44 protein-coding genes (1 of these 44 running past the window's edge) are annotated in these 54226 nt (G+C 63.5%); 24 read left to right on the top strand and 20 right to left on the bottom strand.

Annotated elements, in window-relative coordinates; genetic code table 11:
- The 5 genes from LMTR3_RS26125 to LMTR3_RS26105 all read left to right on the top strand — a co-directional run.
- A partial coding sequence (locus LMTR3_RS26125) for a chemotaxis protein CheW (protein ID WP_176721990.1) occupies window positions 1–278 on the top strand: 278 nt, incomplete at its 5' end.
- Window positions 279–304: 26 nt separating this feature from the next.
- The gene (locus LMTR3_RS26120) at window positions 305–694 is read left to right on the top strand and encodes a response regulator (protein ID WP_065747822.1); all 390 of its coding nucleotides are present in this window, start codon (window positions 305–307) and stop codon (window positions 692–694) included.
- A gap of 29 nt (window positions 695–723) precedes the next feature.
- Window positions 724–1596 (top strand): CheR family methyltransferase, encoded by an 873-nt coding sequence (locus LMTR3_RS26115; protein WP_065747821.1) that lies wholly within the window; start codon window positions 724–726, stop codon window positions 1594–1596.
- A gap of 3 nt (window positions 1597–1599) precedes the next feature.
- Window positions 1600–1923: a pilus assembly protein PilZ gene (locus LMTR3_RS26110; RefSeq protein ID WP_065747820.1), complete on the top strand. Its 324-nt coding sequence runs from the start codon at window positions 1600–1602 to the stop codon at window positions 1921–1923.
- A gap of 356 nt (window positions 1924–2279) precedes the next feature.
- Entirely contained in the window at window positions 2280–2921 is a 642-nt protein-coding gene (locus LMTR3_RS26105; RefSeq protein ID WP_057841383.1) for a response regulator transcription factor, read from the top strand.
- Window positions 2922–3015: 94 nt separating this feature from the next.
- Here the strand turns inward: LMTR3_RS26105 and LMTR3_RS26100 are convergent, their stop codons facing one another.
- Window positions 3016–6519, bottom strand: a complete 3504-nt coding sequence (locus LMTR3_RS26100; RefSeq protein WP_065747819.1) for a PAS domain S-box protein — start codon at window positions 6517–6519, stop codon at window positions 3016–3018.
- A gap of 249 nt (window positions 6520–6768) precedes the next feature.
- Window positions 6769–7488, bottom strand: coding sequence for a GntR family transcriptional regulator (locus LMTR3_RS26095; protein WP_065747818.1), 720 nt, complete (start codon window positions 7486–7488; stop codon window positions 6769–6771).
- Window positions 7489–7596: 108 nt separating this feature from the next.
- Here LMTR3_RS26095 and LMTR3_RS26090 point away from each other — a divergent pair, with 108 nt between their 5' ends.
- From LMTR3_RS26090 to LMTR3_RS26065, 6 genes are all read left to right on the top strand, one after another.
- Entirely contained in the window at window positions 7597–8604 is a 1008-nt protein-coding gene (locus LMTR3_RS26090; RefSeq protein WP_065747887.1) for an ABC transporter substrate-binding protein, read from the top strand.
- A 5-nt stretch (window positions 8605–8609) separates the two neighbouring features.
- Entirely contained in the window at window positions 8610–9374 is a 765-nt protein-coding gene (locus LMTR3_RS26085; protein ID WP_065747817.1) for an ABC transporter ATP-binding protein, read from the top strand.
- Window positions 9375–9386: 12 nt separating this feature from the next.
- Complete coding sequence (locus LMTR3_RS26080) at window positions 9387–10250, top strand: ABC transporter permease (protein WP_065747816.1); 864 nt, start codon at window positions 9387–9389, stop codon at window positions 10248–10250.
- Window positions 10247–11983 (top strand): L-arabinonate dehydratase, encoded by a 1737-nt coding sequence (araD, locus tag LMTR3_RS26075; RefSeq protein ID WP_065747815.1) that lies wholly within the window; start codon window positions 10247–10249, stop codon window positions 11981–11983. The genes LMTR3_RS26080 and araD overlap by 4 nt, the downstream gene beginning before the upstream one ends.
- Before the next feature lie 139 nt (window positions 11984–12122).
- On the top strand, window positions 12123–13214 hold the full coding sequence (locus tag LMTR3_RS26070) for an SMP-30/gluconolactonase/LRE family protein (RefSeq protein WP_065747814.1): 1092 nt from the start codon (window positions 12123–12125) through the stop codon (window positions 13212–13214).
- Window positions 13215–13337: 123 nt separating this feature from the next.
- Window positions 13338–14057 (top strand): ribonuclease activity regulator RraA, encoded by a 720-nt coding sequence (locus LMTR3_RS26065; RefSeq protein WP_065747813.1) that lies wholly within the window; start codon window positions 13338–13340, stop codon window positions 14055–14057.
- A gap of 123 nt (window positions 14058–14180) precedes the next feature.
- On the opposite strand, the gene LMTR3_RS26060 is transcribed toward LMTR3_RS26065, so the two are convergent.
- From LMTR3_RS26060 to LMTR3_RS26025, 8 genes are all read right to left on the bottom strand, one after another.
- Window positions 14181–16295 carry a S9 family peptidase gene (locus LMTR3_RS26060; RefSeq protein WP_065747812.1) on the bottom strand — a complete coding sequence of 705 codons (2115 nt, stop codon included), beginning with the start codon at window positions 16293–16295 and terminating at the stop codon, window positions 14181–14183.
- A gap of 167 nt (window positions 16296–16462) precedes the next feature.
- On the bottom strand, window positions 16463–18175 hold the full coding sequence (locus LMTR3_RS26055) for an ABC transporter permease (protein WP_065747811.1): 1713 nt from the start codon (window positions 18173–18175) through the stop codon (window positions 16463–16465).
- A gap of 121 nt (window positions 18176–18296) precedes the next feature.
- Window positions 18297–19364, bottom strand: coding sequence for an ABC transporter substrate-binding protein (locus LMTR3_RS26050; protein ID WP_065747810.1), 1068 nt, complete (start codon window positions 19362–19364; stop codon window positions 18297–18299).
- An 18-nt stretch (window positions 19365–19382) separates the two neighbouring features.
- The gene (locus LMTR3_RS26045; protein WP_245319994.1) at window positions 19383–20453 is read right to left on the bottom strand and encodes an ABC transporter ATP-binding protein; all 1071 of its coding nucleotides are present in this window, start codon (window positions 20451–20453) and stop codon (window positions 19383–19385) included.
- 198 nt (window positions 20454–20651) lie between these two features.
- Window positions 20652–21836, bottom strand: a complete 1185-nt coding sequence (locus LMTR3_RS26040; RefSeq protein WP_065747808.1) for a pyridoxal-phosphate-dependent aminotransferase family protein — start codon at window positions 21834–21836, stop codon at window positions 20652–20654.
- Window positions 21837–22038: 202 nt separating this feature from the next.
- Window positions 22039–22824 (bottom strand): LssY C-terminal domain-containing protein, encoded by a 786-nt coding sequence (locus tag LMTR3_RS26035; protein ID WP_084029815.1) that lies wholly within the window; start codon window positions 22822–22824, stop codon window positions 22039–22041.
- 196 nt (window positions 22825–23020) lie between these two features.
- Window positions 23021–23752 (bottom strand): thermonuclease family protein, encoded by a 732-nt coding sequence (locus LMTR3_RS26030; RefSeq protein ID WP_065747806.1) that lies wholly within the window; start codon window positions 23750–23752, stop codon window positions 23021–23023.
- A gap of 306 nt (window positions 23753–24058) precedes the next feature.
- Window positions 24059–25792: a hypothetical protein gene (locus tag LMTR3_RS26025; protein WP_065747805.1), complete on the bottom strand. Its 1734-nt coding sequence runs from the start codon at window positions 25790–25792 to the stop codon at window positions 24059–24061.
- Window positions 25793–26205: 413 nt separating this feature from the next.
- Here LMTR3_RS26025 and LMTR3_RS26020 point away from each other — a divergent pair, with 413 nt between their 5' ends.
- A complete protein-coding gene (locus LMTR3_RS26020; RefSeq protein WP_065747804.1) occupies window positions 26206–27042 on the top strand; it encodes a caspase family protein in 837 nt (278 codons plus the stop codon).
- A 464-nt stretch (window positions 27043–27506) separates the two neighbouring features.
- Here LMTR3_RS26020 and LMTR3_RS26015 read toward each other — a convergent pair whose 3' ends face one another.
- The 3 genes from LMTR3_RS26015 to LMTR3_RS26005 form a co-directional block, all read right to left on the bottom strand.
- Window positions 27507–28409 carry an efflux RND transporter periplasmic adaptor subunit gene (locus LMTR3_RS26015; RefSeq protein WP_065747886.1) on the bottom strand — a complete coding sequence of 301 codons (903 nt, stop codon included), beginning with the start codon at window positions 28407–28409 and terminating at the stop codon, window positions 27507–27509.
- Window positions 28410–28479: 70 nt separating this feature from the next.
- Window positions 28480–29352 (bottom strand): alpha/beta fold hydrolase, encoded by an 873-nt coding sequence (locus LMTR3_RS26010; protein WP_065747803.1) that lies wholly within the window; start codon window positions 29350–29352, stop codon window positions 28480–28482.
- An 81-nt stretch (window positions 29353–29433) separates the two neighbouring features.
- Window positions 29434–30309, bottom strand: a complete 876-nt coding sequence (locus LMTR3_RS26005; RefSeq protein WP_065747802.1) for a class I SAM-dependent methyltransferase — start codon at window positions 30307–30309, stop codon at window positions 29434–29436.
- A 344-nt stretch (window positions 30310–30653) separates the two neighbouring features.
- Between LMTR3_RS26005 and LMTR3_RS26000 the strand changes: the two genes are divergently transcribed.
- The 3 genes from LMTR3_RS26000 (at window position 30654) to LMTR3_RS25990 (ending at window position 33085) form a co-directional block, all read left to right on the top strand.
- On the top strand, window positions 30654–32234 hold the full coding sequence (locus tag LMTR3_RS26000) for a winged helix-turn-helix domain-containing tetratricopeptide repeat protein (RefSeq protein WP_065747885.1): 1581 nt from the start codon (window positions 30654–30656) through the stop codon (window positions 32232–32234).
- Between the two features lie 140 nt (window positions 32235–32374).
- A complete protein-coding gene (locus LMTR3_RS25995; RefSeq protein ID WP_065747801.1) occupies window positions 32375–32602 on the top strand; it encodes a tautomerase family protein in 228 nt (75 codons plus the stop codon).
- A gap of 216 nt (window positions 32603–32818) precedes the next feature.
- Window positions 32819–33085, top strand: a complete 267-nt coding sequence (locus LMTR3_RS25990; protein WP_084029804.1) for a YjiS-like domain-containing protein — start codon at window positions 32819–32821, stop codon at window positions 33083–33085.
- A gap of 937 nt (window positions 33086–34022) precedes the next feature.
- Here LMTR3_RS25990 and LMTR3_RS25980 read toward each other — a convergent pair.
- Together LMTR3_RS25980 and LMTR3_RS25975 are read right to left on the bottom strand one after the other, a co-directional pair.
- A complete protein-coding gene (locus LMTR3_RS25980; protein WP_065747798.1) occupies window positions 34023–36473 on the bottom strand; it encodes an adenylate/guanylate cyclase domain-containing protein in 2451 nt (816 codons plus the stop codon).
- 173 nt (window positions 36474–36646) lie between these two features.
- Window positions 36647–38713: an AsmA family protein gene (locus tag LMTR3_RS25975; RefSeq protein ID WP_065747797.1), complete on the bottom strand. Its 2067-nt coding sequence runs from the start codon at window positions 38711–38713 to the stop codon at window positions 36647–36649.
- Window positions 38714–38930: 217 nt separating this feature from the next.
- On the opposite strand from LMTR3_RS25975, the gene LMTR3_RS25970 reads away from it, so the two are divergent.
- Both LMTR3_RS25970 and LMTR3_RS36810 read left to right on the top strand, forming a co-directional pair.
- On the top strand, window positions 38931–39605 hold the full coding sequence (locus LMTR3_RS25970) for a Crp/Fnr family transcriptional regulator (protein ID WP_065747796.1): 675 nt from the start codon (window positions 38931–38933) through the stop codon (window positions 39603–39605).
- 270 nt (window positions 39606–39875) lie between these two features.
- Complete coding sequence (locus tag LMTR3_RS36810; RefSeq protein WP_084029803.1) at window positions 39876–40160, top strand: type II toxin-antitoxin system RelE/ParE family toxin; 285 nt, start codon at window positions 39876–39878, stop codon at window positions 40158–40160.
- 32 nt (window positions 40161–40192) lie between these two features.
- Here LMTR3_RS36810 and LMTR3_RS25965 read toward each other — a convergent pair whose 3' ends face one another.
- The 4 genes from LMTR3_RS25965 to LMTR3_RS25950 form a co-directional block, all read right to left on the bottom strand.
- Window positions 40193–43342: an efflux RND transporter permease subunit gene (locus LMTR3_RS25965; protein ID WP_065747795.1), complete on the bottom strand. Its 3150-nt coding sequence runs from the start codon at window positions 43340–43342 to the stop codon at window positions 40193–40195.
- Window positions 43342–44265: an efflux RND transporter periplasmic adaptor subunit gene (locus LMTR3_RS25960; protein ID WP_065747794.1), complete on the bottom strand. Its 924-nt coding sequence runs from the start codon at window positions 44263–44265 to the stop codon at window positions 43342–43344. Before LMTR3_RS25960 ends, LMTR3_RS25965 begins: the two co-directional genes overlap by 1 nt.
- A 145-nt stretch (window positions 44266–44410) precedes the next feature.
- Window positions 44411–45082 carry an OmpA family protein gene (locus LMTR3_RS25955; protein WP_065747793.1) on the bottom strand — a complete coding sequence of 224 codons (672 nt, stop codon included), beginning with the start codon at window positions 45080–45082 and terminating at the stop codon, window positions 44411–44413.
- Window positions 45083–45231: 149 nt separating this feature from the next.
- Complete coding sequence (locus LMTR3_RS25950) at window positions 45232–46713, bottom strand: caspase family protein (RefSeq protein WP_065747792.1); 1482 nt, start codon at window positions 46711–46713, stop codon at window positions 45232–45234.
- Window positions 46714–47208: 495 nt separating this feature from the next.
- Between LMTR3_RS25950 and LMTR3_RS25945 the strand changes: the two genes are divergently transcribed.
- Genes LMTR3_RS25945 through LMTR3_RS25935 form a run of 3 tightly spaced genes read left to right on the top strand, consistent with a single transcriptional unit; the run spans window position 47209 to window position 49266 of the window.
- Window positions 47209–48015, top strand: a complete 807-nt coding sequence (locus LMTR3_RS25945; RefSeq protein WP_065747884.1) for an N-acyl homoserine lactonase family protein — start codon at window positions 47209–47211, stop codon at window positions 48013–48015.
- 12 nt (window positions 48016–48027) lie between these two features.
- The gene (locus LMTR3_RS25940) at window positions 48028–48909 is read left to right on the top strand and encodes an NAD(P)-dependent oxidoreductase (protein ID WP_065747883.1); all 882 of its coding nucleotides are present in this window, start codon (window positions 48028–48030) and stop codon (window positions 48907–48909) included.
- Between the two features lie 12 nt (window positions 48910–48921).
- The gene (locus LMTR3_RS25935) at window positions 48922–49266 is read left to right on the top strand and encodes a RidA family protein (protein WP_065747791.1); all 345 of its coding nucleotides are present in this window, start codon (window positions 48922–48924) and stop codon (window positions 49264–49266) included.
- Window positions 49267–49290: 24 nt separating this feature from the next.
- On the opposite strand, the gene LMTR3_RS25930 is transcribed toward LMTR3_RS25935, so the two are convergent.
- Entirely contained in the window at window positions 49291–49818 is a 528-nt protein-coding gene (locus LMTR3_RS25930) for a MarR family winged helix-turn-helix transcriptional regulator (RefSeq protein WP_065747790.1), read from the bottom strand.
- A 213-nt stretch (window positions 49819–50031) separates the two neighbouring features.
- Between LMTR3_RS25930 and LMTR3_RS25925 the strand changes: the two genes are divergently transcribed.
- The 4 genes in view from LMTR3_RS25925 to hmgA are tightly spaced (at most 36 nt apart) and all read left to right on the top strand, a layout consistent with a single transcriptional unit that may run on beyond the window.
- Window positions 50032–51645 carry an FAD-dependent oxidoreductase gene (locus tag LMTR3_RS25925; protein ID WP_065747789.1) on the top strand — a complete coding sequence of 538 codons (1614 nt, stop codon included), beginning with the start codon at window positions 50032–50034 and terminating at the stop codon, window positions 51643–51645.
- A gap of 9 nt (window positions 51646–51654) precedes the next feature.
- Window positions 51655–51885, top strand: coding sequence for a DUF2783 domain-containing protein (locus tag LMTR3_RS25920; protein ID WP_065747788.1), 231 nt, complete (start codon window positions 51655–51657; stop codon window positions 51883–51885).
- Window positions 51886–51921: 36 nt separating this feature from the next.
- Window positions 51922–52878, top strand: a complete 957-nt coding sequence (locus LMTR3_RS25915) for an MBL fold metallo-hydrolase (RefSeq protein WP_065747787.1) — start codon at window positions 51922–51924, stop codon at window positions 52876–52878.
- Between the two features lie 3 nt (window positions 52879–52881).
- A protein-coding gene (gene hmgA, locus LMTR3_RS25910; RefSeq protein ID WP_065747786.1) for a homogentisate 1,2-dioxygenase crosses the window boundary here: on the top strand, window positions 52882–54226 show its 5' portion. 2 nt of this gene lie beyond the right edge of the window; only the first 1345 of its 1347 coding nucleotides appear in the window; the start codon lies at window positions 52882–52884; the stop codon is cut by the window's right edge — 1 of its three bases falls inside, at window position 54226.

The raw sequence follows: 54226 nt of genomic DNA, 5'->3' as shown, positions 1-54226 counted from the left end.
ACATGCGCGCCCGGCTCGGCCTGCCGAAGAACGACGACGGCAAGCCGCCGATGGCGGTCGGCGTCGACCTCAGAGGCGAGTCCTACGGCCTCTTGATCGACCAGATCGGCGAGGTGCTGCGGCTGCCTGACGCGAGCCGCGAGGAAAACCCCGTCAACCTCGACCCCCGATTCGCCAAGCTCGCCGGCGGCGTGCACCGCCTCGACGGCCAGCTCATGGTCGTCCTCGACGTCGATCGCGTCCTCGAAATCATACCGAAAACAACCCTCGCAGCGTAGGCCGCTCGTCAACCAAGGAGGCCGAGGTGAAAACCTGTCTTGTCGTCGATGACTCCAGCGTCGTGCGAAAGATCGCGCGCCGCATCCTGGAAGAGCTGGACTTCCAAATTACCGAAGCCGAGGACGGCGAGCAGGCGCTTGAAGCCTGCAAGAGTGCCATGCCAACGGCAGTTCTACTCGACTGGAACATGCCGGTCATGGATGGCTACGAATTCCTCGGCCATCTGCGCCGCATGCCTGGCGGCGACGCGCCCAAGGTGGTGTTCTGCACCACCGAGAACGGCATGGATCATATTTCTCGCGCGCTGCATGCCGGCGCCAACGAATACATCATGAAGCCGTTCGACAAGGACATCGTCGCGGCAAAATTCCAGGAAGTCGGCCTGGTCGCGCTCGCGGAACAAAGCCCGATCTGAATCTTATCGCTTGCCCTTGAGAGGCTCCCGTGACCCCGCCAGACTATGAGTATCTGCGTAAGCTCCTGAAGGATCATTCCGGTCTCGACCTTTCCGCAGACAAGCAATACCTGATCGAAAGCCGCCTGCTTCCGCTCTCGCGCAAATGCGGTGTATCGGGCATCGGCGAACTCGTGCAGAAAATGAAGGGCGGATCGTCATCGATCACCGCCCAGGTGGTCGAGGCCATGACCACCAACGAGACCTTCTTTTTCCGCGACAAAGTGCCGTTCGAACACTTCCGCGATACGATCATGCCGGAGCTGTTGAAGGCGCGGGCCGGCCGCAAGAGCATCAGGATATGGTGTGCCGCCGGCTCGACCGGTCAGGAGCCGTATTCGCTTGCCATGTCGCTGAAGGAAATGGGCGCGGCGCTTGCCGGCTGGCGGATCGAGATCATCGCGACCGACCTGTCACAGGAAGTGCTCGAAAAATCGAAGTCGGGCGTTTACAGCCAGTTCGAGGTCCAGCGCGGCCTTCCGATTCAGCTTCTCGTCAAATATTTCAAGCAGAACGGCGAACTGTGGCAGATCAGCCCGGAGCTGCGCGGCATGGTGCAGCATCGCCAGCTTAATCTGCTGCACGATTTCTCCCAGCTCGGCACCTTCGACGTCATCTTCTGCCGGAACGTCCTGATCTATTTCGATCAGGAGACCAAGATCAATATCTTTGGCCGCCTCGCCAAGGCAATGGAAGGCGATGGCTTCCTGGTGCTGGGAGCGGCGGAAACGGTCGTCGGCCTGACTGATGTCTTCAAGCCGTTCCCGGACAGGCGCGGCCTCTATCGGCCGAACGGTGCGCGTGCCGCATCTCCGCAGGGCGCAGCGGCAATGCCAAAAATCGCGGCAATGGCGGGACGGTGAGCGATGACAGAGGACGGCAAGGGCACGGAGCGGGTTACATTCAGCCGCGGCTATGATGTCTGCATCATGGCGATCGACGGGACCTGGCGCAGGGACTGCCAGCTCAACGCGATCTCGGACACCGACGCCGAACTGACTGTGGAAGGCTCCATTCAAGGCCTCAATCTCAAGGAGTTCTTCCTGCTGCTGTCGTCGACCGGCCTCGCCTATCGCCGGTGCGAGCTCGTTCGTGTCAACGGCACGGAAATGGACATCCGCTTCCTGAGAGGCAAGCACAGCAAGAAAAAGTCAGGCGCGTCGTCAAAATCCGAAGAGGCGATGCATTAAGGCGCGATCGCGCGCGCGACAAGTCGTCGAGCACGATGACGTTGGTGGAACTCTCAGGCGCGGAACGACGGTTCCTCCACGATCGCCTGTTCGATCAGCCGCAGGCTGTTCTGGACGCGCTCGATCACGCTGCCGAGGTCCGAAACCATAGCAAGGTAGGCGTGATTCTGGTCGTGGGGCGCCTGTGTGACATCGTCGCGTGCTGCATCTGCATCAGTGCACTCCTTAGTTACTTTATTAGGTGTGCGTTGCTACTTGTGCGTTCAGCCGTGGTCCCGTACAAATACGGTCCGGTATGAAGTTCAATACCGTTATCCGAGTGTGCGTCACATTCAACCACGCATGGACGATGGAACATGGCTGAAAAAGCCCCCTCCCGCGGGGAGATTTTCGTAGTCGATGACGACCCTGCCGTTCGCGACACGCTTTCGATGGTGCTGTCGGCAGCCGGCTATCAGGTCATTTGTTTCGCCGACGGCGCCGCGCTGCTGGCGATTGCACGAACACGGACGCCAGCCTGCATCCTGCTCGACGTGCATATCCCCGGTAAGTCCGGCCTCGATATTCTGAAAGAGCTTCATGGTGAGGACTACCCTGCACCGATCTTCATGGTCTCGGGGCAGGGCGATATCGCCATGGCAGTCAGCGCCATCAAGAACGGCGCGCTGGACTTCATCGAAAAGCCGTTTCGCGGCAGCGAAATCGTGGCAAGACTCGATGAGGCGATCGAGGCCTATGCTCGCCGGCAGGCGCAAAGTACGTCATCGCGCATCGCGGCCCTGCATTTTCCGGGACGGGAGCCGCTCACGCGACGCGAACGCGAGGTGCTGGAGCAGTTCACCGCCGGCGCTTCCAACAAGGAAGCGGGGCGGCATCTCGGGATCAGTCCGCGCACGATTGAGGACCACCGTGCCAATATCATGAAGAAACTCGGCGCGCGGAATGCCGCCGACCTGGTTCGCATCGTGATGACCACCCAGCGACAGGGCCAGATCTGATCCAAGGTCCGATCAAGGCTCATCGCAGGCAGGCCGGATCCGGCGCAGCCTTACGCTGGCAGCATTGCGCTGGATGCAGGCGCCGCCGCTGCGATCAATCGGCGAGCGCCTTGCGGATCATGATCGCCATATCCGATTTCCGATAGGGCTTGGCGAGCAGCAATACGCCTTCGTCGAGTCGCCCGTGATGAATGATGGCATTCTCGGTATAGCCCGAGGTGAACAGAACCCTTAATCCGGGCCTGGCTTTCGCTATCTCGTCGGCGAGCTGGCGGCCGTTCATGCCGGGCATGATCACGTCGGTGAACAGCAGATCAAACGGACGGCCGGTATGGACCAGCGCGAGGGCTTCAGTGGCGTTTGCCGCATCCAGCGTGACGTAACCGAGTGAATGCAGTTGCGCCAGCACATAGTCGCGCACCAGCTTGTCGTCCTCCACTACCAGAATTGTTTCATGGCCGCCCTCGACAGCCGGCGCCAGTGTAGCCTCGGCCGCCGGCAATGCGTCCGTGGCCGGCGGCAGATACATCTTGATCGTCGTGCCATGGCCTTCTTCGCTGTAGATCATGATGTGGCCGGCTGATTGTTTGATGAAGCCGTACACCATGCTCAGCCCGAGGCCAGTACCTTTGCCGGGTCCCTTCGAGGTGAAGAACGGATTGAATACCTTGTCGAGCATCGCAGCCGGAATGCCGGTTCCGGTATCGCTCACCGCAATCATGGCGTAGCGACCGGGCCGGACGTCGCTGTGCATCCTTGCATAATTGTCGTCGAGCATGACGAAGCCGGTTTCGATGATGAGTTTGCCGCCATCCGGCATCGCGTCGCGGGCGTTAAGAGCCAGATTGAGGATCGCGGTGGCGAGCCGATTGGGATCGACGATCGCAGCGCACGTTTCGTCTTCGAATACGGATTCGATCTCGACATGCTCGCCGAGCGTCCGCTGCAGCAGTTTCGCAGTGTCGATGATCAGCGTGTTGACGTCGGTCACCTTTGGTTCGAGCGGCTGCTTGCGCGCAAAGGCGAGCAGATGCTGGGTGAGGTCGGCGCCGCGCGATGCCGCGTCGTCGATCATTCGCGTGATGGCGGCAAGCTGCGGTTCGCCCTTGACGGCGTCGGCCAGAATTTCGATCGTTCCCGTGATCACCGTCAGGATATTGTTGAAGTCGTGCGCGATGCCGCCGGTGAGCTGTCCCATCGCCTCCATCTTCTCGGCCTGCCGGATCCTGTCCTCGGCCGCGATCTGGTCGGTGAGATCGCGGACGAATGCGTTGAATACGAAGCCGCCACGCGTCCTCAGCGCGGCGATGCTCAGCTCTACCGTGATCTCCTTCCCATCCCTCCGCCTGGCCTGAAGTTCGCGTCGGGGCTGACGGACCGCTTCTTCGCCGGAAAGCAGGAAAGCTTGCAGGGCTTTTTTTAGAGGACCTTGCCCGTCAGGCTGACCCATCAGATCGAACACATTCTTCCCGAACGCTGCATCGCGCGGCCAGCCGAAGATACTTTCGGCCTGCGCATTCCAGTCCCGGATCAAGCCCTGCTCATCGACCTGGACGAAGGCGTCAAGTGCCGTGTCGATGATGCCGCGGGCGAGCTGCTCGCTTTCGCGCAGCGCCTCCTGCACCAGCCGACTCTCGGCCATGTCGCGGCCGACGAAGAAGAAGCGCTTGGCCGGCTCCGACCACGTCCCGAGCCATGACAGCCATACCGCCTGGCCGTTCTTGTGGAAGCAGCGCGTATCGGAAATCTTCGGACGTTCGCCGCGCCGCGCGGCGCGCATCTCCTTGCGGGAATTCTCGAGGTGGTCGGGGTGGATGAAATCCTCGCCGCTGCGCCCGATCATTTCTTCCGGCCGATAACCCAATATGGCCTCGCAGCTCGGGCTGATCTGAACCAGGAATCCTCGGGAATCCATCACCATGATCAGATCCTGCGAGGTCTCGAAGATGCGGCGAAGCTCTTCGGTCTGTTGGCGCAGCACCTGCCTGGTCTTGTTGGTTTCGGTGATGTCGCGTGCCACCTTCGAGATGCCGATGGTCGCGCCCGAGGGAGCCTTGATCGGGGAGACGCTGAGCGAGACTTCAATCCGGGCGCCATCTTTTTTCAGGCGGACGGTTTCATGTTGCTCGATGCGTTCGCCCGAGCCGATCCGGCGCAACGTGTCATACATCTCGGGCAGCCGGTCCATCGGCACGAGAAGGGTGATGTTCTTGCCCACGGTTTCCGCAGCCGTGTAGCCGTACAGCCGCTCCGCGGCCGAATTCCAGCCGGTGATCGTGCCATCGAGCGACGTCGTGACGATGGCGTCACTGGAGGACTCGACCGCTGCGCTGAACAGCCGTTCCCGTTCGGCATGATGATCGCGCGCAGCTACGGTGCGGCGATGCTCCTCGACCTCCTGTTGGAGCGCCGCGGTTTTTGCATTGATCTCCTCGATCGCGTACGCAAACGCCCGCGCGAGCACGCCGGTCTCGCCGCGCGCATCGACCGGGATGGCTGCCTTCCCTTTGGCCACGCCCTGAACGGCTTCGGTGAGGCGGACAATCGGCCGGGCCAGCGACCTCGCGATCAGCAGCGCCAGCACTGCTGCGCACAACACCGCGATCGCCCCGACCAGAAGCGAGGTATTTCGGATGCTCGCAGCCGGCGCCATGATCACGGCGTTCGGGGTAGTCTCGATGATGCCAACCCATTCGGAACCGGCCAGGACGGCGGGAGCAAACGCGATACCGTTGGACCGCCCAGCCTGGTCCGCAATGATTTCGGCGCTGCCGTGCTTTGCCCCGGCCTGCGACGCCAGATGCGGGAAGTCAGCTTTCCAGTCGTTGGGCTTGCCGAGCAACAAGCCAAATTCGCGCGACCGGTCGGGGTGAATGAGATAGTCGCCCTGCCGGTTGATGACGTAGATCTTCTCGCCCGGCCACGCCGATGCTCTGATACGGTCGAACGCGCGCCGCATGTCGACATTGATCATGAAAATGCCGAACGGCTTACCGTCGGTCGTGAAAATCGGCGTCGCGACGCGGACTGTCGGCCGATGCACCTCTTCGATCAGGCCATTGAAACGGCCGAGATCGAGCGGCGAGACGTAGAGCTGTTTAGGACCGAGCCGGATCGTTTCCTGGAAATAGCCGCGATCGCCTCGCTTCTGCAGGCTCGCTTCCGGGACGATCCGAACCGTGCCGTTTGGTCCATTGCGGTCGACGCGGACCAGCTCGCGGCCGTTGTCGTCGAGGCCGATAATCCGAAACATCGCGTATGTGGGCTTGGCTTCGAGTTCCGCCGCGAAACGTGACGCTATCCGGTCGCGCCAGATCTTTTCGGAGACGCCATCGACCGGATCGATGCCGCCCGCCTGGCGGGCGCGGACCAGTCCGTGCAACGCCACCGCCGAACGAAAGCCCGCAACATCTCCGGTCGCGCTCGCCGCGTAATATTCCAGATCGGTCGCAAGCTGCCGTGAATGCGTCTCGATGCGGTCGCGGGCGCGCTGCAGGAGCGCCTGTTCCAGGTTGTGATAGCTCAGCCATCCGACCGCGGTAACCGCGAGCGCGACCAACGCAATCATCGCGATGGCTAGCCTGGTTGTGAGCGTCATGTCGGTGTTCGCTCGCCCTCCCGCTCCGATCCAGCAATCCACCGGACGAATCGGATGCTATGGCGCATTACGGGGAGGACGCAACACCGCGCGCTGAATCCTCGTGTTGCCGCAACTGCTCCCCCCGCAGGAACGTTCCGGTTGGGCGATCAAAAAGCCGGTACAAAAAGCCGGCCCCCGCATATTGCCGGGTAGCGGATCCGGAACCCCGCGCCTGCGAGCGTGATTCCTAAGATGATGTCGCAGTAGTCAGTTGCTGAGATATTCCGGATAGCGCGAGCGGATTTGGTCAGTTTCGCTCAGTGTTCCCGACAAATGGGTACGCAGGTGCTTCTGCGCCTCTTCGGGTTGGCCGGCCTCGATCGCTTTCGCAATCAGCTTGTGATGCCGCAGGATATCCTGCGCCTTGCCGGGGGAGGGCAGATGCAGCCGGCGCAGCCGGTCGATATGTCCGCTACGGCTGCGCACCAGCGACCAGATGTCCTGCTTGTCGGTGGCGGCGTAGAGCTGGGCATGGAACTCGTTGTCGGCGGCCATGAATTTTTCGAAGTCGCCGGCTTTCGCGAATTGCTGTTGGCGGACGATGGTCGCATGGAGCCCGGCCGCGAAGGCTTCGTCATGGCGCATTGCCAGCATGCGGACAATTTCGAGCTCGACCGCCTGCCGCAGGAAGTGCGCCTGCTGCGCCAGCCGCACGTCGACCCGGCTGACTACCGTGGCATATTGCGGAAAGACGTCGACCAGCCCTTCTTCCTCGAGCCGCATCAGCGCATCGCGGATCGGTGTCGAACTCACCCCGAACTGCCCGGCCAGCGCAGCGCGCGATAGCGGCGATCCCGGCGGCAGCTCCAGCGAAATGATCATGCCGCGCAGGCGCTCGAACACCTGCGGCGCGGCCTGACGATCGCGATCGAGCCGATCGGCGGAGCGCGGGACGGTCCGGCGGGAAACGATCTGGGATGCAGCCATCGAACGAACCGGCCTCAGAAGGCGCTTGCTTCAAATGCACTAATACATTAGTGCATTTCCATCGAAGCGTCAATGAAACGCCGGAGGAGATGCACAATGGGAAACAAAATGTGGCGCGCCTGCGCGGGCGCTGTCGCGGCACTTGCCATGGTGCTGCCGGGCTCTCAGGCCGCAGCCCAGCAGAAAACGGAGATCTCGCTGTCGCGGCAGCCGGGCATCTTCTACATGCCCTCGCACATCATGGAAAAACGCAAGCTGATCGAGAAGCACGCAGCTTCCCTCGGCGTGCCAGGCGTCACCACCAAGTGGATCAACTTAAGCGGCGGCGGCGCGCAGACCGACGCGCTATTGGCAGGCAGCGTCGATATCCTCAACACCGGGACCGGCAATCTCTTGCTGCTGTGGGACCGCACCCGCGGCGGCGTCAAGGGCATCGTCGCCACTTCGGCGCAACCGATGACGCTGATCAGCCGCGATCCGAACATCAAGTCGATCAAGGATTTCGGTCCGAACGACAAGGTCGCGGTGCCGACCGTGAAGGTCTCGACGCAGGCGATCGTGCTGCAGATCGCGGCCGCCGAAGCCTTCGGCGCCGACCAGTGGTCGAAGCTCGACGCCAACACCGTGCAGCTCGGCCATCCCGACGCCTATGTGGCGATGAGCAATGCCCAGCACGAGGTCCGAAATCATTTTGCGATCCCGCCGTTCACGTTCCTCGAAATGAAGAACGTGCCCGGCGCACACGTCGTGCTGTTCTCGCCGGACGTGATGGGTGGTCCGCTCAGCCAGGCGCAGTTCTTCACCACGACCAAGTTCGCCGACGCCAATCCGAAGATCGTGCAGGCCGTGCGCGACGCCACCAAGGAAGCGCAGGATTTGATCCGCGGCGACACCAAGGCCGCGGTTGAGATCTACAAGGAAGTCACCGGCGACAAGACCAGCGTCGAGGACCTGCTGGCATGGCTGAAGGAGCCCGGCATGATGGAATGGAACCTGCAGCCGCAGGGTACCATGAAGTTCGCCGCGCATTTGTTCAAGGTCGGTACGCTGAAGACCATGCCCAAGGCATGGACCGATTATTACCTGCCGGTCGCGCGCGACCTGAAGGGTAACTGATCGACATGGCCGCGCTTCTCGACGTCAGTGACGTAACGCTGCGCTACAAGACCTCGAGCGCGGTCGTGACCGCGACCGAGCGGGTCAGTTTCACGGTCGATCGTTCCGATCGCTTCGTGCTGCTCGGCCCCTCCGGTTGCGGCAAGTCGACGCTGTTGAAAGCGGTCGGCGGCTATATGAAACCGAGCGAAGGCAAGATGCGGATCTCGGGCCGGGAAATATCCGAGCCCGGCGCCGACCGCATGATGATTTTTCAGGAGTTCGACCAGCTTCTGCCGTGGAAGACGGTGCTCGAAAACGTGATGTTTCCGCTGCTGATGACGCGAAAACTGCCGCGCAAGGAAGCGGAGATGCGGGCGCGGGCCTATATCGAAAAAGTCAGCCTCACCCGCGTTGTCGATGCCTATCCGCACACCCTGTCCGGCGGCATGAAGCAGCGCGTCGCGATCGCGCGCGGCATGGCGATGGAGCCGGATATTCTTTTGATGGACGAGCCGTTCGCAGCCCTCGATGCGCTGACACGGCGCACCTGTCAGGACGAATTGCTGCAGCTTTGGGCCGAGACCAAATTCACCGTTCTGTTCGTCACCCATTCGATCGCGGAGGCGATCAAGATCGGCAACCGCATCCTGCTGCTGTCGCCGCATCCCGGCCGGGTCAAGGCCGAGGTGATCGACGTCGACAGGGTTTCCGGCGAGGACGGCAGCGCGGCGCGGCTGGAAAAGCAGATCCATGATCTCTTGTTCGCCGACGCTGTCACGGCACACTAAAGGGAGCGCGCGATGGGTGAGGCCAGAATTCTGTTGCGCGATGCCGCCGAACTGACGGCGGCGGCGCCGGCCGAGGTCGAGCGCAAGCTCACGGTGCTGGAGCTATTGTGGAACGACGGTTTTGTGCGCAAGGCCGTGATCATCATCTTTCTCGCCGCGGCCTGGGAGACCTACGGCACCATCCTGAACAATCCGCTGCTGTTCCCGACCTTCCACGACACCATCGTCACCATGTTCGACAAGGTGCGCGACGGCACCATTCCCTTGCGCGCCTGGGCGTCGCTGAAGGTGCTGTTCATGGGCTATGCCGCCGGCATTGCGCTCGCCGCCATCTTCACGATTCTCGCGATCTCGACCCGGATCGGCACGGATTTCCTCGAAACCATCACGGCGATGTTCAATCCCTTGCCGGCGATCGCGTTGCTGCCGCTGGCGCTGATCTGGTTCGGGCTGGGCAACGGTAGTCTCGTGTTCGTGCTGATCCACTCGGTGCTGTGGCCAGTCGCGCTCAACACCCATTCCGGTTTCAAGAGCGTCTCGAACACGCTGCGCATGGTCGGCCGCAATTACGGCCTGCGCGGATTGCCCTACGTATTTCGCGTCCTGATCCCCGCAGCCTTCGCCTCGATCCTGACGGGCCTGAAGATCGGCTGGGCGTTTGCCTGGCGGACGTTGATCGCCGCCGAACTGGTGTTCGGCGTGTCGTCGGGGCAGGGCGGCCTCGGCTGGTTCATTTTCGAGAACCGAAATTTGCTGGATATCCCCGCCGTGTTCGCCGGCCTGTTGACCGTGATCGTCATTGGCCTGATCGTGGAGAACCTGATCTTCCGCACGATCGAGCGCAACACCGTCCAGAAATGGGGGACGCAGTCATGAGCAACAAGAAGAACCCCGCCGACTTGCGCAGCGCGCGCTGGTTTGCGCCCGATGATCTCCGCGCCTTCGGCCACCGCTCGCGCGCCATGCAGATGGGCTACGCGCCGGAGGAATGGAAGGGCCGGCCTGTCATCGCGATCCTCAACACCTGGTCGGATGCGCAGCCCTGTCACATGCACTTCAAGAGCCGCGTCGACGACGTCAAGCGCGGCATCCTGATGGCCGGCGGCTTTCCGATGGAGCTGCCGACGCTGTCGCTGTCGGAATCGTTTCTGAAGCCGACCACCATGCTCTACCGCAACATGCTGGCGATGGATGCCGAGGAATTGCTGCGCGGCCATCCCGTCGATGGCGTGGTGCTGATGGGCGGCTGCGATAAGACCACGCCCGGCCTCCTGCTCGGCGCCACCAGCATGAATCTGCCGACGATCTATCTGCCGGCCGGGCCTATGCTGCGCGGCAATTGGAAGGGCAAGACGCTGGGTTCGGGCTCGGACGCCTGGAAATACTGGGACGATCGCCGTGCCGGAAAAATCTCCGACAAGGACTGGGTCGACGTCGAGGCCGGCATCGCCCGCAGTTACGGCACGTGCATGACCATGGGCACGGCATCGACCATGACGGCGATTGCGGAATCGATCGGCATGACGCTGCCGGGCGCCTCCTCGATTCCCGCAGCCGATGCCGGGCACATCCGCATGGCCTCCGAATGCGGCCGCCGCATCGTCGAGATGGTGTGGGAGGACCTGACGCCGGAGAAGATCCAGACCCGAAAAGCCTTCGAGAACGCGATTACGGTCGCGATGGCGATGGGCTGCTCGACCAATGCGATCATCCATCTGATCGCGCAGGCGCGCCGCGCCGGCCAGGACATCGGGCTCGACGATTTCGAGAAAGCCAGCCGCAAGGTGCCGGTGATCGCCAATGTGCGTCCGAGCGGCGACAAATATCTGATGGAGGATTTCTTCTACGCCGGCGGCCTGCCGGGTCTGATGAGCCGCATCAGGGATCATCTGCATCTCGATGCCATCACGGTCACCGGCCAGACCCTTGGCGAGAATATCGTCCGTGCCGAGGTCTATAATGACGACGTCATCCGTACCGTCGAGAATCCGATCTACAAGGAAGGTGCGCTTGCGGTGCTCAAGGGCAATCTCGCGCCCGATGGCTGCGTCATCAAGCCGAGCGCCTGCGAGCCGCGCTTTCTCAAGCACAGCGGGCCGGCGCTGGTGTTCGACGATTACCCCTCGATGAAGAGAGCGATCGACGATCCCAATCTCGACGTCACGGCGGATCACGTGCTGATCCTGCGCAATGCCGGTCCGCAGGGAGGGCCGGGCATGCCGGAATGGGGCATGCTGCCGATCCCGACCAAGCTGGTGAAGCAGGGCGTGCGCGACATGGTGCGGCTGTCGGATGCGCGCATGAGCGGCACCAGCTATGGCGCCTGTATCCTGCATGTCTCGCCGGAATCCTACATCGGCGGCCCGCTGGCGCTGGTGCGAACCGGCGACACGATCACGCTCGACGTCAACGCCCGCACCGTCAATCTCGATGTACCGGAGGCGGAGCTCGCAATGCGCCGCGCCGAATGGAAGCCGCCGGAGCCGCGTTACGAGCGCGGCTATGGCTGGATGTTCACCCGCCACATCAAGCAGGCCAATGAAGGCTGTGACTTCGATTTTCTGGAGACCGGATTTGGGGCACCGGTCGATGAGCCGCCGATTTACTGATCACCGTCGTTCCGGGGCGCGAAGCGAACCCGGAACCTCGAGATTCCGGGTCTGGTCCTTCGGACCATCCCGGAATGACGTGCCCAAAACCAATAAAGAACCGACACCAAACAAAAAGCATCACAGGGGAGGACGACAAATGACCATCACTCGACGCAATCTGCTCGCAGGCGCCGGCACCGCTGCTACCACGACGCTGCTCGCGCGCACCGCCCTCGCGCAATCGTTCCCGTTCACGCCGAACCAGCGCTATCCCGATCCCGCCGTGCAGATCCTCGATCCCAGCTTTGCAAAATACCGGATCTATTCCTCGACCATTGAACAGGTCGCGACCGGCATGCGCTGGGCCGAAGGGCCGGCGTATTTCCCCGAGGGCGGCTATCTCTTGTTCTCTGACATTCCCAACAACCGCATCATGAAGTTCGACGAGAAGACCAACCAGACCTCGGTCTTCCGCGCCAATGCCAATTACGCCAACGGCAACGCGCGCGATCGTCAGGGCCGCCTCCTCACCTGCGAGCATTCGGTCACCCGCCGCGTCACCCGCACCGAGAAGGACGGCAAGATCACCGTGCTGGCCGACAAGTTCGAGGGCAAGCGGCTGAACGCGCCGAACGACGTCGTGGTGAAATCCGACGACACCATCTGGTTCACCGATCCCTTGTTCGGCATCAACGGCGAGTGGGAAGGCAAGAAGGAAAAGCCCGAGCAGGCGACCACCAACGTCTATCGCCTGACCAAGGACGGCAAGCTCACCGCCGTTGTCACCGACATCTTCAATCCCAATGGCCTGGCGTTCTCGCCGGATGAGAAAAAGCTCTATGTCGTGGAATGGAAGGGCACGCCAAACCGCAGCATCTGGAGCTTTGACGTTAACGACGATGGCACGGTGGGAGGCAAGACCAAGCTGATCGACGCCGCGGATCAGGGCGCGATCGACGGTTTCCGCGTCGACCGCGACGGCAATCTATGGTGCGGCTGGGGCTCCAACGGCGCGCTGCAGCCCGAGCCGACGGATGTCGGCGGACGCAGGGTGTTCCAGCTCAAGGGCAAGCCGGAGGATCTCGACGGCGTCGTGGTGTTCAGCCCGGCCGGTAAGCCGCTAGCCCACATCCGCCTGCCGGAGCGTTGCGCCAATCTCACGTTCGGGGGTGCGAAGAACAACCGCCTCTACATGACAAGCTGCCACTCGGTCTATGCGCTGTATGTGGAAGCGCACGGGGCGGTCTAGCCACCCGTCGTTCCGGGGCGCGCAAAGCGCGAACTATGGTGCGCACTTGCGCACCTGAGAACCTCGAGATTCCGGGTTCGATGCTGGCGCATCGCCCCGGAATGACGTCAAAGGACAAATGAAATGACAAAACTGAGCGACGCCACCCGCAACAAACTCAAAACCGTCTCCACGGCCACCGTCGCCACCGCGCTGTTCAAGCGCGGCTTCCGCATTCAGATGATTCAGGATGTGCACCCCTTGGGCCCCGATCAACTGGTGCTGGTCGGCGAGGCTTTTACCTTGCGCTACATGCCGGCGCGCGAGGACCTCAACAAGATCGACGTGTTCCGCGACCGCAGCCACCCGCAGCGCAAGGCGATCGAGGATTGCCCGCCCGGCGCGGTGCTGGTGATGGACAGCCGCAAGGACGCCCGCGCCGCGTCCGCCGGCGCCATCCTGGTGACGCGGCTGATGCAGCGCGGCTGCGCCGGCGTCATCACCGACGGCGGCTTTCGGGATTCCGCGGAGATCGCAAAGCTCGGCTTCCCCGCCTATCACCACCGCCCGAGCGCGCCGACCAATCTCACGCTGCATCAGGCGATCGAGATCAACGTGCCGATCGGTTGCGGCGACGCTCCGGTGTTTCCCGGCGACGTCATTCTTGGCGATGCCGACGGGGTGATCGTGATCCCCGCGCATCTGGCCGACGAACTCGCCGACGAGGCGGTCGAGATGACCGCGTTCGAGGATTTCGTCACCGAGCAGGTCCAGAACGGCCGCGGCATTTTCGGGCTCTATCCGGCGACCGATCCGCAGACGCTGACCGATTTCGCGGAGTGGCGAAAGAAGAACGGGCGTTAACTGCGTGCCCCGGACGCGGCGCAGCGCAAAGCGATGCGCCGCAGAGCCGGGGCCCATGCGTTGGTGGGTCCCGGCTCAGCGGTGCTGCGTTGCACGCCGCACCGCGTCCGGGACACGAGCGCCTCACGCCTCACCCTTCTCCGCCAACCCGACCGCCCACAGCGCAAACGCATAGGCGATCGCGACTTCATCGAGCCGGTTGAAGCGGCCCGATGCGCCGCCGTGGCCGGCGCCCATGTTGGTGCGCATTAGCACCGGACCGCCACCGGTCATGGTCGCGCGCAACCGCGCGATCCATTTCGCCGGCTCCCAGTAGGTGACGCGCGGATCGGTCAGGCCGCCCATCGCGAGCACGGCGGGATATTCCTTCGCCGCGATATTGTCGTAGGGCGAGTACGACAGAATCGTGCGAAAATCCTTTTCGCTCTCGATCGGGTTGCCCCATTCCGGCCATTCGGGCGGCGTCAGCGGCAGCGTGTCGTCGAGCATGGTGTTGAGGACGTCGACGAACGGCACTTCGGCGACGATGCCTGCGAACAATTCGCCCGCGCGATTGGCAACCGCGCCCATCAGCATGCCGCCGGCGCTGCCGCCATGGCCGACGAGGCGCTTGGCGCTGGTGTATTTTGCTTCGATCAGGGCGCGGCCCGCGGCGGCGAAATCGTCGAATGAATTGGTCTTCTTCTCGCGCTTGCCGTCGAGATACCAGCCCCAGCCTTTGTCCGCGCCGCCGCGGATATGCGCGATCGCATAGACAAAGCCGCGATCGACCAGCGACAGCCGGTTGGTCGAGAACGACGCCGGCATTGCCATGCCGTAGGAGCCGTAGCCGTAGAGCAACAGCGGCGCGTTGCCATCGCGCACGAGGTCCTTGCGGTGCAGGATCGAGACCGGCACTAACGCGCCGTCATGCGACGCCGCCATGATCCGCGTGGTGACATAGTCGGCCGGGTCATGGCCGGACGGAATCTCCTGCCGCTTGCGCAAGACGCGCGTTCGCTTGGTCATGTCGTAGTCATAGACTTCCGACGGCGTCGTCATCGACGAATAGGAAAACCGCAGATTGGTGGTCTCGAATTCGTAGCTGCCCATGGTGTCGAGCGAATACGCCGCCTCGTCGAAGGCGATGGCGTGTTCCTCGCCGTTACCGAGATCGCGGATAATGATCGCGGGCAGCGCATTGGCGCGCTCCAGCCGCACCATGTGGTCGGCATAGAGCTCGACGTCGAGCACGTAAACGCCCTCGCGATACGGGATCAAATCGCGCCAGTTGGCGCGCTCGGGCGAGGCGAGCGGTGCGGTGACGACCTTGAAGTCGATCGCGTCATCCGCATTGGTGAGAATGAACAATTCATCGCCGCGGTCGGCGATCGAATACTGCACGCCTTCCTCGCGTGCCGCCACCAGCCGCGGCGGCGCTTCGGGATTGGCGAGATCGATCAGCCGCTGTTCCGAGGTCTCGTGATCGCCGCCGGCGATCACGCAGAAACGGCCGGAAGAGCTCTCGTGCAGATGGGTAAACCAGCCGGAGTCTTGCTCCTCATAGACCAGCGTGTCGTCCGGCTGCCTCGTGCCGAGCCGGTGGCGCCAGACCTGCATCGGGCGATGGTTGTCGTCGAGTTTGACATAGAAGAAGCTTTGGCAATCCTTGCTCCAGACGATGCCGCCATCCGTCTCCTCGACGAGATCGTCGCGATCGGTTCCAGTCGCCCAGTCGCGCACGCGGATCGAGAAATATTCCGAGCCCTTGGTATCCGCGCTCCACGCATGCAATTTGTGATCGGGCGAGTGCCGGGCGCCGCCGAACTTGAAATATTCGTGGTTCGTGGCCAGTGCGTCGCCGTCGAGCACGATCTGCACGTCGCCGCCATCGCGCGGCGTGCGGCCGAACATTTCATGCTGCCCGCCCTCGCGGAATTTTCGCAAATAGGCGAACGGGCCGTCCGGCGACGGCACGCTGGAATCGTCTTCCTTGATCCGTCCGCGCATTTCCGCGACCAGCTTCTTCTGCAGGACGGCGGTGTGGCCGAGCAGGCTCTCGGTGTAATCGTTCTCAGCTTCCAGATACTTGCGGATGTCCGGGTCGAGGATCGAGGGGTCGCGCAGCACTTCCTGCCATTGCGGGTCCTTCAGCCAGGCATAGTCGTCCTGCACGGTGACGCCGTGCGTGGTGAAAGTATGCGGCCGGCGCGGGGCGATCGGCGGCGAGAGGGGCTTGTTGGCTAGGGTCTGTGTCACTCAATCCTCGTATGGCTCGATGAACGAGCCTTATATCGGGGTGAACGGATAGATTACCAGATGCGCCGATCCGTAGGGTGGGCAAAGCGACAGCGTGCCCACCTTTCCTTGCGGGGTGCTTGATGGTGGGCACGGCGCAAGAGCGCCGTTGCCCACCCTACGGGTTGCTAACTATTCCGCAACTTCGCCCCGGCGCCGCCGAACATCGGGATCCGGTTCACCGCAAGCACCACCGCAAAGGTGATCACCAGCATGGCGATGCCGAGCACCGAGATCGCGGCGAGGTCGCCGCTTTCGTTGAGGTCGTAGATCAAAACCGACAGCACCTTGGTCTGCGAGGTGAACAGCACGATCGCGGCGGATAACTCCCGCATCACGCCGATGAAGATGAAGCACCACGTCGCGATCACGCCGGTGCGCAACAGGGGCGCGGTGATCTGGCGCAGCGATTGCAGCCGGCTCGCGCCGAGAATGCGGCTGGCGTCTTCAAGCTCGGGGTGAATGGTCGCGAACGCTGCCTGCAATTGCTGATAGGCCGAAGGGAGATTGATGGTGAGAAACGCCAGCAGCAGGATCCACAGCGTGCCATAGAGCACGAAGGGTGGCCGCGTGTAGCTCAAGAACAATCCGACACCGAGCACGATGCCGGGCACGGCAACCGGGGCGGTGGCGAGAAAGCCGAGCATGCGATGGCTCGCGATCACGCGGCGGGTCGTGACATAGGCAACCACGAGCGCGAGAATCGTGCCGATCGTCGCCGTCGATGCGCCCAGGACCACCGTGTTCTTCAGCGCAAGCTGGGTCGACGACAACTCGGTGAACACGAAGACGACGTTATGCAGCGTCGCCGTCGACGGCGTCACCAGCGTGGTCGCGTTCGGCGAGAACGCTGCGTTGAGCAGCGCGAAATAGGGCAGGAACACCGGATTGAGCAACACGAGGAGGCAGAATGCCAGCGCGGCCCAGCGCCATGGCCCCATTTCGATCGGCCGCGGCGGGCCATATTTGCCGCCGAGCACGGAGTAGCCGCGGCGGCCGAGCAGAAATTTCTGGCCCTGCAGCAGCAGGATCGTCAGCAGCAATAGCGGCACGGCGGCGGCAGCAGCCAGTTCCAGCTTCGGCGGATACTGGAACAGGCTCCAGATCTTCGTCGTCATGGTATGGAAGCCGGCCGGCAACGCCAGGATTGCCGGCGACCCGAACAGCGTCATCGCCTGCAGGAACGCTATCAGCGCGCCGGCGACCAGCGCGGGCAGCGCCAAAGGAATCGTGACGCGCCGCGCCGTGGTCCAGGCCCTGCCGCCGAGAATGGCCGAAGCATCCTCCAGTTCGCCCGGCATGTTGTCGAGCGCATTGGCGACCAGCACGAACACAAAGGGAAAGGTGTAGCAGGAGATCACGAAGATCAGCCCGGTCAGCGAATAGATGTCGAACAAGGGATCTTCGGCGCCGGTGACGTAGCGATAGAGCTGGTTCAGCATGCCGCTGTTCGGCGCCGCCAGCAGTTCCCAGGCGACCGCGCCGAGAAACGGCGGTGTCACGAAGGAAGCCGTCACCAGCGCGCGGATGATCTGCCGCCCCGGCATGTCCGTGCGCGACACCAGCCAGCCGATCGGGGCGGCGACAAGGCAGCAGGCCGCCGCGGAAGTGGTGGCGATGATCGCCGTCGTCAGCAATGGATCGAGGAAAGCGGGGTCGGTGAACAGCGTGACGAAATTCTGCAGCGTCGGATGCCGCGCCTTGTCGGTGAATGCAAAGACCGCCAGCCACGACAGCGGCAGCACGATCAGCACGATCATGAAGGCGGCGAACAGCCACAGGATGGGGCGGGTGAGGTCGATGCGGCGTTTGGGGGTGTCGGTGGTGGTGATGGTGGTCATGCGAAAACTCTCTCCGTCATTCCGGGGCATCGCGAAGCGATGAGCCCGGAATCTCGAGATTCCGGGTCTGGTCCTTCGGACCATCCCGGAATGACGGCGGTGGATGTGGCCGACAGCATCCTCAAACCCTGAACAGCCGCGCATAGCGCGTCTTGATTTCTTCCATCATCTTCTCGACGCCCTCGGCATCCTCCTTCATCAGCTTGATGTCGGAAATCTTCCGCCGGCCAGGCTTCGACTGCACCTGCGCGTGAACCGAATATTGCGCGCTGAAATCGATAAAGAATTGTTGCGTCTCGCGCGTATGCAGCCATGCCTGAAACAATTTTGCGGCATTGGGATGCTGCGCGCTCCTGAAGATGCCGGTCGGTCCCGAAATCGTCGGCGTGCCTTCGGTCGGGTACACCGGCTCGACCGGCTGGCCGGCTTCCTTCAACAACACGATGCCGTATTCGTTGCCGTCGGCCATCACGGCGCGTTCGCCGAGCGACAGCTTCTTCGGCGGATCGGTCGACGACTGTACCTGCATCACGCGCTGCTTCGCCAGTTTTTCCATGTACTCCCAGCCGAGTTCGCGAACGAGCTGAAACGTCGCGGTCATGATGGTGCCGCTATAGGCCGGGTGGGCCTTGACCATCTTGCCCGCCCATTTGGCGTCGAGCAGGTCGGCAAAACTCTTCGGCGCGTCTTCCGCCTTGACGAGATTGGTGTTGTAGGCGATCGACGACAGCCACATCCGCGAGGTCGCAAACATGCCGTCGGGATCGCGATAGCCTTCCGGAAAATGTTTTGCGACGTCCTCCGGCACGAACGGCATCAGCCAGCCGCTCTTCTTCCAACTGATGAAGTGCGAGGCGTCGGAGGAGTTGACGATGTCGGCGGCGTGAATGTTGCTCGCAAATTCCTGGTCGATACGCTGAAACAGTCGCTCCGAACCGGAGCGCTCGATCTGGATGGTTACGCCCGGAAAGGCTGCCTCGAAGGCCTTGCCGAGCTTTTCGCCGACCGGCAGGTCCATCGAGGAATAGAAGATCAGCTTGCCTTCCTTCTTCGCCGCCTCCACCAGCGCAGGCGTGATCGCGACCGGCTCCGGCGCCTGGGCACGGACGGGAGAGGCGAAGACGCTGCCAACCGCGAGCGCAGCCGGGCCCTTCAGGATGTCGCGTCTTGAAAGCTTTCGTCCCCTCATCGCGTCCTCCCGCTTTGCTTATCGGCTCAGCGCCCGGCAGCGCTCGGGCGGCAGCGTCAGCCAGACCTCGCTGCCCTTTTGCACGCTGGTTTCGGTCGGCGTGGTGGCGCGCAAACTGCTGCCGTCGGCCACCTCGACCATGTAGTCTCGCACCGCGCCGAGATAGACTTGCCGCGTGACGACCGCCTTGACCGCATTCTCTGCTGAAGCGGGCGCCTGCGTCGAAAGCCCGATATCGTGCTGACGGATCGCGACAACGGCGTCCTGGCCTGCCGTGAGCGGTGCGCCGACCACCTTCAATGTCGCGCCCGCGAAGGCAACGTGGTTGGCATCGCGTGCGGTACCCTTGATGACATTGCTGGCGCCGATGAAGCGGGCGACGAAGCCGGACTCCGGCCGTGCGTAGATGTCTTCGGGCGTGCCGAGCTGGTCGATCCGGCCGCCGTTCATGACCGCGATCAGGTCGGCTGTGGTCATGGCCTCGGACTGGTCGTGGGTGACGTAGACGGTGGTGTAGCGATATTCGTCGTGCAGGCGGCGGATTTCGAACCGCATCTCCTCGCGCAAATTCGCATCGAGATTGGAGAGCGGCTCGTCGAGCAGCAGCGTCTCGGGCTCGACGATCAGCGCGCGCGCCAGCGCCACGCGTTGCTGCTGCCCGCCGGAGAGCTCGCCGGGATAGCGCTGCGCCAGCTCCTCCAGCTTGGTCGTGGCCAGGATCGCCGCCAGTTTTTTCGCGATGGTGTCGCGGTCGAGCTTGCGCAGGCGCAGGCCGTAGACGATGTTTTCGGTCACCGTCATATGCGGCCACAGCGCGTAGCTCTGAAAGATCATCGACATGTTGCGCTGCTCGGGCGGCAGCGTGCGCGCGCACGACGACACCAGTCGCTCGCCGACATGGATCTCGCCGTCGGAAGGTTCCAGAAAGCCCGCGATCAGCCGCAGCGTGGTGGTCTTGCCGCAGCCCGACGGCCCCAGCAGGCAGACCAGTTGTCCGTGATCGATTCTCAGGGAGACGTTATCGACCACCGCAAGCGAGCCGAATCGCTTGGTCAGGCCGCGCAAATCAACGGACGCCAATCGCCTCACTCCCACTCGTGTTCTTGCACGGATCAGCGCCCGGCTTGGTATGCCAGTATACGCGCTAATGCGGGTTGGAAAAGAGTAGGATGGGTGGAGCGAAGCGATACCCATCATTTAGATGCGGCTGAAGAGGCTGCGCGGACGCCGCCTCTCTCACCATGTGAAATACGGTGACGCGTCCTGCGAACGCAGGGATGACAACTTCTACACGCCGACGTTCTCGCCGAGATACTCGATCGCGGCTTCGGTTCCGCCCTTGCCATGTGGAATGCCGAGCGCGTTGAGGCCGACCTCGACGACGCCGAGCGTGCCCAGGATCATCGGCGCATTGACATGGCCCATATGGGCGATGCGGAAAGCCTGGCCGGACAAATCGCCGATCCCGGTGCCGAGCACCACGCCGCATTTCTCCTTGCAGTAGCGCTGCAGCGCGGCCGGATCGTGGCCGTTCATGGTCACCGTCGTCACGGTGTTCGAGCGCTCATTGGCCTCCGCGATGTTGAAGCCGATCACCTGGCCCTCGCTCCAGACCGCGACCGCGCGGCGCACCGCCTCGGCGAGCAAACGATGGCGCTGAAACGCGTTTTCCAGCCCTTCCGTCTGCAGCATGTCGATTGCCTTGCGCAGCGCGAACAATAGATGCACCGGGGCAGTGCCGGCATATTTGCGGTAATGCTCGCTGCCCTCGCGCTCGGTCCAGTCCCAATAGGGCGTGCGCAGGTTGGCCTTTTTGTGCACCTCGCGGGCGCGGTCGTTGGCGGCGACAAAGCCCAGGCCGGGCGGCGTCATCAGGCCCTTCTGCGAGCCGGACATCGCGACGTCGATACCCCATTCGTCCATCTCGAACGGCATGCAGCCGAGCGAAGCCACGGTGTCGACCATGAACAGCGCCGGATGGCCGGTGGACTTGATTGCCTTGCCGATCGCTTCGATGTCGTTATAGGCGCCGGAAGCCGTATCGACCTGCACGGCGACGATCGCCTTGATGGTGTGGTCCTTGTCTTGCCGCAGCCGTGCCTCGACCTCGCTCGCGCGGATCGCGCGGCGCCAGTCGCCCCTGAGCACCTCGACCTCGGCGCCCATCGCAGCCGCCGCCTGGCCCCAGCCGATCGCAAAGCGTCCGCTTTCCAGGACGAGCAGCTTGTCGCCACGCGACAATACGTTGGACAGCGTCGCTTCCCACGCGCCATGGCCGTTGGCGATGTAGATGTAGGATTTGCCTTTGGTAGCGAACAGCTTTGAGAGATCGGCGAGCAGGCTTTCGGTGAGCTGCACCATCTGGTCGGAATAGATGTCGAGCGCCGGGCGATGCATCGCCTGCAGCACTTCGTCGGGCATGGTGGTAGGTCCCGGGATGGCCAGAAATTCCCGGCCCGCGCGAACGGTCATTTTTTGGTTTTCCTTAATTGTAGAACGTCAGGGGAGCGGCATCGGTCGAAGGTCGGCATAATATTGGATCGCAACCGTCATTGCGAGCCACCGGGTCGCACAAAAATGTGCGCCCGATGACAGGCTCCGCGAAGCAATCCATTCTGTAATTTGATGAGAAGGGAATTGCTCTCATTGCTCCGCTCCCCACAGTCATCGCAGGTCATTTTCCCATCGCATTGGCGATCGCGCGCCAGATCTGATCCTTGAGCTCGGTCGCCGGCGGGCTCGGGATCGTCACCGCAGGCCCCTCGCGCTTCTTGCAGGCCTCGACCAGCCGCAGCACCCAGATTTCGCCGTCGGTGTAATAGGCGTCGCCGCCGCCGTTCCGCCCTGCGATCGTCGGGCCGATGCCGGTGACCTGGTATTTCGCGTCCACCATGCCGGCATTTTCCAGGTCAGTCGCAAGCAGCGCGCGCTCGGCATCGAGATCGGGCGAGATGTGGTGCGTGACGGCGGCGGTGTATCGGCTCACGCCGACGCCGCGATCCTCCGTCGCAGCTCCGAGCCAGACCGGGCGCTTCTCCTCGCCGCTCTCCAGTACTTTCCAATAGCGCACATGGTTGCGGCGGTCGGCACTGGTCCCAATCGGCTTTTCATAGGCGAGATCCTCGCGGCGACCGAGGTAATAGAGGTTGCTCACCGGCGCCTCCTTGTAGGGGCGATCGAGCAGCACGCTGCCGATGATCTCGATCGAGGATCTCAGCGTAATCCGGTCGGCCGGATACCAGCCCGCAGCATGCATCGCGCAGACCACGTCGCGCTGGTCTCCGATCAGCCCGACATTCATGGGATCGCCGGGAATGCCCTGCGCGGTGCGCGTCACCATCGGCATCTCGGCCAGCCCGCGCTGATGCTCGTAGTGAGTCCAGAAGCCCGGCAGCACCAGATAGGCGAGCAGGACGTAACCGCCGAGGATGACGAGCGCGAGCAACAAGACGCGGTTCAGTCGCGAATGATTTCGAACCTTGGCCACGTTTCTGAGTTCTCGCCGCTTCTGTTGTGGTGGTCAGGATACTCGATAGCGCGGGGGCTTTCATCCTTCGAGACGCGCCTGGTGCCGCTCCTCAGGATGAGGTCTGAGACCCCTCATGGTGAGGAGGCGCGCCAGCGCCGTCTCGAACCATGAGGCCACGGAATGGCCGCTACCGCCGTGTCTCGCGACAACCGGCAGCTTCGGCCTCCTCGACCGAGCAGAACCAGCGCGTGCCTTTTGAGATCTTCATCTCGATCTTCGCATACCAGCGGCTTGTCGGCTGGTGATAGATGCACTCGCCGGACCGATTGACGTTGCCCTTGATGGTGCAGTCGGGCGAGGGCGCCACCGGTCCGGATGCCGAGGCCAAGAGCACCGCCCGCGCATTCTCCGGCGGCGTGACGGCGCCGAGAACGGCGGTTTTCTTGTTGCGGATACGCCAGTCCCACGGCGCGATGAACGCGCCCTGCCACATCCCGGCCTTGGCCTCGCGCGCGGCCTTCTCGTCGGCGTCATAGTCGCGCGAGAGGCGCGTCAGCGCCAGCGCCCAGCCGTTCGACACCAGCCATTTCTGGATGTCCTCACCGTCGGCCTCGCAGCGCGCCACCGTGCGGCCGCGGCGATCGGCCACCGCCCTTGTATGACAGGTCCAGCTCTTGGCCCCGAAACGCTTGATCAGCTCGTCGCGCGCGGCAGCGCCGCAGGTCCAGCGTTCGCCCTTGGTGTTGAGGCAGAGCTGATCGACGGCCGGCGCGTCGATGCCGCCGAGGCGAATGCGCGTGTGGCCGATCTGGAGCTGATCGCCCTCGCGGATTTTCGGAACGCCGGTGATGTCGGCCGCGTGTGAGGTGGCGGGCAGTGACAGCAGCAAGAACGCGAAAAGCAACGTCCGTAATTTCATCGGCAATCCCGGTCGCAAAATGATGCGGATTGTGCGGACAATGGAGCCGTCTTGCCAGAGCAGGGGTGTCGCACCGCTTTCAACTTCCCGCGAGATGTTCACCCTCCCCTGGAGGCCCCTGGAGGGGGAGGGTCGGCTCACATGGAGCGTAGCGAAATGTGAGGCGGGGTGGGGTGATCTCTCAACACGGGCGCTGTTGGACGTGGAGAGACCGTCACCCCACCCCGCCGCTCATTACATGAGCGGCGACCCACGAGCGAGCTTCGCTCGTCTCGAACCCCTCCAGGGGAGGGTAAGCACCGCGCGTCACGCATTGCCCTTCGTCATCGCCCGCCGCGCCAACGCCAGCCCCATCAACACGAACGCCGACGTCACTTCCGGGCCGCCGACCAGAATCCGCGTCGGCGTCTTCATCTTGTTCCACTCGTACGCCCGGTACGGCCCGTGCCTGCCGCCTTCGCCGAGACTTGCGACGATGACATGCAGCGCCGGCGCGAATGTCGAGACGTCGGCGCCGAGATGCGCCAGCGCCATCAGCGCCAGCGCGGCGTCGAACGGGTTCATCTCGCGCGCGATCAATTCACCCTCGACATAGGCGAGCACCTTCTCGCGGATCAGCGCGAACGCGCCGTCCGGATCGATCGCCTGCCGCGCCGCTTCCGGCAATGCCATGAACGCGGCATGGCAGCGGCCGAAATAGGCGGAGTAGAGTTCCGGCAGGTAATAGATGTGCGAGCGCGGGTTCTTGAACGCGCCGCTTTCGGCAAGCCGCCGCTGGAAGCCCAGGATGCGATGCACCGTCTCCAGCCGCTGCGGCGTCTCGAGGATCTTCCAGCGCGAGAGGTTGCGGAAGGATACTTCGAGAATATCGAGGTTGAGCGTCGGATCGAGATCGTTGCCATAGGGCCGGTCGCCGGCGAGATTGTCGATCCAGGTGACGACGCCGCCCTCGTAGTCGATATTGTCGTTCAAAGGCACGGTGACGCGCGGCTCGTTGGCGCCCTCGCGCACCTGGTAGCCGCGATAGAAGTCGAGCAGCGGCTGGTCGAGGATCGGATCGGTGCAGCCGGCTTGTGTGGCGGCCGAGAACGAGCACGCCGTGGTGTCGCAGTCCGGCACGTAGATGCCAAAACCTAAATCCTGCTTGATCTGCGAGAAGAATTTTGAAAAGCGCGGATGCGGCAGCGGCGCCAGGGCCGTGATGACGTTCACGGTGGTGCCGTCATGCGCGGGCACTTCCTCGGCCGAGGTCTTGAGACAAAAATCGACCATCTCCGCGATCGCGCGCCTGGAGGCCGCGGCCTCGTCCGAAGACGCCAGCCCGGTCTCGACGTAGCTGAGCAGCGCCTCGGTGAAGAACGCGTCGTAATAGGCCGAGCGGTGGCGGATCTGCATCGGCTGCCACATCGGCTCGGCAATCCCTCGCCAGGGCGGGTTGATCAGCGCGCGCGCCGGCGAATGCGCGATGAAGATCCGCGCCAGGCTGAACAAGAGCGTCGAGTTCTTGTAGCCGCGCGAGTTCAGCCCGGTCAGCGCCATCAGCATCTCGCGCCCGCCCATGTCGGCATCGCCGATCAGGTTGAAGGCGGCATAGGTCGGGATGAAGCCGTTCCTGGCGAACGAGCCGAGCAGATGCGCGCCACAGCGGCGGATCACCCGGTCGATTTCGCGTCGCCCGGGCGGGCGGCCCGGTGCCGCCACCGGCCCGGGGGCGGGGTGGCGGACATTGATATCGGCCATCAGCTCGGCGATCGGTTGCCCCACCGCGGCCCAGTCCGGCTCGGCATCGTCGCGCGCCCGTCGCAGCGCCTCCTGCAAGGCGCCGAGCCGCTTCTGGTCGCGCAAGGCCGGGTGCCCGGTCCGCCGCAACAGCGGCCGCAGCGCCGGGTTGCCCAGCGCCGTGCGATAGAATTTTCCCAGATGGGGGTCGCCGCCGCGGTATTTCAGCAGCACGGGGTCGCAGACGTCGTAGAGCGACGGGCCGTCTTTCCGCGCGGTCAGCGCCCGAAATGCGGCGCCGGCGATGGTAGAAAAGCCCATGCAGTTACTTTCCGCCGGAACGGTGAAGGGAGGGCCACGTTGAGCACGATCCGTAAAACTCCGGTAGTCCCGGGGCTTTGGAACGGGCTCGATGGGAGTCCACGCAGCCACCGCCGGCCGGATGGGCCTGCAAGCCCTTGAGAACTAACCAAATCCTGCAGGGAACACAATGTGATATGGGTCACTTACTTGGCGTTAACCCTCCTCCATAGTCGGCTGCAATTGGTTCCATGCGTCGAATGAGGTTGTCCGGAAGGGCCCGACAGGATAAAAGACCGTTGTTGCGGTGCCGCAAATTGAGCGCAATTGGACGGCACACACCCGGCAACCCCATCAAACCTGAACGGTCCGCACGCGACTAACTGGCGCGGTCTTGCTTGGCGCTTTGGACAAACTTGGGAATGGAAACGCGAATGAACCTTGGTCAGCTCTGCATTTCCCGCCGCACCGTCACCATTGCCGTGGCTTTTGTCGGCCTGGTGTCGCTGGCGATCGGCGCCCATGCTGCGCTGAACAAGCGTTCGCTCGACGCCGCCAAGGCGATCGGCACCGAGCAGACCGGTGCGATCGGCACCTCGGCCCGCGTCGCGCTGGTGATCGGCAACGGCCATTATCCGGATGCCGCCGCGCCGTTGTCCCAGCCCATCAACGATGCCCGCGGCCTCACGGCTGCATTGCGTGCCAAGGGTTTTGACGTCGACGTGGTCGAGGACGCCACCAAGGACGACATGGCCCGCGCCGTCGCCCGCCTGAAAGACAAGATCAAGCCGGACACCGTCGCGATGCTGTTCTTCGGCGGCTACGGCGTTCAGGTCGGCCGCGAGAGCTTTATGATTCCGGTCGATGCCGCGATCTGGAAGGAAGCCGATGTGCGCCGCGACGGCGTCAGCATTGAGCAGGTGCTTGATACGATGACCGAGAAGGGCGCCAGCGCCAAGCTCGTCGTCGTCGACGCCTCCCGCCGCAACCCCTATGAGCGCCGCTTCCGCTCCTATTCCCACGGCCTCGCTCCGATCTCCACGCCGGAGAACGCGCTGATCCTGACCTCGGCCACGCCGGGCAAGGTGGCCGACGACGGCAAGGGCCAGTACAGCGTGCTGGTCACCGAGCTGCTCAACAATTTGAATTCGCAATCCGGCGTCGCCAGCGCCTTCAACAAGACCCGCATCTCCATCTCCCGCGCCTCCGACGGCGAGCAGGTGCCCCAGGTGTCGTCGTCCCTGCTGGAAGACGTCCGCCTCGGCGGGTAAGGCGGGCCGAGCTCCCCAGGTCGTCCCTGCGGAACGCAGGAAAGCGCCGCCGCAACGGCGCTGCCCCCCTCTCCCGCTTGCGGGGGAGGCGTAGGCGGCCTACCGCCGCCGTCCTTGGTTTAAGAACGCCGATGCGTAGCATCGGCTATGGGTGGGGGTGCCTCCGCCTCGGTGCTGACAGCTATTTTTGCGTAACCGACATAAATCGTAGGCGTGTTGTCGCCGCTTGCTCCGCTCACCTCGCCCCGCTCGCGGGAGAGGCATAGGCCGCCTTCGGCGGCCGTCCTAAGCACGCCAAAGCGAAGCTTTGGCTATGTCGCATCGCAAGATGCGATCCGGGTGAGGGGGTACCGGTCTCACCGTTTGGCTTTAGTGCTCGCGGAGGCACCCCCACCCCAACCCTCCCCGCAAGCGGGAGAGTGAGTGCACCGCCGCCGCGGCGCCATAAAATTCTAAGTAGTGCCCTACTTCCCGTCCGCGCTCGCCGTCACCGCGCGCACCGGATCGCCCTCGCGCAGCAGCGCGCCGGCGCGCGCTACCACGATGTCGCCTTCCTGCAGGCCGGAGGTGATCTCGACCTGGCCGGCCGACATCAGCCCGGTCTCGACCCGCCGCGTTTCGACGCGGGCGCGCCGCACCACCTGCACCACGGTGCCGGCGGTGCCGTAGAGGATCGCGGTCAGCGGCACCGCGACGCCGCAGCTCTGCCCGGTCCTGATCTGCGCGCGGCCACTTGAATTGACGAGCAGCCGGCGGTTGGTGGTGACGCCGACGAACACCTGCGCGAGCTGGCTGTTCGGCTCCACCGTGGTCGACAGCCGCCGCACCCGCCCATCGACCTCGCCGGCGCCGATCACCTTGATCCGCGCGGTCTGGTTCACCTGCAGCTTGGCGATATCGCGCGTCGGCACCATGCCGACCAGGTCGAACTCGCCGCGCGCGATGATCGAGAACAGCGCTTCGCCCTTGCCCGACGCCATCGCGCCGACGGCGGCCGTCGTGGCTGAGATCACCCCGCCCACCGGCGCCTGCACCGAAATCTGCCCGCCTTCCGGCAAAGCCAGCCGCGCCAGCACCTGCCCCGCGGTGACGCTGTCGCCCGCATCCACCATCACCTCGGCCACCTTCAGCCCCATCCGCTCCGGCCGCACCTGCGTCTCCTCGCGCGCAATGATGTTGCCGGAGACTTCGACGATATTGGCAAAACAGGATTTTTGCGCCTTGAGCACGGTGACCGCGGCGCCTTTGGGCGCGGCGGGGTCGGCGTCCTCGGCGGCGCGGAGCGGGGAGGCGGAAAGGCAGATCAGGCCCGCGGCAATCAGGGCAGTGAGCCCAAGTGTAAGGTCGCGCGCGCGGAGGATGGTCATCGGCATTTCGTTCCCGGTTTCGGTCTTACCGATACCAGAAGGCCGACAGGAGAGCCAAGCGCCAAGAATCTCACCCCTCCGCCCGGCTGACGGCCTCCGCCGGCGCCGCTTCGAGCGCCAGCGGAACGCCTGCGAGTTCGTCCGCGCGGGCGATATGTCTCGCGATCGCGGGATTGACCGACGAGGCATGGGTGAGCGGGAGCATATGGCCGGCAGCCGGCAAATGCTGGATATCGGCGCAGTCCATGATCGCGCCGAGCCGCTGCACGATGCGTTGGGTGAGATAGGGCGACAGCCCTCCCGAAAGCAGCAGCGTCGGGACGCGAAGCGAGGCCGCCGCGATCGGGACATTCTCTTCGGCGAACGCCGCCGTGAAATCGAACGCAAGCTTGTCGGCGCGCTCGATCATGCGCAGACGCGCGCTGGCCGGTAGCGGATCCTGCGGACCGGAGCCGTTCCAGAATTCGATGAACATGTCGATCGCTTCCAGCGCCGATCCATTCCAGATATCCTCGGAAACGTCACGGGCGACTTGCGCGAAACGCGCGTGCAGCCGCCGGTCTGCGTCACTCTCGCACAGCAGTGTCGGCAGCACCGGCTCGATCAGCGTCAGGCTGCGCAGGCGATGCGCGAACGGGGAGCAGGTCGCGATCTTGAACGCAATCGCGCCGCCGTAGGAATGGCCGACGAGATGGATGGGGCCGTCCGCATCCTGGAGCTGGCCGCTCAGGCATCGAACTTCCTCAGCGAGCGTCAGCGGCAGATCCGCCGCGCAGCAGCTATTGGTACCATAGCCCGCGATGTCAGGGGCGAAGAATGGATGCTCGCGCCCGAGTTCATCGGCGAGCGTCTTCCATTGGCGGCCTGAGCCCAGCGAGCAATGCAGCGCCACGACACAAGCCTTTTCGCGATACGCGCGCGAGATTTCAATCACATTGCTCATCGAAATGCTCCTGATTTTTATGCGTGGCGCCGCCGGCGGCGCCACGCATATGGCTTCCGCTGAAGTCTTCGGCGCGCCGTTTCACCACTTGGTGATGACGACCTCGAGATATTCGCTGGGAACGACCATCGTGCTGTCGCCGGAGCGGTTCATGCGAACGATCAGGGCATACAGATCGTTATGCAGCTCTTCCTGTTTCGCCGGCTCGAGGGCTGCAAACGCTTTCAGCACCGGGCCGTAATACGTCTTGAACACGTCGAGGAAGTGCGCCGGCGAGCGATAGCGAAACTTGAACAAGCGCGATTCCGCTCTGATCGAGCGCGCGCCAGCGTCGAACATTTCGGTCAGCCGCGCGCTTGTGCCCCACAGCGCCGGCGATTTGGTGCCGGCGGGCGGCGGCAGATACTTGCCGAGCGTCCTGAAGACCTGTCCGATAAAACCGTCCGGCGTCCAGTTCGCCAGGCCGATCCGGCCCTTGGGCTTGCAGACCCGTATCAGCTCGGCGGCCGCGCGGTCCTGGTTCGGTGCGAACATGACGCCGAAGGTGGAGAGCACCGTGTCAAAACTGTCATCATCGAACGGCAGGTTTTCCGCGTCAGCTTCCCTGAATTCGATGGGCATGCCTTCCGCCGCGGCGCGAGCCCGACCGCGCTCCAGCAACGCCGGCACATAGTCGGTCGAGGTGACGTCGCACCACCGCCGAGCCGCAGCGAGGCTCGCCATGCCATTGCCGGCGGCGACATCGAGCACCTTTGAGCCGGCCCTGAGATCGAGCGCCTCGCAGAGTTCCTCGCCGACGATCTGCAGCGTCGCACCGACAATGGCGTAATTGCCGGACGACCATGCGGCCTGTTGACGCGCCTTGAGTGCTGCAAGGTCGGTGGCGGGTGGGGCGGAATTGGCTTGGGCAGAATCGGCTTGAGTCTGGGTCGCTGCAGTCGCTGTCTGTCCGGCCATCGGGATTTCCTTCTGGGATCATGCGGCCACGGAAGGGGGCCGCGATGAACCGAACATGGCCCTGGCAGGACCTAAAGACTGTGATGCGAGGCTGATTTTGCCTTGAGGGCACCCTGATTTTTCAGTGAGATGCCTCTTTTTGTGAGATTTTTCACACGGTCCCGCCGGGTAATTCGCTCTACCTTTCCCGGGAGCATGATCCGGAAAAGTGGATACCGGTTTTCCCTCGGGACAAACGCGGAGCGTTTGCCCGGAGATCATGCTCCAACAGGAAGTGCGGGACGAAGTGACTGAAAATTACGTGCGGTCCGAAGTGATCTATGACCATTAACCGGGATGAAGCCGTGCAATTTCACTTTTCCAACCATGTCCTCGATGTCGACCTTCGCGAGCTGATCCGCGGCGGCGAGAGCGTGGCGGTCGAACCGCAGGTGTTCGATCTATTGGTTCATCTGATCGAAAACCGCGACCGCGTCGTCACCAAGGACGATCTGATCGAGAAGGTGTGGGACGGCCGCATCGTCTCCGAATCCACGTTGACGAGCCGGATCAACGCCGCGCGCAGGGCGGTCGGCGACAACGGCAAGGATCAAATCATGATCCGCACGCTCGCGCGAAAAGGTTTTCGCTTCGTCGGCGACGTGCAGCCGAAAGCCGCAAACGGCCGCGGAGCGCATGCCGGTGGGCCCCAGCCGTTCGACCTCGCCGGCGAGCCGCTGCACCCGCCCCTGCCGGCGCTCGATCGCACCGCAATTGCAGTGCTGCCGTTTGCCAATCTCTCTGGCGAGCCGGGGCAGGAATATTTTTCCGAAGGCATCAGCGAGGACATCATCACCGCGCTGTCGAAGCTGCGCTGGTTCTATGTGATCGCGCGGAATTCCTCGTTCAGCTACCGGGGAAAATCCGTCCATCACCAACAGATCGGCGAGGAACTCGGCGTCGGCTATGTCGTCGAAGGCAGCGTGCGCAAGGACGGCGACCATGTGCGCATCACGGCCCAGCTCGTCGACGTGGCGAGCGGCAGTCACCTCTGGGCGGAACGCTACGACCGCAATCTCGCCGACGTGTTCGCCGTGCAGGACGAAATCACGCAGGCAGTCGTCGCGGCGATCGAGCCGCAACTCTACGCTGCCGAGGATTTCCGGGCCCGGCGCAAGACGCCTGAGAACATGGATGCCTGGGATCTGGTGATGCGGGCGCTATCGCATTATTGGCGCGTGACGCGGCAGGACAATCTGGTCGCGCAGGCGCTCTTGGAAAAGGCAATCAGTGTCGATCCTTCTTACGGCCAGGCGCTCAGCCTGCTGGCTGCCTGCCACACGTTCGGCGCCCATATGGGCTGGCAGGAAATGTCCAGGGCCGTACCAACGGCGGAGCGCGCGGCGCTGGCGGCGATCCGGGCCGACAGCGAGGACGCGTGGGCGCATTATGCGCTGGCCAGCGTCTATCTGTTCAACCGGCGTTTCGATGATTGCATCGCCGAATTCGAGCTGGCGCTGCGGCTCAATCCGAATTTCTCGCCCGCGCGCGGCATCTATGGTGTTGCGCTGTCCTATCGCGGGCGCTGGGAAGACGGTGATCGCGCGGCGCGCGAGGCGCTGAAACTCTCACCCCGCGATCCCTTTGCCGCGATCTATTGCGGCGTCGCCGCCTATTGCCAGTATGTCGGCAAAAACTACGCAGAGGCGATCCGCCTCTCGCGTGAAGCGCTGCGGCAGCGCGCCGACTTCGTCGGCGCCCACCGCGTGCTGACGGCCTCCCTCGGCATGGCCGGCGACACTGGCGCCGCCAAAGCAGCCGTCGAGGGCCTCCGCTGCGCCCAGCCCAACATCTCGCTCGCCTGGCTGGCCAGTGGACTGCCATTCGAGCACGAGACTGACAAGGCACATTATCTGGAAGGGTTTCGGCGCGCAGGCCTGCGATAATTGAGATTTGGAATAGGTTCGCGGCGATATCTCAAGAGAGTCTGGACGGCAAATCATAGCGGTCTGAAAGTCTTGGCCGGTCGTAACGGGCATGTTGACGCTGCCGTCGCTGCCGCGAGGCAAGCATCAAGGAGAACTGCATGCCATTGATAGAGGTTCACGTCATCGAGAACGTGTTCAATTCCGAGCAGAAGAGCCAGATGATCAGGAAGCTTACGGACGCCATGGTGGCGATCGAAGGCGAGAACATGCGCGGCGTTACCTGGGTCAAGATTTCTGAAGTCGCGAGCGGCGATTGGGGCGTCGGTGGTCAGCCGCTGACCACCGAAGCCGTCAAGGATCTCGCGGCCGGACGAAAGGTGGCCTGACGAGCTTCGTCTTGCATCACCGGCGGGCTGGCCCTGCCGGTGATGCGGTTCATCGTTCCCTCATTTTAGATCCTTGATCCAGCCGGGTCCGGTGCTCGTCGCGCCTTCAGGCGTACGTACCGAAGCCTGCTGACACCATGCTGGCAGCAGGCCTTCGATAGAGAGGGTGCCCGGCAAGCTCACCGGGTTCCGGCTACCGTTTGAAAGAAAATAGCCATGACTATGCTGACCACCATTCCGGCCTCCGCCACCAGACCATTTGCCTGGCGAACTGCGGTTTGGCTCGCGCGCCTGCGCCGTCTCGTCAACCGCTTCCTCGCAGCGGTCATTGCGCGCCACGAACGGCACGCCATGCGCGAGGCCCTGCGCAAGCTCGACGATCGCCATCTCGAGGATATCGGCATGTACCGCACGCAGATCGACAGCAGCCTCGAAGAATTGGCGCAGACCCGCGCGCGAATGCAGCAGCCCGGTTGGCACTGACAGGCGGGGGCGTCCACGTGGCTTGTTGTCAGGCGGCCGCGGCGGTTGCCGCAACGCGGTGCGTGCGCGGTTGAACAAATTTCTCCAACGGTCTCAACGTGATTTGCCCCGTCCAGTCCTGCGCGCAAAAATATTCCGCTTCGCGATTGACCCAAATCAGTCCTACAACTCCGCGCATCCCGTCCCACCAAGAGGGGCGTATCGCCATCGTCACGGACGTTGGGGCGGGGTGCGGTGGACGCAGGCAGCGTCGGGGCGCAGACTTAGCGCCGGCGAGCGGCGCTGAAGCGTACGGTGAAGTCGTGTGGTCCTGACGTTCGCGGTGCTGGCGTCAAGTTCGTGAGAAGCGAAGCTTCTCAGGGGCGACGGAGGCAAGAAAGCCGTTCTCCGGGGAGATCACGTATAAGCCGTAAGCCATTGCGCAGGGAAGGCCGGAGTGTTTCCGCTGGACCTGTATGCTCGTGTGGCATTTTCTTTATGCGCAAATCGCGCGCGAGACCGCGGGTGCAGCGAGCACCCGGTCTTCCCTGCGCCCTCTGATTTTTGTGAGGGCGAGCGAATAGAGCAAATCCTCGCGCGCAACGGCGCTGCGGGAGGATTTGGTGTGTGTTTGTTCCGCCGTCATTGCGAGGAGCGAAGCGACGAAGCAATCCATGCATCCGTTCTGCCGCGCCATGGATTGCTTCGCTTCGCTCGCAATGACGACGGAGAGAACGTTCCGGGCTGTTTGAAATTCTGAAGCGAGCGCACGGCGCATTCGCCGTCGTCCCTGCCTCCGTGCGCAACCGCGCACTCGGCGCAGGGACCCATACGCCGCGGCCGGCGTAAGGGGCACGCGGGGAGACGGCTTGTTTCAACAAGTCCGAGCAGTGGTTATGGGTCCCAGCGTTCGCAGGGACGACGGAAACGTTCGCAGGGATGACGGGAGGGGACGCGGCTACTGCATCTTCTTCCGTCGTGCCGCCGCGGCGGCATCGACGACGTTGTCGACCGACTCGCGCCAGGCGATGATCTCCGCCGCCAAAATCGGATGATTGAATCCCTTCAGATTCAGATCATCGATCGGGCGGCCCTCGACCCATGGCTCGACCATGCCGTAGACGCGGCGGCTCACCACGATCTGGTTGGCCTTGGCTTCGTCGCAGAGTCTCGACGCGAGATTGGTCACGCTGCCGATCGCGGCGTATTCCAGGCGTTGCTCGAAGCCGATCTGGCCGAGGGTGGCGTAGCCGAGCGCAATGCCGATACCGAAGCCGAGATTGTGGCCGCGGTTGCGCCACTTCTCGGTCAGGCCGCCGATGGTGTCGCGCATTTCCACCGCCATCCGCACCGCGCGCGCGGTGTGGTCCTCGAACTGGATCGGCGCGTTGAACAGGATCATCACGCCATCGCCGGCATAGCGGTCGAGCGTGCCCTCATACTTGAAGATCAGTTCGCCGAGCGCTGCGTGATATTCGCGCAGCACGTTCATCGCCTCTTCCGGCTCGGTGGTCTCGGTGAACGCGGTAAAGCCGCGCAGGTCGCAGAACACCACCGTCACCTCGCGGCGGTGGCTGTCGAGCAGGCCCTCATGGCCGTCGGAGGAGGCGATCAGTTGCGCCACCTGCGGCGCCAGGAAACGCTCCAGCCGCCGGATGCGCTCGATCTCGCCGAGCTGCGTCTCCACGCGCTCCTCCAGCGAGCGGTTCCAGTCGCGGAGCTGGTCGGTCTGCTCCTGCAGCTTGCTCGCCTGTTCGCGCACGATGTCGTTGGCGGCGAGCAACTCATGGCTCTTGTGGTCCACTTCGGAAAACAGCCGCGCATTGCGCATCGCCAGCACTGCCTGGTGAGCAAAGGTCTTCATCAGGCCGATCAGATTGGCGGAGAATTCGCCTTCGTTCCGCCGCAGCACCACCAGCGATCCCAAGATGCCGGTCTGATCGACCAGCGGCACCACCAGCACCGAGTGGAAGCCGGCTTCCATTGCGACATCGCGCAGCGGATGTTCGGGCGTTGCGCCAAGCTGCGGGATCGCGATCGGCTCGCCGCTGGTGGCGGCTTCGCCGAGCGGCGAATGGTCGGCGTCGATGGCGCGATGGCGGCCTTCGGCAGCCTTGTCGATGCCGATGGCCTCAGTGAGGCTGAACTGATGATTGCCGGCGTCATAGCCATAGATCAGCACGGCATCGGCATGCGTGATCTCGAGCGCGCGCGCGGCGACCGTGGGCAGCACCGCGTTGAGATCGAGCGAGGAGGCGACCGCGCGGCCGACCTCCTCGAGCACCTTGAGCTCGTTGATCGATTGCGCCAGGTCCCGCGTCCGCTCGTTCACCTTGGTTTCGAGGTTCGAATAGGTCTCGGCGAGCTGCCCGGCCATGCCGTTGAACTGGTTGGCGAGCTCCTCCAACTCATCCGACGTCTTCACCTCGATGCGGTGGCCGAAATCGCCGGCGCCGAGCCGCCGCGCGCCGGCCTGCAGCGCGGTGATCGGCACCAGCAGGCGCCGTGCCATGATGGTGCCGGCGATGATCGCGACTACGAGGCCAAGCGCGATCAACAGCGCGATTCGCACGAGCTGATCGCGGATCGGCGTCAGCGCCTGCGCCGTCGGCTGTTCGAAGAACACGCGCCAGCCGAGTTTCGGCACCAAGCTCGATGTCGTCAGCACGGCATCGCCATTGGCATCGGTGCCCGACCTTGGCGCGACGCCGCCGGGCTTGCTGACGGCAGCGACCTGCGGCAGCGCCGACAGATCCTTGCCGACCTCGGGCCCGTTCGAGGACCTGGCCAGCACCTCGCCCTTGGCGTCCGTGACATAGGCATATGCCACCCTGCCGACCTGGGCGTCGATCAAAAATTCGGAGAGGAAATCGAGATCGATCTCGGCAACCGTGATGCTGCCGTCGGCATGCGACAGCGCGATCGACATGAACGGCTGCTGGTCGCGCAGATAGGCCGGGGCAAAGCTGGTGCCGCGCGAGACGGTTTCGGTAAAGCGGACATCGCGGGAGAAATCGGCGTTGCTGCCGAGCGTGACGGTCTGCCGCGTCAGGCGGAGCTGCTCGCGGCCGTTACTGCCAAGCAGCGAGAGCTGGCTGACCTGCGGCACCTGCCGCAGCAATTGTGTGTAGTCGGCGCGGCGATCCTCGATCGTCTTGGTGGAGGCGCGCGTCACCCAGGAGATCTGCCGCTCCAGCTCGGAGACCGATTGCGCGATCCGCTTGGCGGTCGCCTCCGCCTTATCCGACATGCCGTCGTGGAGCGAGCTCTTGATGCCGCGATAGGTGATCCAGATTTCCATCGCGCCGTTGATGGCCAGCACGAACACGACGAGCCCGACCAGCGCGACGACGTATTTGGCAAACAGCCCTTCGCGCCGAAACTTTGCTCTATCGTTGCCCTCGCTCATCCGGACCCTCGTGCGTCACGCCCTTGAGCATGCGCATCCGTTCGTCGCTTGCTGCGGGGCCGGCCGCAATCGGGGCCCCGGATGAGGCCTGTTTAGCACGAATTGAGGGGGCTGGCGGACCCTCCGCCGGCATGGTTAGCCCGGATTTCAGGCAGGAAACGGGGCCGTGGGCCTCACCGATTGAACAACTGGCGCAACACCTCGTTCATCGGCTGGCTGTCCTGCTGCGCCGTCGTATCGCTCGGTGGTGCTGCGGGAGTTGCCGGCTCGGCCGGCGCGGCTTGGGCCGGCGCCTCGGCTGGCGAAGTCGGCGTCAGGCTCCGCTGACCGCCCGGGCGCGCGCCGCCTTGAGGCTGGCTCTGGCCCAATCCACCCAGGCCCTGAATGAGATTGCCGATGGTCTCACCAAGCTGGCCGCCGAGCGGATCATTCTGTCTGCCGCCCGTCTGGCCGCTGCCGGGCGCAGTGCCCTGTCCGCCGGCCGCACCCTGTTGTCCGCCGCCGAGCAGGTTGCCGATTGCAGCGCCCAGCCCGGCGCCGTTCGCGCCGAACAGGCCCTTGCCCATCTCCCTCAGCTTGGCATAGGCGGCGTCGGGATTATCGAGAATGCCCTGCATCTCCGGATAAATCCGCGGGCTCCCCCACGGTCCCTCGATCATCACGGGAATGCCGAGCCCGACCGGATCGCTGACGCGGCCCTGGCCTTCGGTGGTCATCACCAGTTTCGGCTCGACACGGAAGCCGATCTGCTTGGTGCCGAGATCGATGGTGCCGACGCCGGTCATCTTCACCAGCGGGCCGACGAGGTTGAGATCGGTGGTCTGCGCCTGCCCCTTGTCGACCTTGAACGACGCCGAAAGCTGGCTGAGGTCCGTCGCCTTCTCATCGCTCTCCTGCCAGCCCGACAGCGTGCTCGCCGTCAGCGAGCGGATCATTTGCGCGACATTGAGCCCCTTGATGGCGCCGTCCTGGAACACGACGAAGGCGGTGCCCGCCATGTTCGACATGATCGCGCGCTGGCTGGTACCGTTGGAGCGCACGCTGATCTTCGCCTGCATCCTGCCGTCAATCCTGTCGAAATCGGCAAGGCCATCCAGCAGCGGCAGCGCGCGAACGCCGGTGAGGTCGGCCCGCATCGCATAAGTGGGATTGGCGGTGGAGACGTCGACGGTCAGGTCGCCATTGGCGTTGCCGTCATAGGCGCCAAGGTTGGAAACCTGCGCCTTCAAGACGCCGCTTGCGAGCGTGGCGTCGATCGCGGCAGGGGTGAAGCGCGCGTCGCCGATCTTGAGTTCGGCCGCAGAAATGCGCGCCTGCAGGTCGACGTAGTTGAGCCCGTTGACGTCGATCGTTGCGTTGCTCCAGGGCTGGCCTGAGGAAGAATCGGTGCTGCGCGGCATCGCGACCGTGAGCTTCTGGAAATCGAGGTCGAGCTTCACGAGCGGCTTGCTCGACAGATCGACCGAGGCCCAGCCGTTGAACGCGCCGTCGCCGAGGGCGCCGGTGACGCCGTTGATCATCACGACCGAGCCGTTGAGCCGGGCTTCGGCCTTGGCTGTGAGCTGCGCGTGCAACAGGCCCGGCGCATCGATCTTGATCTCGGCCGGGATGTTCTGCCGTTCGACCGGGGCGGCGGGCAGCGCCGCCTTGGCTTCGACTTTCAGCGGATGGCCGCCGCTGCGCGCGCTGCCTGATAGCGTGACCTTGCGGTCCGCATCAATCGTGATGTCGGCGTTGACGGTCTCGATCCTGTTCTCGACGCGGTCGCGCAGATTGGAGAACACGATGGTGCCGCCGGTGACGCTGACATGCTCGATCGAAAAGGCGTCCGCCGTCTTGCCGCCGGCGGGCTTCGAGGGAGGATTGGCCTCCCTGACGCGCTCGCGCTTCAGGGGCAAATTCACCACCGGGCGAATGATGACGAGTTCGGTGATCTGCGGCCGGCCGGCCCACAGGCTCGCCAGCGTCACGTCCGCCTCGATGCTCGAGGCCGTGAAACGATGGTTGATGTCGCGATCCCTGGGATCCTGCAGCGTGACATCGTTCAGCCGGATGTTGAGCTGTGGCCACAGGCCGATCTTGGCGCCGCCATTGATGGCGAGCTTGTAGCCGGTCTCGCGCTCGATCCGCTCCTGGATCTCGGCCTTCAGGTAGCCCGAGGGGATGCCGATCACCAGCAGCAGCGCGATGACGACGATCACGGCGGCAATGATGGCGCCGGCAATTTTCAGTGCTCTCATATCGACATTCCAGACCGCGCAAACGGCTCTTATTTCGGTGGCTCGACACGCCGTCGCAACCGGTCGGGCGAGCTTATCCCGGAAAGGGATAGCGCCCAATGCAGCCAAAAATAATCCGGGGGTACTGCAAAGTTATGTGACTTATGACACACTCGTCGGCAGGGGAATCCTGCTAACGGCGTTCGGGGGCGGTGGAGCCGATCTGGAAGGCGATACAATGACTAAACAGGCCGAATTTGCGGTCATTTTGAAAATGAACCCGATGTTTGCGGATTTGGGCGCCGACGAATTGCAGCGCATCTCCGGCCTTTGCCACACCCAGCAGCTCGGCGTCGGCGAAATGTTGTTCCAGAAGGGCGATCCCGGCGACGCCCTGTACGGCGTCCGCCGCGGCCAGATCCGGATCGAAACCGGCGCCTCCGACGGCAGCCGCCTGACGTTGAATTTCATGGGCTCCGGCGATCTCTTCGGCGAAGTCGCCGTGCTCGACGGTCAGAGCCGTACCGCGGACGCCACTGCCGGCGAGCCGTCGGAACTGTTCGTGCTGCGGCGCGAGGATTTCCTCGCCTTCCTGGAACGCGAGCCCAAGGTCGCGATCAAGATCATCACGCTGTTGTGCCAGCGCATCCGCTGGCAGAGCGAACGGATGGAAGAATCCGTGCTGCAGCCGCTGCCGGTCCGGCTGGCGCGGAGGCTCGTTGCGCTCGCTTCCGATTTCGGTTCCGAAGTTCACATCTCGCAGGAGCAGCTCGGAGTCTTCGTCGGCGCCGCTCGCGAAAGCGTCAACCGACAATTGCAGCTCTGGCGCAAGGACGGCATCTTGGACCTGCAGCGCGGGCGGATTTTGCTGCAGAACATGACCAAGCTGACGGCGGTGGCAAGGAACGAGTAGGTTCCCATCCATCGTCAGGCATTGCCCCCTGTGGTATGATGAACGCATGAACAGAATACTTAAAGAAATGATCGAGCACGCCGAGACCTAGCCCCTCGAGGACCAGGAGGAACTTGCCGAGTACGCCCGCGAAATCGAGGCACGCCGGACCGGCCTCTATACGATGTCCGACGACGAGCGGGCGGCTGTCGGGAAGGGACTGGCAGAGGCCGACCGCGGGGAATTCGTGTCGGATGAGCAGGTTGCCGAAGCCGACAAGCGTCATGAAGGATAAGAATACGCTACACGCCCGCGGCGTTCTCTGATCGAGAGCAAATATTGCAGTATTTGAGAGAGCGATCTGTCGGCGGCGCGAAGAACGTAGCGGCCAGCATTCGCGAGACGGTAGCGCAGCTCAAAGACCATCCGCACAGCGGCTACCGGACAGATGATCCCGATGTGCGGATGATATTCGTCGCTCGATATCCGTACAAAATATTCTATCGAGTTCGAGACGCCGTGGAGATCTTGCACATCCGGCACACATCTCGCAGAGCCTGGAAGAACGATAGGTAGCGGGGATCGCTCGGATCGGCCAAGGCTGCTCCTCACTCCGCCGCAGGCGACATCGCGGGCGGACCCTTGGCCGGCGGCTCGCCGTGATGGTCCGATCCATGATCACCAGACTCAGTCTCCGCGCTGGAGACGATCAGCTTCTTGCCGAGGCGCCAGCACAGGGCGCCGAAATCGTCCATCACCATGAACATCGCGGGCACGAACACCAGCGACAGGATGGTGGAGAAGATCAGGCCACCGATCACCGCGAGCGCCATCGGCGAGCGGAATTCACCGCCGGCGCCGAACGCCAGTGCTGACGGCATCATGCCCGCGGCCATTGCGATCGTGGTCATCACGATCGGGCGGGCGCGCTTCATACCGGCGTCGATCATCGCGTCTTCGCGCTTCCTGCCCTCGCGGATCGCCGCACTCGCGAATTCGACCAGCATGATGGCATTCTTGGTAACGATGCCCATCAGCATCAGGATGCCGATCCACACCGGCGTGGTGAGCTGCTTGCCGGTCAGCAGCAACGCCGCGATCGCGCCGCCGATCGAGAGCGGCAGCGAGAACAGGATCGTGATCGGTTGCAGGAAGGTGCCGAACAACAGCACCAGCACCGCATAGACCATCATCAGGCCGGCAGTGATCGCAGTCGCAAAACCTTCCGACAATTCGTTGAGGCTCTCGGCGTCGCCCGACGGGCTGACCTTCACACCCTTCGGCAGGCTCTTCATGACCGGAAGGTCGTAGATCATCTTGGTGGCATCGCCGAGGGCTGCGGTGCCGACGAGGTCGGCGGCGACGGTTGCCTGCCGTTCGCGGTCGTAACGGTTGATGCTGGTCGGGCCCTGATCGAGCTGGATGTCGGCGACGACGGATAGCGGCACGCCGCCGCGTTCGCCGCGCTGACCGAGCGGTACCCGCAATTGCTGCAGCATCTGCAGGTCGCTGCGCGCACTGTCTTCGAGCTGGACACGGATCGGCACCTGACGGTCGCCGGCATCGAATTTTGCCAATGCCGGTCCGACGTCGCCGATGGTGGCGACGCGAATCGTCTGTGACAGGCTCTCCGTCGAAACGCCTAGCCGGGCCGCCAGTTCGGCGCGCGGACGGATGCGAAGCTCGGGCCGGTCGAGCGCGGTTTCCGAGATCACGTTGGCGATGATCGGAATCCGCTTCATCTGCGTCGCCAGCTCGCTGGCGACGTTGTTGACGATATTGCTGTCGGCGCCGGTCACAACAAGCGAAATCGCGCGCAGGCCGTTTTCGTCGAGGAACCAGAAGCGAATATCAGGAACGTTTTCCAGTTCCCGGCCGATCTCGAGTTCGAGCTGCCGCTGGGTGATGTTGCGATCGGCCTTCGGCGTGTAGTTGATGATCAGCGCGGCGCGGCGGACTTCCTGCGTTCCCGGCGGCACGCGCCCGCCGTCGACGAAGATGCTCTTCACCTCGGGGCGCTTGCGCAGCCGGGCGACGATTTCTTCAGTGACCTTTTCGGTGTAGGCGAGCTGTGAGCCGGGCGGCAATTCCATTGCCAGCAGCGAGCGTGCGGTGTCCTGCGCCGGCAGGAAGCCTTGCGGCAGCAGCGTGATGCTCCAGATCGAGGCGGCAAAAACGCCGAAGCCGATCAACACCGTGATGAAATAGTGCCGCACCGACCAGGTCACGAGTTTGCTGTAGGTCTGCAGGATGCGCCCGGGCGGCGGGTCTTCGTGCGGGTGATCCTTGAGGAAGTAGGCGGCGAGCACCGGCGTCACGAAGCGTGCCGCCAGGAGCGAGAAGAACACCTGCACCGACACGGTGATGCCGAACTGTTTGAAGAACTGTCCCGCGATACCGGACATGAAACTGGCGGGAGCAAAGATCGCAATGATGGTCAGCGAAATCGCGATCACCGCGAGGCCGATTTCATCGGCAGCTTCGAGCGCCGCGCGATAGGGCGACTTGCCCATGCGCATGTGGCGCACGATGTTCTCGATTTCGACGATGGCGTCGTCGACCAGAATACCCGTCGACAGCGTAATGGCGAGGAAGGAGACGAGGTTCAGCGAGAAGCCGAGCAGGTCCATCGCCCAGAACGCCGGGAAGATCGACAGCGGCAGTGAGATCGCGGCGATAATGGTGGCTCTGATATCGCGCAGGAACAGCAGCACGACGATCACCGCGAGGATCGCACCTTCGAACAAGGTCGAGATCGCCGCATCGTAGTTGCCCTTGGTGAAGTTGACCGAGGTGTCGATCAGTTTCAGGTCGACGTCGGGATAGGCGACCTTCAGCGCATCGATGCGCTTCTGCACGGCCTCCGCCACCACGACGTCGCTGGCGCCTTTGGAGCGCTTGATGCCGAGCGCCACCACCGGTTCGCCGTTGAAGCGGGCAAAGGTCCGGCGATCGGCAATGGTGTCGGTGACGGTGCCGAGGTCGTCGAGCCGGACTTCGCCGCCGCCGAACAGCGGGATCATCGTGCCGGCGAGATCGTTCAGTGTCTTGGCGCCCGCCAGCGTGCGGATCGCCTGGTCGTTCTTGCCGATTTCGGCACGGCCGCCGGCGAGGTCGACATTGGTGCCGCGAAGGATCTGGCTGACATTAACGGCGGTGAGCCCGGCCGCCTGCAGCCGGTCGGGATCGAGCGAAACGAGAATTTCGCGCTCGACACCGCCGATGCGCTCGACCTGCGCGACGCCGCGGACGCCCTGCAGCGCGCGCTTGACGACGTCGTCGACGAAATAGGAAAGCTGTTCCGGCGTCTTGCCGGGCGAGATCGCGGCATAGGTGACGATCGGCAGGCCGATCACGTCGACGCGCTGGATCAGCGGCTCGTTGACGTTCTGCGGCAGGTTGGCGCGTACACGGGTGACGGCATCCTTGACGTCGTTCAGCGCGCGATCGGTGTTGGTTTCGAGCGCGAACTGGATCGTCGTCACCGACAGGCCGTCGGTGATTGAGGACGAAATGTGCCGCACGCCTTCCACGCCGGATACGCCGTCCTCGATGGTCTTGGTGACCTGCGCTTCCAGTTCGGCCGGAGCGGCGCCGAATTGCGCTACAGCGACCGAAATCACGGGGATGTCGGCGCTCGGCAGCCGCGTCACCGCGAGCTTGGTGAAGCTGACCCAGCCGAGCACCAGGAGAATGATTGAAAAGACGATCGAAGGAAGCGGGTTCCGGATCGACCAAGCCGAGATGTTCAAAGCCATTAGCGTGCCCGCGTGCGCTCGAGTTCATCGGCGAACATGGTCTTGACCTGGTCGCCGTCATGCAGCGAGGTGCCAGCATCGGCCACGACGGTTTCGCCGACGTCGAGGCCTTCAAGAATTTCAGTTGAGGTTTCGGAGGTCAGGCCGACCCGCACCTTTCGCGTCTCGATAGTGTTGCCCTTCACGACCTGCAGGGTCAGGCGGTCGATGGCGGTGCGCGGGACGGCGACGCCGCAGGAGCGCTTGGCATCGATATTGGCGCGGGCAAACATGCCGACCTTGAGGGAGGGATTGTTGTTCAGCGAAATCCGAACCTTGCCGAGTTGGGTGTTGCGGTCGATCTGCGGCGAGATCTGCCGGACCTTGCCGACGACATCGGGCGCATCGTCACGGCTGATGCGTACCGTCGCACCCGGATTGAGCTTGAGCAGATGAACGCTCGGCACTTCGGCCTCGAGCTCGATTTCATTGTTGACCGAAATGCGGAACATCGGGCCGGCCTGCGGCGAAGCCGGCGCGCCGACCGCAGTCCTGACTTCGGTGACTAGACCAGCAGCGGGGGCGCGAAGCGATATCGGTGCAGACCGGCCTCCCGGGGCTCCCGGCTGTTGCGGCGGCGGGGTGAGGCGCGCCATCTCCTGATTTTCGGTCACCGTATCGCCTTCCTTGACGAACAGATCAGTGACCCTGGAGCCCTCCTGATCGACGCCGATCTGGGCCTCGCGTCGCGGCACGATAAAGCCGGTGACGCGCACCATGTCGGAGAAACAGGCATTGGTGGATTTGGTCACGATCACCAGCGCCTTACCCGGCGTTTCCTTTTCTTCTGCGCGCGGACGGTGCTCGAACCAGTAATAGCCGACGGCGAGAGCGGCAACGAAGGCCACTCCGAGCGCAGGTTTAAGGTATTCGGAGAATTTCATCGCCGGATCAATCCAGACTGGAAGTCAAATCAAACAGGGCGCATTGGCTGGCCGCAGGCCTGCGATCTCGCCCAAAACGAATACGTCCCGCACGGGTGCTGCGGGACGTATTGTAGCCGCAAAATATCGGTCGGCGCCACGCCCCTTAGTTGGATGCGTTCGACGCCGTGGCCTTGTTTTCCATGTTCACGACTTGGACGCGGCGGTTCACTTCCGCCAGCGGCTGGCTCGGATCCTTGAGCTTGCTCTTGCCATATCCGACGGTGACGAGATCGGTGCCGTTGATGCCGTATTTGTCGACGAGATAGCGCTTGATGGCGTCGGCGCGGCGCTCGGAGAGATCCTGATTATAGGCTTCGCCGCCGGCCGCATCGGTGTGGCCTGCGACCACAAAGGTCGAGCCCTTGAGGTCGTTGTTGGTAAGCGCGCGGCCGAGCGCCTGAACCGATGGCAGCGACTTCGCGCTGATATCGGCCGAGTTGTAGTCGAAGTTGATTTCCAGATCGATCTTCGGCTTGTCCTTGACGATGGTGGCGATTTCCTCGCGCTCGGCGGTCGAAAGCGAACGCGTGGAGCGACCGCGGAATTTCTGAACCAATTTGCTTTCGGTGGCGACTGCAGTCGGGTCGACGGTCTGCTGCGGGCCGACCGAAAGGCCACGGGTGAGTGGCTTCTTCTCAGGTACCAGCGCGCGGATGATCTGGTCCTCGGTGACGTTCCTGCCCTGCGCGAGGGCAGTTCCCGCACTCAAGCAGGTTGCGGCACCGAGCGCTGCAACCGAGACGATAAGAGTTTTCCTTGCTGAGAAAGTTGCCATTGCCAGTCCCCCTCCTGCGGGCTTCCCACGCGGTTCTAAGGTCATCCAAATGAGCTGCCGCACCTTGGTTTGCGGCCGGCTGCTTTACTTTAGTCTGGGCGCCCGCCGCAGGGTTCGAGGCGCCGCCAGCCTTCATACCTAAAAAATCGTCACTGCACCCCGTAATCGGCGAATTCCTTGACGATATTGGGGTCCATCGCCTTCGCATTGTTAATGTCGAGATCGCCTTCCGAAATCGAGCCGTTGCGCTTCTTGGCAAGACCGCGGCCGTACAGCGACGACGTCAATCTCGGGTTGATCTTGAGGGCGGCGTCGAAATCAGCAATTGCATTCTTGTTCTGGCCGCTTTTCAGGTTGACGAGGCCGCGGCTATCGAGCGCGTCGACGAAATTCGGCCGCAGCCGCAACGCCTCGTTGCAATCCTTCAGTGCCGCCTGCAGGTCCCCGATCACCGTGCGGGCCCAGCAGCGGTTGTTGTAAGCTTCCACATCCTTCGGATTGAGCCGCAGCGAATTGTTGAAGTCCTTGATGGCGAGCTCGTAGGCGCCCTTGCTCGCATAGACCTGTCCGCGCCGGTACAGCGCGGCAGCATCGTCCGGATTGTCGTTGAGCCTGGTGGTCAGGTTCTTGATGGTCGGATCATCGGCCAGCGCAACCGCAGTCGGGCTGGGGCTCTCGACTGGCTTGGCCGGCGGCGGAGGCGGAGGAATCGCGGCTTCAACCGCCGGCTTCGGCGGCGCCGGAGGAGGCGGTGGCGGAGCAGGCGCGGCCACCTGGGGCGCGGCAGGTGCGGGAGCAGGGGGAGGAGCGGGTGCAGGCGCGGGGGGCGTTGGCGCTGCGGCCACCGGAGCCGGCGGCGGGCTCGCCGGCCGCGACCCGCCGCTGGGAATAAAGGAGAAATCCTCGGCCAGCGACGAAGAGATCCACGGCACCTGCTCCTGGCGCGAGGCGCGGGTGACGCCGACGCGGGTGCGGTTCAGCGTTTCCTCCGCCATCAAATCGGGGGTGCGGATTTCCTTGAGCAGCTCTTTCACAAACAGGCTGCGGTCGCTGCCATTGTCCGAAACGACCGACGAGAGCGCGGCCGAATACATTACCAGCGTGCCGTTCGGCGCGATAACCGGCGCAAGGCCGGCGGAAAAGCTGCGGAACCGGCGCTCGAACGGATTGCGCCTGCTGGCGTCGATCAGCGCGATCTTGACGCCCGCGCCGCGGCTGTTGATCTCCCCCAGCACGGTTTCAAGGCTGAAACCGTCGCGGCGAACATCGGCCTCGGTCCAGATCTGCGCATCGACGGGGATCATGTAGCTCTGGCGGCTCGACTGCACGCCAAAACCCGAAAAGAAGATCAGCGCGACCGAGCCGGGCTTGATCTTGCCGTACAGCCGCTCGAAGGCGCGGCGCATCTGCTCGCCGGTCAGGTTCTCGCCGATATCGACATTGAAGCCGTCGCGCTTGAGTTCTTCGGCGATGTCGCGCGCATCATTGATCGGTTCCTTCAGGGGCGCCTCGGCGTCCGGATATTTCGCGTTGCCGATCACCAGCGCATAACGTTCGCCGGCTGCGAGCGACGGGGCTACCGACGCGACGGCAAAAATCAGGGAAAGGAACAATACAAGGCGGGTTTTCATATTGACGGCAATCCAGCCAAAATGGCGCCGATACCAGCTTGCGCCGCGGCGACCTTACTCTACGCACTCTGCATTATCAAACCGCGCGCACAGCCCGTCAACCGCTTGCGATCTCGTCACTAATTGCGACGATAGACAGTGTTGACGGGCGGCAACACCTTAGGCGTGACTTGGTCTGTCCAGCCGGTTCCCGATCTGCTCGACCATCCTTTCGTCGGTGCCCGGCTGCGTCCGAATGCGACGGTTAGCCCGCCACCGGGTCTCGCCTTTGGCGAGTCCCGCCGCGGTTATCGAGTCCAGCGCCGCTGCTCTGGAGCGGGTCCCCTGCGGGTGACGACCACCATGGAAATGTGACCCCTCTCACGTCCTGCTCTGCAATGCCGCGCGGTCGTCATTCGCGCACCGCGTTTGACCTTTGCAGATGACAATGGCTTGCTGCCGGCATCGGCCAAGTTCAGCAAACAAAAAGTTCAGCACAAAAGAAAAGCGACACCGATGGGAAACGCCTACGAGATCTATGCCCTGCGCTATGCGACGATGTCGCCGCGCACCCCCCATTTGAATTTTCTGATCCCCGATCCGCACGAAACCACGGCGCAGGATCTGGACTACTTCGTCTGGCTGATCAGAGGGGGCGGCCGCGACATCCTGGTCGACACCGGCTTCAACGCCGAGGAGGCGAAGGCGCGTTCGCGCAAACTCACGCTCAATCCGGTCGACGCACTGGCCGATTTCGGCGTTGCCGCCGATACGATTCGCGACGTGATCGTCACCCATCTGCATTACGACCACGCCGGCAATCTCGACCGATTCCCGAACGCGCGGTTTCATCTGCAGGACCGCGAGATGAGCTACGCGACAGGACGCTGCATGTGCAACGGCATGTTGCGGCATCCGTTTTCGGTCGAGCACGTCACCACGATGGTGCGCCACGTCTATGGCGAGCGCGTCACTTTCCATTCCGGCGACGGCGAGATCGTCCCCGGCGTGACGGTACATCGCGTCGGCGGCCATTCCGATGGCCTGCAGGTCGTGCGCGTCGAAACTGCGCGGGGGCCGGTGGTGCTGGCGTCGGACGCTTCGCACTACTACGCCAATTTGCACAAGCGCAGCCCGTTTCCGATCGTCTACAATGTCGGCGACATGGCGCAGGGCTGGGAAATCGTCGAGCGGCTGGCCGGCCATCCCGACCGTTTCATTCCCGGCCACGATCCGATCGTGAGCGAGATCTACCCGCGCGCCAGCGACAAGGTCGACGCGTTCGCACTGCACCTGGCGCCGTCGCGTTCCTTTGCGAAATAACGGACGGTTATGATGCTAGCGTACAACACGATCGGCCTTATCGGCCTCGGCGTGATGGGCGAGCCGATCTGCCGCAATCTCGTGAAGAAGAGCGGCAAGCGTGTGATCGCGTTCGATCTTGCGGCCGAGCCGCTGGCTCGCCTGCAGGCCGAGGGAGCGGAGGCCGCAGGCTCCGTCGCCGACGTCGTCAGGCAAAGCGATTTGCTGTTCCTCTGCCTGCCAAGCGCCAAACATGTGCGTGCGGTGTTTGAGGGCGACGGTATCCTGAAGAACATCCGCAGCGGCCAGGTCGTCGTAGACCTCGGTACGTCGTCGGTTAGCCAGACCCGCGAATTTGCCAAGCTGCTGCAGGCCAAGGATGCGTCCTGGGCCGACGCGCCGATCGCGCGCACGCGCCAGGCGGCGCAGGACGGCACGCTCAGCGTGATGGTTGGCGCGACGCCCGCGCTTTATGCCGATATCGAGCCACTGATCCGTTGCTTTGCCACTGACGTCACCCATTGCGGCGACGTCGGCTCGGGGCAGGTGATGAAGATTCTCAACAACATGGTGCTGTTCGAAACCGTCAACGCGCTCGCCGAGGCGGTCGCTGTCGCGAAGCAGAACGGCGTCGACCCAAAGCTGTTGCTCGATACGCTATCCAAGGGCTCGGCCGACAGTTTTGCGCTGCGCAATCATGGCATGAAGGCGATCGTGCCGGGCAATTTTCCGGAACGGGCGTTCTCGACCGAATATGCGCTGAAGGATCTTTCCTATGCGCTGGAGCTGGCGGCCGATGCGGGATTGAAAATCCGCGGTGCGGAGCTGGTCGGTACGGTGTTGCAGGAAGCGATCGATGCCGGCTCGGGGGATAGCTATTTTCCCGTTATCGCGAAGCATATTGGCGGCCGCTAAACGGAGACAACCATGATCCAACGCTTTGCCGGGCTTACACCAACCCGCAGCCGCGCCGTTGCGCACGGCGATCTGGTGTTCACGGTGGCTGTCGCGCCTGATCCCGTCAGTCCCTCGATGTATGAGCAGAGCGTAAAGGCGCTCGCCCGGATCGACGAAAGCCTCGCATTGTGCGGGACGGACAAGAGCAAGATTCTCTCGGCCATCGTCTACATCGCCGACATCAAGCGGAAGGGCGAGATGAACCGTGCCTGGGATGAATGGGTCGATATCAAAAATCCGCCAATGCGGGCCTGCATCGGCGTCGATCTCGAGCCGCCGCATATCGTGGAGATCGTGGTGACGGCCGTGAAGTGAGCCTCGGCACAGCGCTCAAGCGGGTCAGTAAGCCTCCTTCGCGTCAGCCTCTTCGCTGGTCTGCACCAGGTCGAGGCTCGCCTCGACCTTCCCGAGCAGCCGCGCGAAATCCTTGCGCTCCTGCGCGGACAGGCAGGAGAGAATCTCCTGTTCCCTGCGCAGCAGCCGCGGGATCAATTCTTCGTAGAGTGCTTCGCCCTTGTGCGTCAGACGCAGGCGGAATTCGCGGCGGTCGTCCTCGTTCTCGACGCGCTCGATCATCTGCCGCTTCATCAGCGAGGTGACCGCGCGGCTGATGGTGGATTTGTGGGTGCGGGTGCAGTGGGCGATGTATTGCGCGCTGCAGGCATCGTGGCGGAAGCCGAGCGTCGCCAGCACGCGCCATTCCGGAATATCGAGCCCATAGCGCTCCGCATACTCGGCCGAGAGTGCGGAGCTGACTTCCGCCGCCAGCCGGTTGAGCCGGAACGGCACGAACTTGAACAGGTCCAGTCGTGCGGCCCTTTTCGGCGCGCTCTCTTCCCGCGGACCGGCCGCCATTTCGCCTGACATCGCTTTTGGCAAGAATCGCCTCGATTTGAGTTGACGCCGGCCCCGGCCGGGGGTTTAAGATAGTTGCAGGTGCGACTAATTTAGCAGGGTTGCAGGTCGCTAGCTATAGCGTTTTCGAGCGAAGCATGCCCTCGGACGTGATCCGGGGGTGGATACCGGTTCGCGTGAAGAAAACGCGTCGACACAAGATCTCTAGTCACGTGGTTGACCCGCATGGCGCTGACTAAGACCCAATTCGGCTATCGTCGCCACTCCGACCAGGATCGTGCGGGTGCGAACGTGGCCGAGCACGCGATCGTCGTGGTCGGCGCAGGTCCGGTAGGGTTGTCGCTGGCGATCGATCTGGCGCAGCGCGGGCAAGCGGTCGTGCTGCTCGACGACGCTGACCGGATCGGCGAGGGCTCGCGGGCGATCTGCTTCTCCAAACGCTCGCTGGAATTCTGGGACCGGCTCGGCATCGGCCAGCGCATGGTCGACAAGGGCGTGGTGTGGAGCGTCGGCAAAATCTTTCACGGCGACTCCCAGCTCTATCAGTTCAACCTGCTGCCCGAGGAGGGCCACAAGCGGCCCGCCTTTATCAACCTGCAGCAATTCTACGCCGAGGCCTATCTGGTCGATCGTGTCGAGGAACTCCCCGAGATCGATCTGCGCTGGCGCAACAAGGTGACCGGGCTCGAGCCGCACAACGACCATGTGGTGCTGACGATCCAGACGCCGGACGGCCCCTATCGGCTGGCGGCGCAATATGTCGTCGGCTGCGACGGCGCCCGATCCTCGCTACGGCAAATGGTGGGAGCGGAGTTTGCGGGTCAGGTGTTCGAAGACCAGTTCCTGATCGCCGACGTCAAGATGACCGCGGCATTTCCGACCGAGCGCTGGTTCTGGTTCGATCCGCCGTTCCACGCCGGGCGCTCCGCGCTCCTGCACAAGCAGCCCGATGATATCTGGCGGATCGACCTGCAGCTCAATCGCTTCGCTGATCCAGCGGTAGAAAAGCTGCCGGAGAACGTGCGGCCTCGCATCGCGCGCATGCTCGGCCACGACAAGTTCGATTTTGAATGGATCTCGCTCTACAAATTCCAGTGCCGGCGGATGAACAAGTTCATCCATGGCCGAGTGATCTTTGCCGGCGACGCCGCGCATCAGGTCTCGCCGTTCGGCGCGCGCGGCGCCAATTCCGGGCTCGAGGATGCCGAGAACCTGGCGTGGAAGCTCGATCGCGTGCTGAAGGGCATCTCACCCGAGGCGCTGCTCGAGAGCTACCACATCGAGCGCAGCGCCGCGGCCGACGAGAACATCCGCGAATCCACCCGCTCGACCGATTTCATGGCGCCCAACTCCCACCAGGAGGCGCGGCTGCGCAAGGCGGTGCTATCGCTCGCCAGGGAAACCGAGTTCGGCAAGCGCATGGTGAATGCGGGGCGTCTCTCGACGCCCTCGATCTACGAAACGCCGCTTTCGACCGCCGATAGCGATTCCTGGCGCGGCGGCCCGCGTCCCGGCGCGTCGATGCCGGATGCGCCCGTTGCAGGCCGGAGCGGCGAACCGATGTATCTCACCGATGCTTTCATCGGGGCGGGAACCGGGTTCACGCTGCTGGAGTTTAGCAATGGTGCTGCGCCGGAGCTGCCGGAAGGATTGGGCACTATCCAGGTCGGCGGCCTGGGTGGCCTTGCCGATTCTGCTGGTCTTGCCGCCAGTCGCTACGACGCCGAGCCCGGCACGACCTATCTGTTGCGTCCCGATGGCTACGTCGCGGCGCGCTTTCGGCATCCGACCCGGGCGACACTCGACGCCGCGCTCGCGCGTGCCGCCGGTCACAACTGAGGTTTCGTCATGGCGCTATCGACCAGTTCGAACTTTGCCAAGCCTGATGACGCGTTCCGCGCCATCGTCGAGGCGCATCGTGGACTGAACGACGAGCAAAGCGCCGATCTCGATGCGGCACTGGTTCTCATCCTCGCCAATCACATCGGCGACCTCGATGTGCTGAAGGAGGCGATTGCGCTCGCCGCTCGGCGGATGCTCGATGCGAGCCAGCAGCAACAGCAGCAGCAACAGCAATAGTAATTCGCGTCTCAAACGAAGTCAGGAATCGAATTGATGGCTAAAGGTTTTGCGTCCACCACCGATCTGGCGGAGAAGAAGATCACCTTTTCCGAAATCGGCACCGATCTTTACGCGTTCACCGCCGAGGGAGACCCGAATTCCGCGATCATCGTTGGCGACGACGGCTGCCTGGTGTTCGATGCCCAGGCGACGCCGGCGATGGCCAACAAGGTGATCGAGCGGGTACGCACCGTCACCGACAAGCCGATCAAGTATGTCGTGCTGTCGCATTATCACGCCGTCCGCGTGCTCGGCGCCTCCGCCTACAAGGCGCAGGGCATCGTGGCGTCGGCCGAAACCTACCGGCTGATCGAGGAGCGCGGCCAGCAGGATTGGGATTCCGAATACGGCCGTTTTCCCCGCCTGTTTCAGGATGCGCAGAGCATTCCCGGGCTGACCTGGCCGACGCTGACCTTTGAAGGCGAGATGTCGATTTACTTGGGAAAACGCGAGGTGCGCTTGATGCAGCTCGGCGCCGGGCATACGTCGGGCGATATCGTGGCCTGGGTGCCGGATGCCGAGGTGATGTTCTCCGGCGACCTCATCGAATATCACTCGGCCTGCTATTGCGGCGATGCGCATTTGCGTGAATGGCCGATGACGCTGAATGAAATTCGCGCCTTCAATCCGAAGGCGATCGCGCCGGGCCGTGGCGACGCGCTGAAGGGACTTTCAACCGGGCGCGACGCGATCGCGATGACGCGCGACTTCGTCACGACGCTCTATGGCGCCGCGGAAAGCTCGGTGGCCAGGGGCCGAACGCTGAAAGAGACCTTTGCCGCGACGCGCGAGGTGATGGATCCAAAATTTTCCAGCTTCGCCATTTACGAGCACTGCCTGCCGTTCAACGTCTCGCGCGCGTTCGACGAGGCTTCGGGAATAGATGATCCCGTGATCTGGACCGACAAGCGCGACCAGGAAATGTGGGCCGCCCTGCAAGGAGGAGGATAGACCATGAATATCAATACCTCGCCTGATCAGATCGTTCGCAGCAGCGCACAACTGACGCCGGGCTATATGTCCGGTTTCGGCAACAGCTTTGAGACCGAGGCGCTGCCCGGTGCGCTGCCGATGGGGCGCAATTCGCCGCAGCGCTGCGCTTACGGGCTCTACGCCGAACAGCTCTCCGGCTCGCCCTTCACCGCGCCGCGCGGCAGCAATGAGCGCTCCTGGCTCTATCGCATCCGCCCGTCGGTGAAGCATTCGGGCCGCTTTGCGAAAGTTGATGCCGGACTGTGGCGCACCGCGCCGTGTCACGAATATGACTTGCCGATCGCGCAACTGCGCTGGGATCCGGCCCCGATCCCAAAGGAAGACAAGACTTTCCTGCAGGGCGTGCAGACCATGACGACGGCGGGCGACGCCAATACGCAGGCCGGCATGGCCGCGCACGTCTATCTCATCACCAAGTCAATGGTCGATCAGCATTTCTACAATGCCGATGGCGAGATGATGTTCGTGGCGCAGCAGGGCAATTTGCGCCTCGTCACCGAGTTCGGCCGTATCGATATCGAGCCGGGCGAGATTGCGGTGATCCCGCGCGGCGTGAAATTCCGGGTGGAGATTCCGAATGGACCTGCGCGCGGCTATCTCTGCGAGAACTACGGCGGCGCCTTCACGCTGCCGGAGCGCGGGCCGATCGGCGCCAACTGCCTCGCCAATTCGCGCGACTTCCTCACGCCGGTCGCCAGCTATGAGGACAAGGACACGCTGACCGAGCTCTACGTGAAATGGGGCGGCTCGCTGTTCAAGACGACGCTGCCGCATTCGCCGATCGACGTGGTGGCGTGGCACGGCAATTACGCGCCCTACAAATACGATCTGCGCACCTTCTCGCCAGTCGGCGCCATCGGCTTCGACCATCCCGACCCCTCGATCTTCACGGTGCTGACCTCGCCGTCGGAGACCGCAGGCACCGCGAATATCGACTTCGTGATCTTCCCGGAGCGCTGGGCGGTCGCCGAAAATACCTTCCGCCCGCCCTGGTATCATATGAACATCATGAGTGAGTTCATGGGGCTGATCTACGGCGTCTACGATGCCAAGCCGCAGGGTTTTGTTCCGGGCGGAATCTCGCTGCACAACATGATGCTGCCGCACGGTCCCGACCGCGAAGCCTTCGATCACGCCAGCAATGGCGAGCTGAAGCCGGTAAAGCTGACCGGCACCATGGCCTTCATGTTCGAAACGCGCTTTCCGCAGCGGGTGACCCAGCACGCGGGGACGTCGGCGACGCTGCAGGACGACTACGCCGATTGCTGGAAGGGACTAGAGAAGCGGTTCGATCCGAACAAGCCGT

Origin of the sequence: Bradyrhizobium sp. LMTR 3 (assembly GCF_001693485.1) — a bacterium.
Taxonomy (GTDB): Bacteria; Pseudomonadota; Alphaproteobacteria; order Rhizobiales; family Xanthobacteraceae; genus Bradyrhizobium.
The sequence above is the reverse complement of the archived record's forward strand: the minus strand, read 5'-3'. Positions and strand labels throughout refer to the sequence as shown.

Coding starts and splice junctions, on each gene's coding strand:
- LMTR3_RS26040 (WP_065747808.1), bottom strand. CDS start 21,836: ATGACCGTTCGCGCGGGCCGGGAATTTCTGGCCATCCCGGGACCTACC.
- LMTR3_RS25945 (WP_065747884.1), top strand. CDS start 47,209: ATGGGAAACGCCTACGAGATCTATGCCCTGCGCTATGCGACGATGTCG.
- LMTR3_RS26055 (WP_065747811.1), bottom strand. CDS start 18,175: ATGACCACCATCACCACCACCGACACCCCCAAACGCCGCATCGACCTC.
- LMTR3_RS25915 (WP_065747787.1), top strand. CDS start 51,922: ATGGCTAAAGGTTTTGCGTCCACCACCGATCTGGCGGAGAAGAAGATC.
- LMTR3_RS25940 (WP_065747883.1), top strand. CDS start 48,028: ATGCTAGCGTACAACACGATCGGCCTTATCGGCCTCGGCGTGATGGGC.
- LMTR3_RS26110 (WP_065747820.1), top strand. CDS start 1,600: ATGACAGAGGACGGCAAGGGCACGGAGCGGGTTACATTCAGCCGCGGC.
- LMTR3_RS26070 (WP_065747814.1), top strand. CDS start 12,123: ATGACCATCACTCGACGCAATCTGCTCGCAGGCGCCGGCACCGCTGCT.
- LMTR3_RS25975 (WP_065747797.1), bottom strand. CDS start 38,713: ATGAGAGCACTGAAAATTGCCGGCGCCATCATTGCCGCCGTGATCGTC.
- LMTR3_RS25920 (WP_065747788.1), top strand. CDS start 51,655: ATGGCGCTATCGACCAGTTCGAACTTTGCCAAGCCTGATGACGCGTTC.
- LMTR3_RS25930 (WP_065747790.1), bottom strand. CDS start 49,818: ATGTCAGGCGAAATGGCGGCCGGTCCGCGGGAAGAGAGCGCGCCGAAA.
- LMTR3_RS26030 (WP_065747806.1), bottom strand. CDS start 23,752: ATGAAATTACGGACGTTGCTTTTCGCGTTCTTGCTGCTGTCACTGCCC.
- LMTR3_RS26005 (WP_065747802.1), bottom strand. CDS start 30,309: ATGGCCGGACAGACAGCGACTGCAGCGACCCAGACTCAAGCCGATTCT.
- LMTR3_RS25925 (WP_065747789.1), top strand. CDS start 50,032: ATGGCGCTGACTAAGACCCAATTCGGCTATCGTCGCCACTCCGACCAG.
- LMTR3_RS25965 (WP_065747795.1), bottom strand. CDS start 43,342: ATGGCTTTGAACATCTCGGCTTGGTCGATCCGGAACCCGCTTCCTTCG.
- LMTR3_RS26065 (WP_065747813.1), top strand. CDS start 13,338: ATGACAAAACTGAGCGACGCCACCCGCAACAAACTCAAAACCGTCTCC.
- LMTR3_RS25990 (WP_084029804.1), top strand. CDS start 32,819: ATGACTATGCTGACCACCATTCCGGCCTCCGCCACCAGACCATTTGCC.
- LMTR3_RS26100 (WP_065747819.1), bottom strand. CDS start 6,519: ATGACGCTCACAACCAGGCTAGCCATCGCGATGATTGCGTTGGTCGCG.
- LMTR3_RS26010 (WP_065747803.1), bottom strand. CDS start 29,352: ATGAGCAATGTGATTGAAATCTCGCGCGCGTATCGCGAAAAGGCTTGT.
- LMTR3_RS26015 (WP_065747886.1), bottom strand. CDS start 28,409: ATGACCATCCTCCGCGCGCGCGACCTTACACTTGGGCTCACTGCCCTG.
- LMTR3_RS25935 (WP_065747791.1), top strand. CDS start 48,922: ATGATCCAACGCTTTGCCGGGCTTACACCAACCCGCAGCCGCGCCGTT.
- LMTR3_RS25970 (WP_065747796.1), top strand. CDS start 38,931: ATGACTAAACAGGCCGAATTTGCGGTCATTTTGAAAATGAACCCGATG.
- LMTR3_RS26020 (WP_065747804.1), top strand. CDS start 26,206: ATGAACCTTGGTCAGCTCTGCATTTCCCGCCGCACCGTCACCATTGCC.
- LMTR3_RS25960 (WP_065747794.1), bottom strand. CDS start 44,265: ATGAAATTCTCCGAATACCTTAAACCTGCGCTCGGAGTGGCCTTCGTT.
- LMTR3_RS26085 (WP_065747817.1), top strand. CDS start 8,610: ATGGCCGCGCTTCTCGACGTCAGTGACGTAACGCTGCGCTACAAGACC.
- araD (WP_065747815.1), top strand. CDS start 10,247: ATGAGCAACAAGAAGAACCCCGCCGACTTGCGCAGCGCGCGCTGGTTT.
- LMTR3_RS25955 (WP_065747793.1), bottom strand. CDS start 45,082: ATGGCAACTTTCTCAGCAAGGAAAACTCTTATCGTCTCGGTTGCAGCG.
- LMTR3_RS26025 (WP_065747805.1), bottom strand. CDS start 25,792: ATGGGCTTTTCTACCATCGCCGGCGCCGCATTTCGGGCGCTGACCGCG.
- LMTR3_RS26090 (WP_065747887.1), top strand. CDS start 7,597: ATGTGGCGCGCCTGCGCGGGCGCTGTCGCGGCACTTGCCATGGTGCTG.
- LMTR3_RS25995 (WP_065747801.1), top strand. CDS start 32,375: ATGCCATTGATAGAGGTTCACGTCATCGAGAACGTGTTCAATTCCGAG.
- LMTR3_RS26080 (WP_065747816.1), top strand. CDS start 9,387: ATGGGTGAGGCCAGAATTCTGTTGCGCGATGCCGCCGAACTGACGGCG.
- LMTR3_RS26050 (WP_065747810.1), bottom strand. CDS start 19,364: ATGAGGGGACGAAAGCTTTCAAGACGCGACATCCTGAAGGGCCCGGCT.
- LMTR3_RS26105 (WP_057841383.1), top strand. CDS start 2,280: ATGGCTGAAAAAGCCCCCTCCCGCGGGGAGATTTTCGTAGTCGATGAC.
- LMTR3_RS25950 (WP_065747792.1), bottom strand. CDS start 46,713: ATGAAAACCCGCCTTGTATTGTTCCTTTCCCTGATTTTTGCCGTCGCG.
- LMTR3_RS26095 (WP_065747818.1), bottom strand. CDS start 7,488: ATGGCTGCATCCCAGATCGTTTCCCGCCGGACCGTCCCGCGCTCCGCC.
- LMTR3_RS25980 (WP_065747798.1), bottom strand. CDS start 36,473: ATGAGCGAGGGCAACGATAGAGCAAAGTTTCGGCGCGAAGGGCTGTTT.